The 57,083-nt window shown below is 59.4% G+C and carries 54 protein-coding genes, 2 tRNA genes and 1 pseudogene (2 of these 57 only partly in view); 31 read left to right on the top strand and 26 right to left on the bottom strand.

Features of this window, described 5'->3' with window-relative positions; all coding sequences use genetic code 11:
* Positions 1-114: the 3' portion of an HAD family hydrolase gene (locus ACXHRN_RS03030; protein WP_488639872.1), read on the top strand. It extends 555 nt beyond the left edge of the window; 114 of the gene's 669 nt are visible here — the last part of the coding sequence; its start codon lies off the left edge, out of view; it ends in the stop codon at positions 112-114.
* 14 nt (positions 115-128) lie between these two features.
* On the opposite strand, the gene ACXHRN_RS03025 is transcribed toward ACXHRN_RS03030, so the two are convergent.
* Positions 129-1,148: an Lnb N-terminal periplasmic domain-containing protein gene (locus tag ACXHRN_RS03025; RefSeq protein WP_488639871.1), complete on the bottom strand. Its 1,020-nt coding sequence runs from the start codon at positions 1,146-1,148 to the stop codon at positions 129-131.
* A gap of 71 nt (positions 1,149-1,219) precedes the next feature.
* Positions 1,220-2,569: an MFS transporter gene (locus ACXHRN_RS03020; protein WP_488639870.1), complete on the bottom strand. Its 1,350-nt coding sequence runs from the start codon at positions 2,567-2,569 to the stop codon at positions 1,220-1,222.
* 388 nt (positions 2,570-2,957) lie between these two features.
* On the opposite strand from ACXHRN_RS03020, the gene cyoA reads away from it, so the two are divergent.
* From cyoA to ACXHRN_RS02995, 5 genes are read left to right on the top strand one after another with little or no spacing between them, the layout of a single operon-like run.
* Complete coding sequence (gene cyoA / locus ACXHRN_RS03015) at positions 2,958-4,121, top strand: ubiquinol oxidase subunit II (RefSeq protein WP_488639869.1); 1,164 nt, start codon at positions 2,958-2,960, stop codon at positions 4,119-4,121.
* Positions 4,122-4,180: 59 nt separating this feature from the next.
* Positions 4,181-6,190 (top strand): cytochrome o ubiquinol oxidase subunit I, encoded by a 2,010-nt coding sequence (gene cyoB, locus ACXHRN_RS03010; protein ID WP_488639868.1) that lies wholly within the window; start codon positions 4,181-4,183, stop codon positions 6,188-6,190.
* The gene (gene cyoC, locus ACXHRN_RS03005; protein WP_488639867.1) at positions 6,187-6,807 is read left to right on the top strand and encodes a cytochrome o ubiquinol oxidase subunit III; all 621 of its coding nucleotides are present in this window, start codon (positions 6,187-6,189) and stop codon (positions 6,805-6,807) included. The genes cyoB and cyoC overlap by 4 nt, the downstream gene beginning before the upstream one ends.
* Entirely contained in the window at positions 6,804-7,205 is a 402-nt protein-coding gene (cyoD, locus tag ACXHRN_RS03000; RefSeq protein ID WP_488639866.1) for a cytochrome o ubiquinol oxidase subunit IV, read from the top strand. The genes cyoC and cyoD overlap by 4 nt, the downstream gene beginning before the upstream one ends.
* Before the next feature lie 50 nt (positions 7,206-7,255).
* Complete coding sequence (locus tag ACXHRN_RS02995) at positions 7,256-8,005, top strand: SURF1 family protein (RefSeq protein WP_488639865.1); 750 nt, start codon at positions 7,256-7,258, stop codon at positions 8,003-8,005.
* 53 nt (positions 8,006-8,058) lie between these two features.
* Here the strand turns inward: ACXHRN_RS02995 and ACXHRN_RS02990 are convergent, their stop codons facing one another.
* Positions 8,059-9,318, bottom strand: coding sequence for an alpha/beta hydrolase (locus tag ACXHRN_RS02990; protein ID WP_488639864.1), 1,260 nt, complete (start codon positions 9,316-9,318; stop codon positions 8,059-8,061).
* A gap of 98 nt (positions 9,319-9,416) precedes the next feature.
* Positions 9,417-10,262, bottom strand: coding sequence for an AraC family transcriptional regulator (locus tag ACXHRN_RS02985; RefSeq protein WP_488639863.1), 846 nt, complete (start codon positions 10,260-10,262; stop codon positions 9,417-9,419).
* Positions 10,263-10,487: 225 nt separating this feature from the next.
* Here ACXHRN_RS02985 and melA point away from each other — a divergent pair, with 225 nt between their 5' ends.
* The 5 genes from melA (at position 10,488) to ACXHRN_RS02960 (ending at position 18,040) form a co-directional block, all read left to right on the top strand.
* Positions 10,488-11,945, top strand: a complete 1,458-nt coding sequence (gene melA, locus ACXHRN_RS02980) for an alpha-galactosidase (RefSeq protein WP_488639862.1) — start codon at positions 10,488-10,490, stop codon at positions 11,943-11,945.
* 102 nt (positions 11,946-12,047) lie between these two features.
* The gene (locus ACXHRN_RS02975) at positions 12,048-14,129 is read left to right on the top strand and encodes an ABC transporter substrate-binding protein (protein ID WP_488639861.1); all 2,082 of its coding nucleotides are present in this window, start codon (positions 12,048-12,050) and stop codon (positions 14,127-14,129) included.
* 97 nt (positions 14,130-14,226) lie between these two features.
* A complete protein-coding gene (locus tag ACXHRN_RS02970) occupies positions 14,227-15,234 on the top strand; it encodes an ABC transporter permease (protein ID WP_488639860.1) in 1,008 nt (335 codons plus the stop codon).
* Positions 15,231-16,367 (top strand): ABC transporter permease, encoded by a 1,137-nt coding sequence (locus ACXHRN_RS02965; protein ID WP_488639859.1) that lies wholly within the window; start codon positions 15,231-15,233, stop codon positions 16,365-16,367. Before ACXHRN_RS02970 ends, ACXHRN_RS02965 begins: the two co-directional genes overlap by 4 nt.
* An 8-nt stretch (positions 16,368-16,375) precedes the next feature.
* Entirely contained in the window at positions 16,376-18,040 is a 1,665-nt protein-coding gene (locus ACXHRN_RS02960; protein WP_488639858.1) for an ABC transporter ATP-binding protein, read from the top strand.
* A gap of 168 nt (positions 18,041-18,208) precedes the next feature.
* Here ACXHRN_RS02960 and ACXHRN_RS02955 read toward each other — a convergent pair whose 3' ends face one another.
* Positions 18,209-19,750 carry a tryptophan halogenase family protein gene (locus ACXHRN_RS02955; protein ID WP_488639857.1) on the bottom strand — a complete coding sequence of 514 codons (1,542 nt, stop codon included), beginning with the start codon at positions 19,748-19,750 and terminating at the stop codon, positions 18,209-18,211.
* A 261-nt stretch (positions 19,751-20,011) separates the two neighbouring features.
* Between ACXHRN_RS02955 and ACXHRN_RS02950 the strand changes: the two genes are divergently transcribed.
* Positions 20,012-20,365: a RidA family protein gene (locus ACXHRN_RS02950; RefSeq protein WP_488639856.1), complete on the top strand. Its 354-nt coding sequence runs from the start codon at positions 20,012-20,014 to the stop codon at positions 20,363-20,365.
* Between the two features lie 41 nt (positions 20,366-20,406).
* Here ACXHRN_RS02950 and ACXHRN_RS02945 read toward each other — a convergent pair whose 3' ends face one another.
* The 7 genes from ACXHRN_RS02945 to ACXHRN_RS02915 form a co-directional block, all read right to left on the bottom strand.
* Complete coding sequence (locus tag ACXHRN_RS02945; RefSeq protein ID WP_488639855.1) at positions 20,407-21,585, bottom strand: MFS transporter; 1,179 nt, start codon at positions 21,583-21,585, stop codon at positions 20,407-20,409.
* Positions 21,586-21,677: 92 nt separating this feature from the next.
* Positions 21,678-23,003, bottom strand: a complete 1,326-nt coding sequence (locus ACXHRN_RS02940) for an LLM class flavin-dependent oxidoreductase (protein WP_488639854.1) — start codon at positions 23,001-23,003, stop codon at positions 21,678-21,680.
* A gap of 97 nt (positions 23,004-23,100) precedes the next feature.
* The gene (locus ACXHRN_RS02935; protein WP_488639853.1) at positions 23,101-24,369 is read right to left on the bottom strand and encodes an SfnB family sulfur acquisition oxidoreductase; all 1,269 of its coding nucleotides are present in this window, start codon (positions 24,367-24,369) and stop codon (positions 23,101-23,103) included.
* Positions 24,370-24,416: 47 nt separating this feature from the next.
* Entirely contained in the window at positions 24,417-24,716 is a 300-nt protein-coding gene (locus ACXHRN_RS02930; RefSeq protein WP_488639852.1) for a hypothetical protein, read from the bottom strand.
* Positions 24,709-25,497: an ABC transporter ATP-binding protein gene (locus ACXHRN_RS02925; RefSeq protein WP_488639851.1), complete on the bottom strand. Its 789-nt coding sequence runs from the start codon at positions 25,495-25,497 to the stop codon at positions 24,709-24,711. Before ACXHRN_RS02925 ends, ACXHRN_RS02930 begins: the two co-directional genes overlap by 8 nt.
* Entirely contained in the window at positions 25,497-26,498 is a 1,002-nt protein-coding gene (locus ACXHRN_RS02920) for an ABC transporter permease (RefSeq protein ID WP_488639850.1), read from the bottom strand. The genes ACXHRN_RS02925 and ACXHRN_RS02920 overlap by 1 nt, the downstream gene beginning before the upstream one ends.
* A gap of 8 nt (positions 26,499-26,506) precedes the next feature.
* Entirely contained in the window at positions 26,507-27,553 is a 1,047-nt protein-coding gene (locus ACXHRN_RS02915; protein ID WP_488639849.1) for an ABC transporter substrate-binding protein, read from the bottom strand.
* Positions 27,554-27,908: 355 nt separating this feature from the next.
* Here ACXHRN_RS02915 and ACXHRN_RS02910 point away from each other — a divergent pair, with 355 nt between their 5' ends.
* From ACXHRN_RS02910 to ACXHRN_RS02890, 5 genes and pseudogenes are all read left to right on the top strand, one after another.
* Entirely contained in the window at positions 27,909-28,946 is a 1,038-nt protein-coding gene (locus ACXHRN_RS02910; RefSeq protein ID WP_488639848.1) for an isopenicillin N synthase family dioxygenase, read from the top strand.
* A gap of 58 nt (positions 28,947-29,004) precedes the next feature.
* Positions 29,005-30,332 (top strand): annotated as a pseudogene (locus ACXHRN_RS02905) (O-acetylhomoserine aminocarboxypropyltransferase/cysteine synthase family protein).
* A gap of 176 nt (positions 30,333-30,508) precedes the next feature.
* The gene (locus ACXHRN_RS02900; RefSeq protein ID WP_488639847.1) at positions 30,509-31,834 is read left to right on the top strand and encodes a vanadium-dependent haloperoxidase; all 1,326 of its coding nucleotides are present in this window, start codon (positions 30,509-30,511) and stop codon (positions 31,832-31,834) included.
* A gap of 3 nt (positions 31,835-31,837) precedes the next feature.
* Complete coding sequence (locus ACXHRN_RS02895; RefSeq protein ID WP_488639846.1) at positions 31,838-33,433, top strand: CRTAC1 family protein; 1,596 nt, start codon at positions 31,838-31,840, stop codon at positions 33,431-33,433.
* Between the two features lie 111 nt (positions 33,434-33,544).
* Positions 33,545-34,024, top strand: a complete 480-nt coding sequence (locus tag ACXHRN_RS02890) for an L-2-amino-thiazoline-4-carboxylic acid hydrolase (protein WP_488639845.1) — start codon at positions 33,545-33,547, stop codon at positions 34,022-34,024.
* A gap of 376 nt (positions 34,025-34,400) precedes the next feature.
* On the opposite strand, the gene ACXHRN_RS02885 is transcribed toward ACXHRN_RS02890, so the two are convergent.
* Both ACXHRN_RS02885 and ACXHRN_RS02880 read right to left on the bottom strand, forming a co-directional pair.
* The gene (locus ACXHRN_RS02885; RefSeq protein WP_488639844.1) at positions 34,401-34,754 is read right to left on the bottom strand and encodes a helix-turn-helix domain-containing protein; all 354 of its coding nucleotides are present in this window, start codon (positions 34,752-34,754) and stop codon (positions 34,401-34,403) included.
* Positions 34,755-35,387: 633 nt separating this feature from the next.
* A tRNA-Thr gene (locus ACXHRN_RS02880) sits at positions 35,388-35,462 on the bottom strand.
* Positions 35,463-35,623: 161 nt separating this feature from the next.
* Between ACXHRN_RS02880 and ACXHRN_RS02875 the strand changes: the two genes are divergently transcribed.
* From ACXHRN_RS02875 to ACXHRN_RS02830, 10 genes are all read left to right on the top strand, one after another.
* Complete coding sequence (locus ACXHRN_RS02875; protein ID WP_488639843.1) at positions 35,624-35,872, top strand: hypothetical protein; 249 nt, start codon at positions 35,624-35,626, stop codon at positions 35,870-35,872.
* 147 nt (positions 35,873-36,019) lie between these two features.
* On the top strand, positions 36,020-37,312 hold the full coding sequence (gene murA, locus ACXHRN_RS02870; protein WP_488639842.1) for a UDP-N-acetylglucosamine 1-carboxyvinyltransferase: 1,293 nt from the start codon (positions 36,020-36,022) through the stop codon (positions 37,310-37,312).
* Positions 37,313-37,419: 107 nt separating this feature from the next.
* Complete coding sequence (locus ACXHRN_RS02865; protein WP_488639841.1) at positions 37,420-37,857, top strand: DUF2948 family protein; 438 nt, start codon at positions 37,420-37,422, stop codon at positions 37,855-37,857.
* 28 nt (positions 37,858-37,885) lie between these two features.
* Positions 37,886-39,184 (top strand): histidinol dehydrogenase, encoded by a 1,299-nt coding sequence (hisD, locus tag ACXHRN_RS02860; protein WP_488639840.1) that lies wholly within the window; start codon positions 37,886-37,888, stop codon positions 39,182-39,184.
* A gap of 3 nt (positions 39,185-39,187) precedes the next feature.
* Positions 39,188-39,664, top strand: coding sequence for a UPF0262 family protein (locus tag ACXHRN_RS02855; RefSeq protein WP_488639839.1), 477 nt, complete (start codon positions 39,188-39,190; stop codon positions 39,662-39,664).
* A gap of 5 nt (positions 39,665-39,669) precedes the next feature.
* A complete protein-coding gene (locus ACXHRN_RS02850) occupies positions 39,670-40,137 on the top strand; it encodes an arsenate-mycothiol transferase ArsC (protein WP_488639838.1) in 468 nt (155 codons plus the stop codon).
* 152 nt (positions 40,138-40,289) lie between these two features.
* The gene (gene infA / locus ACXHRN_RS02845; RefSeq protein ID WP_003545338.1) at positions 40,290-40,508 is read left to right on the top strand and encodes a translation initiation factor IF-1; all 219 of its coding nucleotides are present in this window, start codon (positions 40,290-40,292) and stop codon (positions 40,506-40,508) included.
* Between the two features lie 30 nt (positions 40,509-40,538).
* Positions 40,539-41,156 carry a Maf-like protein gene (locus tag ACXHRN_RS02840; RefSeq protein WP_488639837.1) on the top strand — a complete coding sequence of 206 codons (618 nt, stop codon included), beginning with the start codon at positions 40,539-40,541 and terminating at the stop codon, positions 41,154-41,156.
* Positions 41,141-41,371: a DNA gyrase inhibitor YacG gene (yacG, locus tag ACXHRN_RS02835; RefSeq protein ID WP_488639836.1), complete on the top strand. Its 231-nt coding sequence runs from the start codon at positions 41,141-41,143 to the stop codon at positions 41,369-41,371. The genes ACXHRN_RS02840 and yacG overlap by 16 nt, the downstream gene beginning before the upstream one ends.
* 142 nt (positions 41,372-41,513) lie before the next feature.
* Positions 41,514-41,589 (top strand) — tRNA-Phe (locus tag ACXHRN_RS02830).
* Positions 41,590-41,665: 76 nt separating this feature from the next.
* On the opposite strand, the gene ACXHRN_RS02825 is transcribed toward ACXHRN_RS02830, so the two are convergent.
* The 4 genes from ACXHRN_RS02825 to ACXHRN_RS02810 form a co-directional block, all read right to left on the bottom strand.
* Positions 41,666-42,757: a tyrosine-type recombinase/integrase gene (locus ACXHRN_RS02825; protein WP_488639835.1), complete on the bottom strand. Its 1,092-nt coding sequence runs from the start codon at positions 42,755-42,757 to the stop codon at positions 41,666-41,668.
* The gene (locus ACXHRN_RS02820) at positions 42,754-42,984 is read right to left on the bottom strand and encodes a hypothetical protein (RefSeq protein ID WP_488639834.1); all 231 of its coding nucleotides are present in this window, start codon (positions 42,982-42,984) and stop codon (positions 42,754-42,756) included. The genes ACXHRN_RS02825 and ACXHRN_RS02820 overlap by 4 nt, the downstream gene beginning before the upstream one ends.
* Positions 42,985-43,065: 81 nt before the next feature.
* Positions 43,066-43,749: a hypothetical protein gene (locus ACXHRN_RS02815; RefSeq protein WP_488639833.1), complete on the bottom strand. Its 684-nt coding sequence runs from the start codon at positions 43,747-43,749 to the stop codon at positions 43,066-43,068.
* 91 nt (positions 43,750-43,840) lie between these two features.
* A complete protein-coding gene (locus ACXHRN_RS02810; RefSeq protein WP_488639832.1) occupies positions 43,841-44,041 on the bottom strand; it encodes a hypothetical protein in 201 nt (66 codons plus the stop codon).
* Between the two features lie 125 nt (positions 44,042-44,166).
* On the opposite strand from ACXHRN_RS02810, the gene ACXHRN_RS02805 reads away from it, so the two are divergent.
* The 3 genes from ACXHRN_RS02805 (at position 44,167) to ACXHRN_RS02795 (ending at position 45,300) form a co-directional block, all read left to right on the top strand.
* On the top strand, positions 44,167-44,610 hold the full coding sequence (locus ACXHRN_RS02805) for a hypothetical protein (RefSeq protein ID WP_488639831.1): 444 nt from the start codon (positions 44,167-44,169) through the stop codon (positions 44,608-44,610).
* Between the two features lie 65 nt (positions 44,611-44,675).
* Complete coding sequence (locus ACXHRN_RS02800; protein ID WP_488639830.1) at positions 44,676-44,858, top strand: YodC family protein; 183 nt, start codon at positions 44,676-44,678, stop codon at positions 44,856-44,858.
* Between the two features lie 43 nt (positions 44,859-44,901).
* Positions 44,902-45,300, top strand: coding sequence for a hypothetical protein (locus ACXHRN_RS02795; RefSeq protein WP_488639829.1), 399 nt, complete (start codon positions 44,902-44,904; stop codon positions 45,298-45,300).
* Between the two features lie 183 nt (positions 45,301-45,483).
* Here ACXHRN_RS02795 and ACXHRN_RS02790 read toward each other — a convergent pair whose 3' ends face one another.
* From ACXHRN_RS02790 to ACXHRN_RS02765, 6 genes are all read right to left on the bottom strand, one after another.
* Positions 45,484-47,583 (bottom strand): SGNH/GDSL hydrolase family protein, encoded by a 2,100-nt coding sequence (locus ACXHRN_RS02790; protein WP_488639828.1) that lies wholly within the window; start codon positions 47,581-47,583, stop codon positions 45,484-45,486.
* Positions 47,584-47,925: 342 nt separating this feature from the next.
* A complete protein-coding gene (locus tag ACXHRN_RS02785; RefSeq protein ID WP_488639827.1) occupies positions 47,926-49,818 on the bottom strand; it encodes a prohead protease/major capsid protein fusion protein in 1,893 nt (630 codons plus the stop codon).
* A gap of 1 nt (position 49,819) precedes the next feature.
* Positions 49,820-50,335, bottom strand: a complete 516-nt coding sequence (locus tag ACXHRN_RS02780; RefSeq protein ID WP_488639826.1) for a MerR family transcriptional regulator — start codon at positions 50,333-50,335, stop codon at positions 49,820-49,822.
* A 76-nt stretch (positions 50,336-50,411) separates the two neighbouring features.
* A complete protein-coding gene (locus ACXHRN_RS02775) occupies positions 50,412-51,032 on the bottom strand; it encodes a winged helix-turn-helix domain-containing protein (protein WP_488639825.1) in 621 nt (206 codons plus the stop codon).
* Between the two features lie 168 nt (positions 51,033-51,200).
* The gene (locus tag ACXHRN_RS02770) at positions 51,201-52,226 is read right to left on the bottom strand and encodes a hypothetical protein (protein ID WP_488639824.1); all 1,026 of its coding nucleotides are present in this window, start codon (positions 52,224-52,226) and stop codon (positions 51,201-51,203) included.
* Complete coding sequence (locus ACXHRN_RS02765) at positions 52,219-52,506, bottom strand: hypothetical protein (RefSeq protein ID WP_488639823.1); 288 nt, start codon at positions 52,504-52,506, stop codon at positions 52,219-52,221. Before ACXHRN_RS02765 ends, ACXHRN_RS02770 begins: the two co-directional genes overlap by 8 nt.
* A 308-nt stretch (positions 52,507-52,814) precedes the next feature.
* Here ACXHRN_RS02765 and ACXHRN_RS02760 point away from each other — a divergent pair, with 308 nt between their 5' ends.
* A complete protein-coding gene (locus tag ACXHRN_RS02760; protein WP_488639822.1) occupies positions 52,815-53,804 on the top strand; it encodes a DUF3592 domain-containing protein in 990 nt (329 codons plus the stop codon).
* Between the two features lie 89 nt (positions 53,805-53,893).
* Here the strand turns inward: ACXHRN_RS02760 and ACXHRN_RS02755 are convergent, their stop codons facing one another.
* On the bottom strand, positions 53,894-56,038 hold the full coding sequence (locus ACXHRN_RS02755; RefSeq protein WP_488639821.1) for a beta-galactosidase: 2,145 nt from the start codon (positions 56,036-56,038) through the stop codon (positions 53,894-53,896).
* Positions 56,039-56,053: 15 nt separating this feature from the next.
* Positions 56,054-57,083, bottom strand: partial view of an ABC transporter ATP-binding protein gene (locus ACXHRN_RS02750; RefSeq protein WP_488639820.1) — the 3' portion only. Its footprint extends 122 nt past the window's final position; 1,030 of the gene's 1,152 nt are visible here — the last part of the coding sequence; the start codon falls outside the window, past its right edge; it ends in the stop codon at positions 56,054-56,056.

Raw genomic sequence — 57,083 nt, 5'->3', positions numbered from 1 at the left:
GCCACCCACCAGCACCCGATGGAAACGCCACACTCTTCGATCGACGACTATGCGTCGATCACGATCGGGCTGGATCAGTCTGGCTGGATCAAGATCGTCCAAAAGGTAGGCTGATAGGAACGCCCTGCTCAAGGAGAAGCGTAGTTTTCCAGCGGGGACGGGACTCCGACGCGGATCGCCTGTGAAAAGTCCGGAGACAAGCCAGCCGCCTTTGCACGTTCATCGATGTGCGCCATCTGCCGCAATTCCTGCAATGACCGCCTCGCGTCGAGCGCGCCGCGATCATAAGCATAATCCGGTAGATAGCCGTTGACGATCAGCCGCCAGTCGAAGGGAACCTTGTCACCGACGGCACGGATCATCTTGAAGATCGTGGTCGTGCAGTTCGTGGTCAGCGAATTATAGAACCTCGGCTCCGTCGAAAGCGCATTTGCATCGGCGACATATTCCAGCAGCAAGGTTCGCGCCGCTTGCGGCGGTGTCCGCAGCCGATAAAGCTGGACGTCCTCGCCACGGACATTTGATCTCACGCCGACGACGTCACGCTCAGTGGCCGCAACGATAACCAGCGGATTGCTTTTGAAGAGATCGCCAATGGGAGAGAAGGCCCCGCCATTGCGCCGCCGCACTTCGATCGACCAGGCCAACTGCTCACCGCCTTCAAAGCCGAAGCTCAGGATCACATGCGCCATGTCCGGCCCGGCCCAATAGGACATGAACATGTCGAGGCTTTGCAATTTGGAAAGATCGTAGCTGCGCGTTGTCCAGCGCTCGGTGAAATCACTGTTGCTGCGCCAGTCGAAGTCGCGCACATCAGTCAGCGTCAGGATATCGCCGTTGACGACGCCGGTAACCTGCCGGGCAACGTCCGGCGCCCAATCCGCATCACGCGATGGCTGTATTGTGCTCCACCAGAACAGCAGCGCACCGAAGGCGATGATGAAGACTGCAAGCGCGCGCAAGCGCCAGCGGCCAAACAGAGCGATGATAGCCAGAAGGCCAAGCAACCCGAATGATCCGGCTGCGAGATATCGGACAATCTCCGGAGATGGCAGTCGATACCACAAAGCCAGCGCCGACCACAGCGTGGCTAAGGCGATGGCAAGCCCCAGAAACAGGTAGGATAGAAATCGAACCAACCGCCGCAAGCCTGCCCCCAATGTCGAATGGCCTCTACAGATCATTCGTCACTGGGTGGCCGGCCGCAGCTAGTTCCGACTCAAGTGGTTGGCCGAGCCGGATGATAGGGCTCCAGCGTTCGGCTGAAATAGATCGCTACGATCGTGCAGATCGCACCCGACAGCAGGTAGTATCCGACAAAGGCCAGGCCGAAATTGGCCGACAGGCTCAGCGCCACGAGCGGCGCAAAACCCGCGCCGATCAGCCACGCCAGATCCGATGTCATGGCCGCACCGGTGTAACGGTAGCGCTGGCTGAAGCGCGAGGAAACCGATCCAGTCGCTTGACCGAAGGACAGGCCGAGCACCCCGAAGCCGATGATCACGAAGGCTTCCTGGCCCCAGGAACTCGATGCGAGCATCGACGGTCCGAAGAAGCTGAAGATGGCGATGATGATCGCGCAGACGGTCAGCTGGCTGCGGCGGCCGATCGCATCGGCAAGAAGACCCGAGGCGATGATCGCGACGATACCGACAGCTGCGCCGATGATCTGCACGACCATGAACTCGCCCGCCGACTGCTTGCCGAACAGCGTGATCCATCCGAGTGGGAAGATCGTCACGAGGTGGAACATCGCAAAGCTCGCCAGCGGCACGAAGGCACCGATGAGGATATCGCGGCCATGGAAGCGAATGACCTCGGTCACCGGTGCGGCCTGCAATTCATGCTGCTCGAGCATATCGCCGAATTCCCTGGTCATCACCAGTCGCAGACGCGCAAACAGCGCTACGACATTGATCGCAAAAGCCACGAAGAACGGATAGCGCCAACCCCAGACGAGGAAGTCTTCCGTCGAAAGATTGGCCACGAAATAACCGAACAGCAGGCTGGCCAGCGCAAAGCCGATCGGCGCGCCGAGCTGCGGGATCATCGCATACCAGCCGCGCTTGTTCTGCGGCACGTTGAGCGCCAGCAGGGAAGCGAGGCCATCCCAGGCGCCGCCGAGCGCAAAACCCTGTCCAAGACGGAAAAGTGCAAGCAGAGCGATCGACCAATATCCGAGTGTGTGGAAGCCGGGCAAAAAGCTGATCGAGGCGGTGGAACCGCCAAGCAGGATCAGCGCGATCGTCAGTTTGGTGCCGCGTCCATAAAGCCGGTCGATAGTCATGAAAACAACGGACCCGACCGGCCGGGCGATAAATGCCAGCGCGAAGATCGAGAAAGAGTAGAGCGTCGCCGTCAACGGATCGGGCGCGAAGGGGAAGAACAGCTTCGGAAACACCAGCACCGAGGCGATACCGTAGACGAAGAAGTCAAAGAATTCCGACATGCGACCAATGATCACCCCAAGGGCGATACTGCCCGGGGACACCGGCTTGTCGTCATGTATCTTACGCGCATCTCTCTCCATCGATGAAGAAGATGGGCCGTAGTTCAATGCACTGCTCATTTCCAAAACGCCTCCCTCGTTTCAAGGCGCTTGCCGCAAAGCGCCCCGCAATGATCTTGAACATGAAATACCATTTAGCAAGTCCGAATGCTGAAAAATCGTTGACGGGTTCGATGAAAATTAGCTACGGATGAAACATTGCGCGAAAAACCAGCACGTTCTTTGCGCAGCGTGATACTTTTTGCCGCCCCTGATGATGCAAAAAGCGGCAGAATACACAGTCGTTTCAATGCGCCTAGCGAATATCATCGAAATGAAAACGCCGTGGCTGGGGACAGGTTCCATCGCACCGCGAAATTATTTGCTGCACTGCGACAACTCACCTCATACCGCAATCGAAGCAAGTGCTTTAGTCGCCTCACGGACGAAACAAGAAGAGCTTAGCGACGTGCGAAAAGTACCTAAGTTAACCCGCCTCCTGGCGGTGCTGCCGGCATTCCTTTTGCTGGCTGGATGCAATCTGGTGGTTATGTCGCCTTCGGGGGATATCGCCGTCCAGCAGCGCGACCTGATCATCGTGTCGACGATCCTGATGCTGCTGATCATCGTGCCTGTGATTTTCCTGACCCTGTTGTTTGCCTGGCGCTATCGCCGCTCAAACACCGCGTCCATGTATGATCCCGACTGGCATCACTCGACCCGACTCGAAATCATAATCTGGTCTGCCCCGCTTGCCATCGTCATCGCGCTCGGTGCCGTGACCTGGATCAGTACCCACAAGCTCGACCCGTACCGCCCGCTTGATCGCATCGACGCCAGCCGCCCAATTCCTGCCAACGAAAAGCCGCTGACTGTCGAAGTCGTGGCGCTCGACTGGAAGTGGCTGTTCATCTACCCGGAACAGGGCATTGCCACCGTCAACGAACTCGCAGCCCCCGTCGACCGGCCGATCGAATTCAAGATCACCGCGTCATCGGTGATGAACTCCTTCTATATCCCCGCACTTGCCGGCCAGATCTATGCCATGCCGGGCATGCAGACCAAGCTGCACGCGGTCATCAACAAGCCGGGCGAGTTCGAGGGTTTCTCAGCCAATTATAGCGGCGCCGGCTTTTCGCATATGCGCTTCAAGTTCCATGGCGTCGATCAGGCTGGCTTTGATCAGTGGATCGCCAGGGTCAAGCAGCAGGGCACGGCGCTCAATCGCGACACCTACCTGAAACTCGAAAAGCCGAGCGAGCGCGAACCGGTCCGCTATTTTGCGTCCGCTGAAGAAGGTCTGTTCGTTCGCATCCTCAATCTCTGCGCCGCTCCGGGCAAGATGTGCATGAACGAAATGATGCATATCGACCACATGGGCGGCGCCGGCAAGGAAAGCGCCGAGAACCGCGAGAAGCTCAAATATGACGACCGCAATGCCGAACAGGGCGACCTGTCCGTCACCCCGGGACACATCGTGGGCGCCCATGAGCCCGCAGCCGAGGTTCTTCCTGCGGCGACCGAGGAAAAGCCCATGGGTGATGATGCAATGAAGGGCATGGACATGCATGACGGCCATACGATGCCCGGCATGGACGATGCCAAACCCGCGCCTGCCCAGACGAACAATTGAAGGGATGCTGGTGCAGTAATGCACCAGCGGCCTTGCGACATCAATGAACGGATTATTCCATGTCTTCCAATCCTGACCTTCTGAAGTTCATCTTCGGCCGGTTGACGCTCGAATCCTTTCCCTACCACGAGCCCATTCTCGTCGCGACCTTCGCGGCCGTGGCGCTCGGCGGGATCGTGGTCCTCGGCGCGCTCACCTATTACAAGCTCTGGGCCTATCTCTGGCGCGAATGGTTCACCAGCATCGACCATAAGAAGATCGGCATCATGTATGTCATCCTCGCGCTGGTGATGCTGCTGCGCGGCTTTGCCGACGCGCTGATGATGCGCGGCCAGCAGGCCATGGCGTTCAACGGCAACGAGGGCTTCCTGCCGCCGCACCACTACGACCAGGTATTCACGGCCCATGGCGTGATCATGATCTTCTTCATGGCCATGCCCTTCGTCACCGGCCTGATGAACTTCGTGGTACCGCTGCAGATCGGCGCCCGCGACGTGTCGTTCCCGTTCCTCAACAATTTCAGCTTCTGGATGACCACCGCCGGCGCGATCCTCGTGATGATCTCCCTGTTCGTCGGTGAATTCGCCCGCACCGGCTGGCTGGCCTATCCGCCGCTTTCGGGCGTCGCCTACAGTCCCGGCACCGGCGTCGACTATTATATCTGGGGTCTTCAGATCGCCGGTATCGGCACGACCTTGTCCGGTATCAACCTGATCGCCACCATCATCAAGATGCGGGCGCCGGGCATGACCATGATGAAGATGCCGATCTTCACCTGGACGTCTTTCTGCACCAACATCCTGATCGTCGCGAGCTTCCCGGTCCTGACCGCGACGCTCGTGCTGCTCACGCTCGACCGCTACGTTGGCACGAACTTCTTCACCAACGACCTCGGCGGCAACCCGATGATGTATGTCAACCTCATCTGGATCTGGGGCCACCCGGAAGTCTACATCCTCGTGCTGCCTGCCTTCGGCATCTTCTCCGAAGTCGTCGCCGCCTTCTCCGGCAAGCGCCTGTTCGGTTATGCCTCGATGGTCTATGCCACCGTCGTCATCACCATCCTCAGCTACATCGTCTGGCTGCACCATTTCTTCACGATGGGTTCAGGCGCATCGGTCAACGCCTTCTTCGGCATCACCACGATGATCATCTCGATCCCGACGGGTGCCAAGTTGTTCAACTGGCTGTTCACGATGTATCGCGGCCGCATCCGCTACGAAGTGCCGATGTTGTGGACGGTGGGTTTCATGGTCACCTTCACAATCGGCGGCATGACGGGCGTGCTGCTTGCCGTTCCGCCGGCCGACTTCGTGCTGCACAACTCGCTATTCCTGATCGCGCACTTCCACAACGTCATTATCGGCGGCGTGGTCTTTGGCCTGTTTGCCGGCGTGAACTACTGGTTCCCGAAGGCCTTCGGCTTCAAGCTCGATTCCTTCTGGGGCAAGATGTCCTTCTGGTTCTGGTTCATCGGCTTCTACCTCGCTTTCATGCCGCTCTATGTGCTCGGCCTGATGGGCGTCACCCGCCGCGTCAGCCAGTTCGAGGATCCTTCGCTGCAAATCTGGTTCGTCATTGCCGCTATCGGCGCGGGCCTGATCGCACTCGGCATCGGCTCGTTCCTGATCCAGCTCGTTGTTTCCTTCATGAAGCGCGAAGAGCTGCGCGATGTCACCGGCGACCCCTGGAATGCCCGTACACTGGAATGGTCGACCTCGTCGCCGCCGCCGGAATACAACTTCGCTTTCACCCCGGTCGTCCATGACCACGATTCGTGGTGGGACATGAAGAACCGCGGCTATGAGCGGCCTCTCGGTGGCTTCAAGCCGATCCACATGCCCAAGAATACCGGCACCGGCGTCATCCTCGGTGGCCTGAGCGTCGCCTTCGGTTTCGCAATGATCTGGTACATCTGGTGGCTGGCCGCCGTGACCTTCGTCGCGATGATCGCCATCGGGATCGGGCATACCTTCAACTACAAGCGCGATTACTACATCCCCGCCGAAACGGTCATCAAGACGGAAGGCGAGCGGACGGCGCAACTTGCCGAGCAGGTGAAAGCATGAGCGACACAACAGTCCAAACAACGGAAAATCCGCAATTCTACCTGACGGAAGAGCATCATCCCGAAGGCAGCACGATGCTGGGCTTCTGGCTCTATCTGATGAGCGACTGCCTGATCTTCGCGGTGCTGTTTGCCACCTATGGCGTGCTCGGCCGCAACTACGCAGCCGGCCCCTCCCCGGCCGATCTCTTCGATCTGCCGCTGGTGGCGATCAACACCAGCATGCTGCTGCTCTCCTCCATCACCTATGGCTTCGCCATGCTGCAAATGGAACAGGGCAAGAGGGGCAATGTACTGCTCTGGCTGGCGATCACCGGCCTGTTCGGCGCGGCCTTCCTCGGGATCGAACTCTACGAGTTCAACCACCTGATCCACGAAGGCGCCGGCCCGCAACGTTCGGCATTCCTGTCGTCGTTCTTCACGCTCGTCGGCACCCACGGCCTGCACGTCACTTTCGGCATCGTCTGGCTGATCACGCTGATGGTGCAGGTGACCAAGCACGGCCTGATCGTCGAGAACAAGCGCCGGCTGATGTGCCTGTCGATGTTCTGGCACTTCCTCGATGTCGTCTGGATCGGCGTCTTTTCCTTCGTCTACCTGATGGGAGTTCTCAAATGAGTTCTCAAGCCCCCGCACACGAAGACGCCCACGAGGCGCACCATGCCCACAGCCACGGCCACGAAGCGGCCCATGGCACGATGAAGAGCTACATGACGGGGTTCATCCTCTCCGTCATCCTGACAGCGATCCCGTTCTGGCTGGTCATGGCCGGGGTGTTCTCGAGCCCTATCGCCACGGCGGCACTGATCATGATCTTCGGCGCGATCCAGATCGTGGTCCACATGGTCTGCTTCCTGCACATGAACACCAAGTCTGAGGGCGGCTGGACATTCCTGGCGCTGATCTTCACCCTGCTGCTCGTGGCGATCGCGCTTTCGGGCTCCTTCTGGGTCATGCATCATCTGAACGTGAACATGATGCCGATGTCGCCGGAAATGATGAAGAACATGCCGTAAGGCACACTCTCACAGGGCGGCGGAAACGCCGCCCTTTTCGTATGTGAGCCATGACCCAGCCGCTGCCCCAAGAAGCCACCACACGCCGATCGCCGCTGACCCGCGCCATTCTCGGCATTCTGATGTTCGTGCTGTTTGCCGGCTTTTGCGCCCTCGGCATCTGGCAGATCGAGCGCCTGTCGTGGAAGCTCGACTTGATTGCCCGCGTCGATGCCCGCGTGCATGCCGCTGCCATTGCGCCGCCGACCCGTGCGCAATGGGTGGGTCTCGACGCCAAGGAGCAGGAATATCTACATGTACAGGCGACCGGCAACTTCGACTACAGCAAGGAAACGCTAGTCCAGGCCTCGACTGAACTCGGCCCCGGATACTGGGTTATGACGCCGATTACACTTGGCGACGGCAGCGTCATGTTGGTCAACCGCGGTTTTGTCCCCAGCGACAAGCGTCAACCGGCTGATCGCAAACAAAGCGAGATCGCAGGCCCTTCCACCGTCACCGGCCTACTGCGGCTCTCGGAGCCAAAAGGCGCATTCCTGCGCAGCAATGACCCGACTGCAGATCGCTGGTTCTCCCGCGACGTCGCCGCGATTGCGGAAAAGCAAGGCATCGCCAATGTCGTTCCGTATTTCATCGACGCCGATTCAACGCCCAATCCGGGCGGACTGCCGGTCGGTGGCCTGACCATCATCCGGTTTGCCAACAATCATCTGGTCTACGCGATCACATGGTTTGCGCTGGCGCTGATGGTTGCCGGCGCGGCGATCTACATCGTGCGTTCCGGACGCCGCGCAGGGTAAGCCAACACCCCGTTTCATTCCTCTGCTACGACGTCTCCGGTCGCCTGCGCAGCTTACTCCATCACCGGCTTGGCACCTTCGAGGGTCTGGTCGATGTCGTCTATCTGCTTGACGATCTTTTTCCTGGGCGTCAGCACCGTCACCGGCGCCGAGACTGCCGTACCGGCCACCTTGCCGATATTGCCAGCCGTTCCAGCAACCACGGCTGTCAGCCCTTCGCCGAGGCCGACCTGGGAATCCGTCAACGTCTGCCCGTCCACGAGACGCTTGCCGATCAACTGCACGACTTCCGGGCTCTCGGCGAACTTGCCGTGGTTCAGGCGGTCACCCGTCTTGACCGAGGTCAGATCGACAACGGTGATACCCGCTCTTTCCAGTTGGCTCTTATAGGGCTCGCTGGCGGGGTTGACCTGGCCCAGTCGTTGCACGTCGCCGGAAATATAGCGTGACAGAGCCAGCGCCTTGTCGTCCTGTGAAACGAACAGCGTGAAATTCGGGCGATTGTCGCCGAGTTCCGAGAATTGCCGGGCAAACACGTCGACGTCGATATCCGGAGAGGCAAGGATGACGTTCTTGATCTTGGGTGAGATCTGACCATCGCGGATCGCCATCTGTCGAAGCGATTCCATCGCCAGCCAAGTGCCCATCGAATGGGCCAACACGGTAATGTCGTTGACGGAGGGATCCTTCGACAGCCCTCTCAACGTCTGCTCAAGCGCCGTACGTGAGAAATTGGTGCTTTCCTTGTCGTAGTTATAGTCAAACAAGCTGGCTCTCGACGGCCAGGTAAACAGCACCGGAGTGACATCCGCGCCGGAATCATGGACGATCTGCGCATAGCGAAGCACGGCATCTTCGAATGTGTTGTTGAATCCGTGGATAAACACCATGGCCCGGCCACCTTTGCGGTGCACGCGAACCCATTTGTGCGCTTCAACCACGGTCGGCACCGGCTCCACCCGCACGACGGTAAAGTCGGTCTCGGGATTGGGCGGCAGCTTCTTGGGCCATTGAACGGAGCCCGCGGCCCTGTGCTTGTCGGAAGGAATGGAGACTGCGACATCGGTGATGGTCGGCTGGGGGCTGCGTTCGCCAGAAAACAGGCTGGCAGGATCGCCGGAAGGCCTGCGGCTGGTGATGACAAGCATATCAACGATCGACTGGCCGCCATTTTCGGCGCTGGCCGTCGGAGTCATGACACCGACGGCATGGCTCTGGCAGGCCTGCAAGGTGATGAGAACTGGAATGATCAGGAGTTTCGACCACCGCGCGACGGGAGCAAAACTTTTGGGCCGGGCATGAATTGGAGACATCGCACTCATTCCAGTCAAACGATCATCGTTCGAGTCCGCGATACCACATTTGCAGACGCTTGCCACTCGAAATTGCAGCCCTGTTTCGGCCTCGGCCGCTAACCTTTTCGGCGTGTGGCATACATGCCCGTATCGCGAAAATCGGTGGGGCTGATATCGTAGGTCCGACGAAAAACCTTCGAAAAGTAGTTGTTGTCGGGTACGCCGCAAAGCGCTGCGATCTCCTTCACCGGAAGGTCGCGATTGGCAATGAGCAGCTTGGCCGCGCGCTTCATCCGTTCCTGCAGCACATATTCCGCGGGTGCCAGCCCGGTCATGCTGGCGAAACTGCGCGAGAAATGCGCACGGCTCAAACCGGCGACCTTGGCCAGCACATCCACGGTCAATTCGCTGCCCATATTGGCCGAAACATATTGCTTGGCGCGCGTCAGCGAATTCTCCGAGGCCGGCAGACGCTCCGACGGGCCGAAAGTGTCGTCGAACAGCGCCATCGCCGCCTCATAGCCGATTGCCGAACTCTCGCCGGGCAGGTCCGTCGTGTTCTCCATCAGCCGAAGTGTGCAGCTAGCGAGCTTGTCGACCGTATTGCTTTTCAGCTTGAGCACCGGCCCTTGCATGTTGAGCACGATCTCATGGATGCGGAGCGCTTCGGTGCCGTGCATGGAGATCCAGAAGAACTCCCATTCGTCGCCCTTTTCCAGCCAATAGCAGTGATTGTGCGGCACCACGACGAGCAGTGCCTCGCCGGGCTTGATCTTCATGATCCGGTTTTCGTAGCGCAGGGTTCCCATGCCGCTGATCGTATATTGCAGCACCGTGAACGGCGTCTGCCCCCGCGCCCTGCCATCCCAGATGTAGCTTGGGCTGGTCTGCAGCGAATAGCCCGTGCTCGTCGGCATCGCATGCAGCGGATGTCGCGCACGCGGTAGCGACACCGTTTTCATCCCATGTCCGTGTTCGATCAACTTTTGCAGCATAAAATTACCATCAATAGCACAATCGCTCCCTTTTCCATCTCATGGATTGTCGGCATATTCAAGCTGAGGATGGAGGAAACAGGCGGCAGCACGAGGAGGCAGCCGCAACTGGATGTTCTTCCTGCACGCATTTTTCCGGATTCGTAGGGCGGTTTCTGCCGCATTTGCGAATATTTCATAGGCGTACGAACGATGACCTTCAAGATCGCTATTATCGGAGCCGGTAGCGTCGGCTTCACCCGCAAACTCTTCACTGATATCCTGTCGGTGCCGGAGTTCCAGGACGTCGAGTTCGCCCTGACCGATATGTCAGAGCACAATCTCTCCCTTATTCAGACCTTGCTGACCAGGATCAAGGACGCAAATAACCTCAAGGTTCGCATTTCTGCGACAACCGATCGCAGACAAGCGCTCGAAGGTGCGCGCTACATTCTTTCCTGCGTCCGGGTCGGCGGATTGGAAGCCTATGCGGACGATATCCGCATCCCACTTTCCTACGGCATCGACCAGTGCGTCGGCGACACGATCTGCGCCGGTGGCATCATGTATGGCCAGCGCAACATTCCGGTGATCCTGGATTTCTGCCGCGACATCAATGCCGTGGCCGAGACCGGGGCCAAGTTCCTCAACTATGCCAACCCGATGGCAATGAACACCTGGGCGGCAATCGAATACGGCAAGGTCGACACGATCGGCCTCTGCCACGGCGTCCAGCACGGCGGCGAGCAGATCGCCGAGATCCTCGGTGCAGGCCCCGGCGAGCTCGATTTCATCTGCTCCGGCATCAATCACCAGACCTGGTTCGTCGATGTCCGCCTGCGCGGCCGCAAGGTCAGCAAGGATGAGCTGGTCGCCGCTTTCGAGGCGCATCCGGTATTTTCCAAGCAGGAAAAGGTGCGCATCGACGTGCTCAAGCGCTTCGGTGTCTATTCCACCGAAAGCAACGGCCATCTCTCCGAATACCTGCCTTGGTATCGCAAGCGGCCCGACGAGATCACCAAATGGATCGATATGTCCGACTGGATCCACGGCGAGACCGGCGGCTATCTCCGCTACACCACCGAAAACCGCAACTGGTTCGAGACCGAGTTTCCGGAATTCCTCAAGGAAGCCGAAAAACCCTTCAGCCAGTACGAGCGTTCCAACGAGCATGCCAGCCACATTCTCGAGGCACTGGAAACGGGCCGGGTCTATCGCGGCCACTTCAACGTCAAGAACAAGGGCATCATCACCAACCTGCCGGAAGATGCGATCATCGAGTCCCCCGGTTTCGTGGACCGCTTCGGGCTCAACATGGCCGCCGGCATCACCCTGCCGGAAGCCTGTGCCGCGACTTGCATGTCGTCGATCAACGTACAGCGCATGAGCGTGCATGCCGCGATCAGCGGCGATGTCGATCTCCTCAAGCTCGCCATGCTGCACGACCCGCTGGTCGGCGCGATCTCGACGCCCGATGAGATCTGGCAGATGGTCGATGAAATGCTGGTGGCGCAAGCCGCCTGGTTGCCGCAATATGCCGACGCCACTCCCGCCGCCCGCGAGCGGCTGAAGAACCCGAAGGTCAAGACCAAGGAATGGGCGGGATCGGCGCGCCGCGCAGTGCGCTCGATTGATGAATTGAAGGCTGAAAAGCTCGCCAAGGCCAGCTGATCACGCCACCAATACCCGTGGGCGCAGGTGGAGGCTTGCACCCACGGGAATGAATGAGGGGAAAACCGGTCAAAAGGCCGGCCAAACAAAATGGGAGAAGAGATGAACACGCACTATCTGATCAAGACGAGCCTCGCGCTCGCCGTCAGCGTCTCGGCCATCGCGCTGAGCGCTGCATCGTCCTATGCGGAATCGCCGCCGGAGCCAAAGACCTTCGCCGCGCAGGGCAAGGTCGACTACGTGCTCGGCAGCGACATCCTCGAATTCAAGGCACTGCCCGACTATCACGAGCCCGATTGGGTCACCGAGAAATTCGTCAAGGCCGGTAAGCTGCCTGCTGTCAAAGATCGTCTCCCCAAGGAGCCGATGGTCTACAAATCAACCAACATGGTCGATGGCATCGGCGTCTACGGCGACGTCATGCGCCACGTCATCGGTGGCCGGCCGGAAGGCTGGAACTTCATCGCTGGCCAGAGCCAGGGTTGGGGCGGCATCGATATCGGTCTTTCGGAGTGCCTGACACGCACCGGCCCGCTGTTCGAAGTCAAGCCCGAGGCGCTTGAGCCGCTGCCCAATCTTGCCAAGAGCTGGGAATGGTCGAAGGACGGCCACACTCTCACCATGCACCTGATCGAAGGTGCCAAATGGTCAGACGGCGTGCCGTTTACCAGCGAAGACGTGATGTTCTATTGGGATGACAATGTCGTCGATCCCAACGTCACGCCGCTGGTTCCCGCTTCGGTCGAGACCTTCGGTGCCGGCACGACGCTCAAGAAGATCGACGACTACACCGTCGAATGGACCTTCAAGGAAGCCTTCCCGAAGCAATATATCTATGCAATGGCCTACGGCACATTCTGCCCAGGCCCGGCGCATCTCTTGAAGCCGCAGCATCCGAAATATTCGAAAAACACCTACGAGCAGTACAAGAACGCCTTTCCGCCGGAATACCTGAACTTCCCGACCATGGGCGCCTGGGGCGTGGTGGAATATCGGCCGGATGACATCATCGTGCTTCGCCGCAATCCCTACTACTGGAAGGTGGACGACAAGGGCAACCAGCTGCCTTACCTCAACGAGATGCACTACAAGCTCTCTACATGGTCGGATCGCGACGTGCAGGCAGTGGCCGGATCGGGCGACTTCTCGAACCTCGAGCAGCCTGAGAATTTCGTGGAATCGCTCAAGCGTGCCGCTGACCCGAAGGCGCCTGCGCGTTTGGCATTCGGCGCCCGCCTCATCGGCTACAACCTCTACATGAACTTGTCGGCCAATGGCTGGGGTGATCCTGACGAACGAGCCCAGGAAGTCCGCAACCTCAATCGGGATCTCCATTTCCGCAAGGCTGTAACGATGGCGGTCGATCGGCAGAAGCTCGGCCAGGCGCTCGTCAAGGGACCGTTCACCTCTATCTATCCAGGTGGCTTGTCCTCGGGCAACAACTTCTACGACCGCGCCTCGACGGTCTACTATCCCTTCAGCCTCGATGAGGCAAAGAAGGAACTGGAAGCGGCTGGCCTGAAAGACACCGATGGCAACGGTATCGTCAACCTCCCCGCCGACAAGGGCGGCAAGGACGTCGAGATCACACTGCTCGTCAACGGTGACTACGGCACGGACAAGAACCTCGCGGAAGGCGTGGTCGGGCAAATGGAGAAGCTCGGCATTCGCGTCGTGCTCAACACGCTCGACGGCACCAAGCGCGATGCCAGCGAGTATGCCGGCAAGTTCGACTGGCTGATCAGACGCCACGATTCCGAGATCACCTCCACGGTGCAGAACACCTCGGCTCTGGCCACGACCGGCCCACAGACCAGCTGGTTCCATCGTGCCGGCAAGGATGACAAGGTCGACAGGCTGCCTTTCGAGGAAAAGATGGTTGAACTCGTCAACGCATTCATCAAGTCGGGCGATCCGGTGGAACGCGCCAACCTGATGAAGGAATACCAGAAGGTCTCGACCGAGAACATCAACGGCGTCGGCCTGACGGAATATCCCGGTGCGTTGATCATCAACAAGCGGTTCGCCAACATTCCGAACGGCGCCCCGATCTTCATGTTCAACTGGGCTGAAGACAACATCATCCGCGAGCGGGTGTATGTTCCTGCCGACAAGCAGTCGGATTTCGAACTGCACAAGGAAACCATGGTCGGCAAGCCAGGCGACAAGAATCCGCTGCAGTAAGCGGTTCTCCCGGGTGGGTCCCGGATCCTCTTCGCGAGGTTCCGGGACCCGCTTTCTCAAGACTTATGAAAGTCTTCATGCCACCTGAAAGGTCGACATGTTTCGATTTCTTCTCGTCCGGATCGCTTCGGCCATCCCCGTGCTCATCATCCTGAGCATCGTGACCTTTGCGATCATCCAGGCGCCGCCGGGAGACTACAGCGATTACATTCGCTCACAGCTCATCAACCAGGGCGGCGCTTCCTTCGCAGCCGCTGACGCACAGGCCAAGGCCTATGCACAGGCGCACGGTCTCGACCAGCCGATGGTGACGCAGTACTTCAACTGGATCTGGGGCATCGTCAGCCGCGGCGATTTCGGACAGAGCTTCTTCTACAACAAGCCGGTAGCGGACGTGGTCGGCGAGCGTTTGCCGCGCACCATCCTGCTGGCGCTCACCTGCCACATCCTGGCATCCATCCTCGGGATCTCTCTCGGCATTATTGCCGCCACCCGGCAATACAGCTGGGCAGATCAGCTGATCTCGGCCATCTCCTTCCTCGGCATGACTGTACCGAGGTTCCTGATGGCGCTGATCATCGTCTACATCCTCGTCTTCCATTTCAATGTCAGCGAGATCAATAGCTTCTTCTCGGCGAAGTACGGCGGTGCACCGTGGTCCTGGGGCAAGTTCGTCAATCTCCTTCAGCACGTCTGGCCAGTCGTGGCGATCGCCACATTCGGCGGACTTGCCTACAATATGCGGGTCATGCGCGGTAATCTGCTCGACACGCTGAACGCCCAATACGTCGAGACCGCACGCGCCAAGGGCCTGTCGGAGTCCAAGGTCATTCTCAAGCACGCAGTGCCGAATGCGCTGCATCCGCTGGTCATGTATCAGGGCGTCGTGCTGCCCTACATGCTGACCGGCGAGATCGAGACGGCCATCATTTTCGCGCTGCCGACGGTTGGTCCGGCCATCGTCAGCTCCATGTATGTCGGGGACGTCTACGTCACCGCCACCTTCATGCTGGTTCTTTCCGTCACGCTGATCATCGGCAACATCATCGCCGACCTGCTGCTCGTGGCTCTTGACCCCCGCATTCGCCTGGGAGCCGGCCGATGAGCATTCTCGCACCTCCGGAAAATACGCTGAAGCCGCTTGCCGACGCCGCTGCCGACGCCAGCAACGAAACCTACCTGGCACTGGTCTGGCGCAGGCTCCGCCGCTCCTGGACCGGCATGTTCGGGCTGGTTCTGGTCATCGCCCTGCTGGTCATGTCGGTGTTCGCACCGTTCTTCGCGCCCGTCGATCCCAAGGCGACAGACAACGGGTTCGCCTCACCGGACGCGATCCACTTCACCGGCAAGGACGGCGCTTTCTCGTTTCGTCCGCGCATCTACCAGATGGTGGAAGGCACCGACCTCGATCCCGTCACCTTCCAGCCATTGATGGCGCCGGATTTTGATCACCCGATCGAACTCGGTTTCTTCGTCAAGGGTTTCGAGTATCCCGTCCTCTGGGGTCTGTTCAACCTCGACCGGCATTTCTTCGGCACGCTGGATGGTCAGCCCGTGCATTTCCTCGGCACCGACAAGTTTGGCCGCGATGTGCTGTCGCGCGTCATCTACGGCTCGCGCATCTCGTTGATGATCGCGCTGACCGTGGTGTTCTTCATCACCGTGGTGGGCACGACCGTGGGCATGGTGTCGGGTTATTTCGGTGGCCAATTCGATGTCTGGGTCCAGCGCTTTGTCGAACTCGTACTCGCCTTTCCGCAATTGCCGCTTTATCTGGCACTGACCTCGCTGATCCCAGTCACCGCGCCGACCAACGTGTTCCTCGCCTTTGTGATCATCGTGATGTCGGCACTCGGCTGGGCGCAGCTGTCGCGAGAAGTGCGCGGCAAGACGCTGGCGCTCGCTCGCGTCGATTACGTCAAGGCGGCGATGGCGATCGGCGCCCGCGACAGGCGCATCATCTTCCAGCACATTTTCCCCAATGTGATGAGCCATGTGATCGTCGCGGTGACGCTGGCAATCCCCAATGTCGTGCTGCTGGAATCTTTCCTTGGCTTCCTCGGGTTTGCGGTCAAGCCGCCGCTGATCTCCTGGGGCCTGATGCTGCAGGATACATCCAACTACTCGGTGATCGGCTCCTATCCGTGGATCCTGGCGCCTGTGGGTGCCGTGCTGGTCACCGTCTTTGCGTTCAATGCGCTCGGCGATGGCCTGCGCGATGCCATTGACCCCTATTGAGGCGCGACATGTCCACTGACGAACAATTCGCACCGCCCTACCGCCTCGACCGCAAGGAGACGACCGACGTGCCGGCCGTCGCGGTCAAGAACCTCGCTGTCCGCTTCAAGGTCGAAGCCGGTGAAGTCGAGGCATTGAAGGGCGTATCTTTCGATGTCTATGGCGGAGAGACGATTGCCATTGTCGGAGAATCCGGCTCGGGCAAATCGGTCACCGCGCGCTCGATCATGGGCCTGCTCAGCAAGCGTGCGACGATAGCGGCAGGCTCGGAAATCGACTACAACGGCCGCAACGTCCTGAAATTCTCCAAGGCCGAACGCCGCAGCCTGCGCGGCGACCGCATCTCGATGATCTTCCAGGAGCCGATGAGCTCGCTCAATCCGGTCTATACGATCGGCAGCCAGATCATCGAGGCCATCCGTGTTCACAATCGCGTCAGCCGCAGCCAGGCCCGTGACCGGGCGCTTGCGCTTCTGAAGGAAGTCAAGATTCCTGATCCGGAAGCGCGGCTGCAGCAATATCCGCATCAGCTGTCCGGCGGCCAGCGCCAACGCGTGATGATCGCCATCGCCCTCGCCAACAATCCCGATGTGCTGATTGCTGACGAGCCGACCACCGCACTCGACGTGACGGTGCAGGCGCAGATCCTCAACCTCATCCGCGACCTGCAGAAGGCCCACGGCATGGCGGTGATCCTCATCACCCATGACCTGACAGTCGTCCGGCAGTTCTCCGACTACGTCTATGTCATGCGCCGCGGCGAGGTGAAGGAACACAACACCACCGAGGCACTGTTTGCCAATCCGCGCCACGAATATACCCAGCATCTGCTGGGTTCCGAGCCGCGCGGCCGCGCCAATCCGATCCCGGACAATTCACCGATCCTGCTCGAGGGCCGCGACGTCCGCGTCGCCTATGTGCTGAAATCCGGCGGCTTTTTCAGGCCGGAATACAAGGATCTCATCGCCGTCAACAGTCTCAGCCTCGTGCTCAAGAAGCACGAAACGTTGGGCTTGGTGGGGGAATCCGGCTCCGGCAAAACCACCTTCGGTCAGGCGTTGATAAAGCTGATCCATATGGATAGTGGCGAGGTGCTGTTCGACGGCACGCCGATCACCAAGAATTCCCGCGAGGAAATGCGTCCGCTCCGCAGCCGAATCCAGGTCGTATTCCAGGACCCCTTTTCGTCGCTCAACCCACGCATGACCATCGGCCAGATCATCGAGGAAGGGCTGATCGTCAACAATATCGGCGCCAATAAGGCTGAGCGGCTGGACCGGGTGCGCGATGCGCTCAGGAGTTCGGGCCTGCCGACCAATATCCTGTCGCGCTTTCCGCATGAATTCTCCGGCGGCCAGCGCCAACGCGTCGCCATCGCCCGCGCCATCGCGGTCGAACCGGAATTCATTCTGCTCGACGAGCCGACCTCGGCGCTCGACCTCTCGGTGCAGGCGCAGATCATCGATCTGCTCCGCAAGCTGCAGGCCGAACGGGGGTTGAGCTACCTGTTCATCTCGCACGACCTCAAGGTGGTTCGCGCGCTTTGCCACCGGGTCATCGTCATGCAGCATGGCAACATCGCCGAGCAGGGCCTGGTCGAGGACGTGCTGTCCAATCCGCAAACGGAATATACCAGCAAGCTGGTCAAGGCGGCGTTCGAAGTGGCGACGTGAGGCCCACAGGCGGCACTTCTCCCCCGCGGGGAGAAGTGCCGAGCGAATGCGAGGCGATGAGGGGGGCTTCGAAGCGCAAACGACGGACGTTTTGTACATTGTGAGCCCCCTCATCCGGCCTTCGGCCACCTTCTCCCCGCTGGGGAGAAGAGGGAGCCAGAGCCACCCTCACAGCTCATTCACCCTCTCCAGAAATTCCCGATGCCCCAACGCCTTTGACGCCGCCCGGCGATATTCCTTCACCAAGCCATCCGCCGCTTCGCGAGCGAATTTCTTCAGCGCGGGATCGCGATCCATCTCAGCCCGTGCCACCGTCGGATCGAGCAGGCCCAGCCCATCCAGCACCGGATAATGCAGCTGCGTCTCGACATGCGGCAGGCCGTTGAGAAAATCGCTGAAATGCTCGCGCCTCGGCATCTCTTTCTGCCAGCGCCCCAGCCGTTCCTTCGTTTCGGGATGCAGCCGCTCGGCACGTACATTTCGCCAAAACGGCGTATCGTCGCGCTCGGTGACATAGTGGGTATTGACGAAGGTGCGGAAATCGTCGACCTGCCGGCCGAAGCGCTTGTTGTAGTCGGCGCGATCGGCACCCGTCATCTCATCGGGATGCTTGAGATACCGATCGGCAAACAACATCAACTGTACCACCGAACCATGGATCGATGTCGCCTCCAGCGGCTCGAGAAAGCTCGAACTCAGCCCGACTGCGAGACAATTGTGAGCCCACGGCATCTCCAGACGGCCGATCTTGAAATGGATGTCGTCGCGCACCTCGATCTCGCGGCCGAGAGCCGCTTCGATCTCGCGCTTGGCACCCTCCGGATCGAGGAACTCGTCGGAATAGACATAGCCGCAGCCATAGCGCCACTGGGTCGGGATCTGCCACATCCAGCCTGACCCCATCGCATGCGCCAGCGTGTAGTTGGCGACCTCCTCACCCTCCTTGATCTCCAGCCAGAAGGGCATGGCGCGGTTGACCGGCAATTCCTTCGCATAGGACAGCCACGGTGCGTTCAGCTCCTGCACGATCAAACGCTTGCGGAAACCCGAGGCATCGATAAAGAAATCGCCGTCGAGTTTCTCGCCATTGTCGAAGACCAACGTACGGATATCGCCGCTCTCGCTATCCCTCTCGATGCCCGCGATCGTAGCATCGATGATCTCGACACCCCTCGATCGCTTCTTCAGGAATTGCCCGACCCGCGCCTGATCGAAGTGGAAGGCATGATGGAACGGTCCGAGCGCCACCAGCGACCCGTCGTCCTTCAACGCATAAGGCGCCTTGCGCTGTTCCAGCAGCGGGCCGAACAGATGCATGTCCTGCAGCTTGCGGCCAGCGGCAACGCCAAAGACATTGAGATAGTCCGATGGAGCGCCCTTGGGCGCTGCAACGACCTGATGTGGATCGTCGATCGGACCGTCATAGGTAAAACCCTTGCGCCGCCAATCCTTGTGGCGGATGCCGAGCTTGAAGGTCGCCCCGGTCTCGCGGAGGAACTCGAATTCATCGAGCTTGAAATACTGCATCATCACTCGAAAAGCCGCGGTCGAGCCTTCGCCGACGCCGACGGTCGGGATCTTCGAGGACTCGATGACGGTAACTTTCGCGTCGATCTTCCTGCGCTTCAAACTGTCCTGGATGATGAAAGCGGCCAGCCAGCCAGCCGTACCGCCCCCGACGATGACAAACCTCGGTATATCCCCCCCCAACTCAAAGCTCCTCCCAGCCAAAAGCGCAATCTTTCGAGCCACTTGCACAGCTCAATCACACCTTAGATTCGCTTTGCCGGAAAGGGAAACGAAACCGTGCCGAATTGGAAAAAACGAACGATAAATATGCAGCAGAAAGCCAAGTGACGAGCCCTCAGCGAAAATTTCCCTATCGACTTCGCCGTCATTTTGCTAGTTGCAGGCCAACCCGTCCGCGGGAGGGTGAAATCCGCGTATCACGCATGAGAGATGGAGAATGACATGAATATTCAGCGCTATCACACAGGCCCGCGCATGAGCGATGCCGTCACCTACAATGGTTTCGTCTTCCTCGCCGGCCAGGTTGCCGACAATGCCGATGGCACGTCGGTCGCCGAGCAGGCTGCCGATATCCTCAAGCAGATCGACGCGTTGCTGGAAGAGGTCGGTTCGGACAAGACCCGCATCCTCTCGGCCACCATCTGGCTCGCCGACATCAGCACCTTTGCCGAGATGAACTCGGTCTGGGACAAATGGGTCTCGGCTGGCAACACGCCGGCCCGCGCCACGGTCGAGGCCAAACTGGCCGCTCCGCAATACAAGATCGAAATCGGCATTATCGCCGCGCAGAAGTAATTCTCTGTGAGATCAATGGGCCGCAGCGACTGCGTTGCGGCTCACTCCGCCTCCGGCCGCCTCTTCCGCAGCAGAGCCACGACGAAAGCAACGAAGAAGAACGCGATGACGACGCCGACTGTGATTGGCCCACCTGCTGGCGTAAACGCCTCCATGGCTAGGCCGAATGTCGTCGAGCCGCCGGCGCTGCCTGCGGCATAGGCCATCGCGAAAGCAGCACTTCCCGCCACCAGCATGCCGCCATTGTAGCGCTCGCCGAGCAGCGTCAGCGCAGATGTGTAGAGCCCCAGGCTCGCCGCGCCGATGACGGCGAAGTCGATGAGGATCGCGATGTCCGACTGCAGGAACGGCAGGATGAGAAAGCAGAAAGCGGTGATCAGCGATGTCACCACCGCCACGAGCGTCCGCGACATCTTATCGAGCAGCACACCCACGAATGGCTGGGCAATCGCCGTCGGCAGCGCCATGATGGTGACGCTCATGGCAGCGAATGTCGGTGAATAGCCGAGCTTGGTGAAATACACCGGCATACCGGAGATTGCGGCGATATCGGCAAAGCCGAAAGCCAGCACCATGGCGACCAGCATAGGCGCGGCAAACACGAATTTCAGGAATGTGCCCGATGCCGCGCGCGGCGGCTCGGTATAGGCCTTGCGGCTGATGATGACGCTGGCAAAGGCCACGAACGCCACATAGACGGCGAGCAGCGCAAAGGCGAAACCGTCCTCGGTGCCGAACAGCGGAATGGCCATCGGCCCGGCGGCAAAGCCTGCGCAGAGGCTCGCGCCGTAAAGCCCCGTCACCCGCCCGCGAATATGATCCGGGCAGGCTGTGTTCAGCCAGGCCTCGCTCATCATGAAGATCAGGCTGGCGCTGAAGCCGAGTACGAAACGGGCGATAAACCACACCCACAGGGCGTCGAAACTCGCAAACATCGCCAGGCTGAAGGATGCGCCGAGCAGTGAGACGACGATCAGCCGGTGCCCCTTGATGTTGCGCGTGATCGGCCCAACCAGCACCACTGACAGCGCCATGCCGGCGGCAAAGCACGCACCGTTGAGGCCGATCATGCCGGGCGATACATCGCGCGCGGCAAGCACCAACGAGATCAGCGGATAGGTCAGCCCCTGGGAAATGCTGAATGCTGTGACGCCGAAAATCACCACGGCAATTGCCGCCCAATCGGCGCCGACAGCGTTCTTTACCTCAGTCGCATTCACGGGTCCGCTCCCACACCAGTCAGGCGAGATGCGCACCGACGCTGCGCTGATAGCGTGTTTTCGGCTTCAGGCCAAGGGGAGCAGGTGAGCGATCACTCCGGAAAGAAGCGGTTGGCCGGCCGTGGCAGGCCCAGATGATCTCGCAACATCGTGCCCTCATATTCCCTCCGGAACAGGCCGCGACGTTGGAGTTCCGGCACCAGCCGCTGGGTCACATCATCAAGTCCCTGCGGCAGGTAGGGGAAGACAACATTGAAGCCATCCGAACCCTCTTCATGCAGCCACTTTTCCATCTCATCGGCGACCGTCTGCGGCGTACCGACAAAGGCGAGCCCCGAATATCCGCCCAGCCGCTGCGCAAGCTGGCGCACGGTCAAGCCCTCGTCCTCGCCGAGCTTGATGACCTGCGCGCGGCTGGTCTTGCTGGCATTGGATTCCGGGATCGGCGGCAATGGCTTGTCGGGATCGAAGCCCGAGGCATCGTGGCCAAGCGAGACCGACAGCGAGGCAATGCCGCTGTCGTAGTGTACGAGGCTGTCGAGCGTTGCCCGCTTCGCCTTGGCCTCCTCGACGGAATCGCCGATGATGACAAAGGCGGCTGGGAGGATCTTGAGATGATCCTTGTTGCGGCCGATCGCTGCCATGCGCGCCTTGATATCGGCGTAAAGCGCCTTGCCGCCGGCGAGATCCCGTGGCGCGCAGAACACTACCTCTGCGGTTTCCGCCGCCAACTGCCGGCCCGGCTCGGATTGACCCGCCTGCACGATCACCGGCCAGCCCTGCGGCGGTCGCGCGATGTTGAGTGGACCGCGCACGCTGAGTTCGTCACCCTTGTGAGCGAGCGCATGCATCTTGGCCGGGTCGAAGAAAATGCCGCTGTCGCGATCGCGAATGAAGGCATCGTCGGCAAAACTGTCCCAGAGGCCGGTGACGACATCGTAGAATTCCCGCGCACGCTTGTAGCGCTCGCCGTGTTCGACATCGGCGTCCAAACCAAAATTCAGTGCGGCGTCCGGGTTAGAGGTGGTGACTATGTTCCAGCCTGCGCGGCCGCCGCTGATATGGTCAAGCGAAGCAAAGCGCCGGGCGATGTGATATGGCTCGTCATAGGTCGTGGACGCCGTGGCGACCAGGCCAATCCGTTCGGTCACAGCAGCCAGCGCTGAAAGCAGCGTGAACGGCTCGAACGACGTCACCGTATGGCTGCGCCGCAAGGCCTCGACCGGCATGTTGAGCACGGCGAGATGATCGGCCATGAAAAAGGCGTCGAACTTCGCGGCCTCGAGCTTCTGCGCAAATGACTTGATGTGGTGAAAATTAAAGTTGGCGTCCGGATAGGCGCCGGGATAGCGCCATGCGCCGGTATGCAGGCTGACGGGTCGCATGAAAGCGCCCAGACGCAATTGCCGTTCAGTCATCCTGGCCCCCGTCGATCATGTGGATGGATTTGATATAGGTCGCTGAATGGCCGGGGCAAGACCGGGCGCCCTCGCGAAAGGGCGCCCGTGCAAAAATTCAGCTCCAGGGATGACGCGGCGCCTGGACGCCGTTCAGGTAGTAGTTTCCGACGTGGAAATACTTCCAGCGCACCGGGTCATGCAGAGTATGTGCACGGGCGTTACGCCAATGCCGGTCGAGATTGTGCTGCGCGAGCGTCGAACGGGTGCCGGCAAGCTCGAACAGCTTGTTGGTGGCCTGGATGGCAACCTCGGTGGTCAGCACCTTGGCCTCGGCGGTCTTTATCGTTGCTTCGTTGACATTGGCTTCGGTCGAATTGGCATTGGCCTTGTCGATCGCCAGACCGGCAATTTCCAGCAGCGCCTCGGCCGCGTGCAGGCGGATCTGGAGGTCGGCGATAGCCGAGATCGTGAACGGATCCTCGCCGGCCGTCTCCTTGCCGCTGTCGATCCAGGGACGCGACTGCGTCCTGACGAAGGCGATCGTGTCCTCGATCGCGCCCTTGGCGATACCGGCATCGATGGCCGCCTGGATGATCTGCGACACGGGACCGGCGATCGTCGGGCGTTCGAAGGCCGCCACCGGCAGCAGGCGGTTGATCGGCACCGTGACATTTTCGATCCGCACGCCACCGGAGCCGGTGGTGCGCTGGCCGAAGCTCGACCAGTTGTTGGTCACGATGATCCCCGGCGCATCGCGCTCGGTGAACACCAGGAAGCCCTGACCGTTCTCATCGACGGCAACGATCGGGATGATGTGTGAGAGCAGCGCGCCGGTCGTGTAGAATTTCTCGCCGTTGACCGTCGCTGTCGCGCCGTTCTTGACCACCTTGGTCTCGAAGGCAGCCACGGTCTTGCTGTTGAGTTCGGAAAAAGCGTTGCCGAACCGCAGGCCCTTCAGCACCCAGCCGAAGAATTCCTTCTTCTGCGCTTCCGTGCCGTCGAGATCGATATGGCCGGAGATCGCCAGATGGTTCTGGGTGATCTGGGCAATCGAGGAATCGGCTGCAGCGATGATCTTGATGACTTCGGCCAGCGTCGCATAGGAGACGCCCGGCCCGCCATAGGCCTTTGGCACATTGATGCCCCAGAGGCCGCTCTGCGAATAGCGGTCGAGTTCTTCGAGCGGCAACAGCCCCTCGCGATCGCGGAAAGCGGCACCTTTCGCGAACTCCGCCGCCAGTTCGTGGGCGATCTCGATCGCCTCTGCATCCGTCTTGATGATGTGCGCTGACTTGATCGGATGCGGGCGCGGAGGAACGGGATCGCTCGAATTGACACGTGGATGCACCGTGTAGTCGATCTTGTTTTCAGCCTGGGAACCCATGACTTGACCTTTCCTTGGAAGTTGCTTGGATACGGAGTGATGCTGGGCTAGCCTTCGCTTTCGGACGGCATAGAGCGCATGGCGACAGCGCCGACAAACAGTGCACCCGATACCCAGAAGGCCTGGACGAAATATTTGCGGATATTCAGGAAATGCTCCTCGCGGCAGACCGATTGCGCCAGCGAGCAGATGTCGGAATCCCGCACCAGGCATGGCACGATCTCACTGAGCGACATGGTGTTGGTCTTCACCAGCTCGTCAAACACCACCCACCACCAGCCAACGGCCAGTGCGGTCAGGATGGCACCGGACAGAAGCAGCACGTTGGGCACGGACATTCTAGTCATGATGGATGCCCAGTTTCGTGAGCAATTTCTGACGGAGATGCACGAGATCCTTGTCGTCGCGCTTGCGTGGATAGGGCTTGTTGACCAGGATTTCGGCAACGATGCGCGCCGGCCTGTCGCTGAACACGATGATCCGGTTGGCGAGCAGCAGCGCTTCCTCGACATCGTGAGTGACCAGGATCGCAGTGAAACCGACATCCCGCCAGAGCTTGGTCAACTCGCCCTGCAGCCCAAGCCGCGTCAAGGAATCGAGCTTGCCGAAGGGCTCATCGAGCAGCAACAGATGTGGATCGTTGACCAACGCTCGCGCAATCGCCACGCGCTGGGCCATGCCGCCCGAAAGCTGGTTGGGATAGGCATCGGCGAATTTTTCGAGCTTGACGATCCGCAGCGCCTCATCGACGCGGTGGCCGTGGGTCTTGAGCAATCCGCGCGCTTCGAGTCCAGTGGCAACATTCTTGCGCACCGTCCGCCAAGGAAACAGCGTCGGGTCCTGGAACACCAGGATGCGCGACGGATCAGGCTCGGTGATCGGCACGCCCTCCTCGAGCAGCACGCCTGAACGCGGCGTATCGAGCCCGGCCGCCAGCCTCAGCAGGGTGGATTTGCCGCAGCCGGAAGGCCCGAGCAATGCGATGAATTCGCCCGGCTTGACGTTGAGGTCGACATTGTCGAGCACGGCGAGCTTCTCGCCATTGATCTCGAAATGGTGAGATACACCTCTAACATCGAGTGCAATCGCCCTCCGTTCAGTGGTGGCGGGTTTGACGGCAATGTTCATCAGATCAGCCCTCTTTCCTGGCCGGTCAGCAGGCAGTCACGCGCCACGAACAGCAGCTTGATGATGCCCGAGCAAAGCAGGGCCATGATGATGATGGTGGCATAGACATTGGCGTAGCCCGAATAGGCCGTCTGGAACTGGATGTACCATCCGAGCCCGTACTTCGCGCCGAGCATTTCGGCGACGACGAGCACCGCGAACGAGGAGTAGAGCCCCATGAAAAGACCAACGAAAACGTGCGGCAGGGCTGCCGGCACGGCGATCTTCAGCACCAGATAGCGGGAGTTTGCCCCCAGCGTCCGGGCGACATCGTAGAAGGCCTTGTTGACCGAGGCGACGCCGGCCGCCGTCAGAATGGCAACGGGAATGCCGCAGGACAGCGCGACGATGAAGATCGAGGCCTGGAAGGTCGTGGGGAAGAAATAAAACGCTGCCGGGATCCATGCGGTGGCCGGCACCGGACCGATCAGCTTGAGGATCGGCATGCCCCAGTAGTTGAAGCGCACCGACCAGCCCAGCGCCACGCCGAGTGCGAAGCCGACGGTCACACCGGAAAAGAAGCCGAGAATCCAGAGCCTGAGCGTGTAGGCGATGCAGATCAGCAGTCGTTGCCACTCCACCACATAGACATTGAGCAGTCCATGCGGCGGCGAGAAGAATGGTTTGGGCAGGAAGCCGGTCTTGGCGGTCGAATATTCCCAGAGCAGCAGCCAGACGCCGAGCGCGATCAGCCATGGACCATAATAGGCAACCCGGTCACCGAATTTGCCGAGCCGCGGCACTGCGAAGGCGAGACCCGCTAAGGCTGCGGCTCCCACCCCCATGATAATTGCAAACAGGTCGGCGCTGCCCCACACCACGACGTCGGGCAAGGCAACAGTGACGATCGCCGTCAGAGCCCAGAAGAAGGCGGCTATGAAACCCGGCAGCCACACGCTTTGCCGAAGCGCAAGCGGTGATGTCAGGTCGTCGACATAGGTCGGCGCGGCGTCCGTCATCATTCTATTCCTTATGCCAACAGGTTGACCGTGATCCGCTCGGCAAATTCCTTGGGATCGGTGGTCGAATCGAGGACTTTGACGAGCTTGAGGTCTTCCGACGTGATGCGGATCTGCTCGACCAGTTCGGGGCCGATCGGATGATTGTGAGCCCGCAGGTTGCTGATGACGGCGGTCAGGTCTTCAAGGCTGAGGCCGGCCGGCTTCAATGCTTCGAGATACCACTTGGCAACCTCATCAGGATGGTTTGCCGTGTATTCGTGGATTTCGATATTGGCTTCCGCCAGGCGACGCAGCGCATCCTTGTTGGCCTTCAGGAATTCGCCACTGGCGCCGAGCACGCAGCATGTATGACCTTCGTAGACGCCCGTCTGGGTGTCCGCGATCAGCTTGAAATCGAACTGCTTCTCAATCGAATAGGCCCAGGGGTCGAGATGGGCAGCCAAGTCGGCATCGCCACGATTGACCGTTTCACCAACGAGTTCAAACGGCACGGCCTTCCACGTCACGTCGGTCTCAGGGTCGATACCGGCCTTCTTCAGCGTCACCTGGAAGGCGACCTGCGGCGGCGCGCCGATGCCGTAAGTGGCGATCGTCTTGCCCTTGACGCCGGCGAGGTCGGTGATCCCCGAAGCCTTGGACGCCATCAGCCGCTGGCAGCCGCCATGCGAGCCGACGAACAGTTTCACGTCGAAGCCCTGCTCCAGCGGCTTGAGCCAGTCGCCGATCAGGCCGGCACCGGCATCGGCCTTGTTGGTGGCCAGCGCCTGGATAAGCGTCTGGCCGCTGGCGCCCTGGTAGAACAACTCAACATCGAGATTATGCTTGCTGTAGATCCCCTTGGCGACGCCGAAACCGAGAGGAGAATGGCAGGCTGCGACTTCCGTCCAGGCCAGCCGGATCTTCGGTGCCGGACCGGCGATCGCCGGGGTGAAGAGTGCGTTGCAGGTGACGGCACCCGCGGCGACCACACCGGCGCCGGCAACCGCGCCCTTGAGCACGGTGCGGCGCGAAACGCTGGCCTTCGACTTGGCGGATTTGCTGTTCTCTTCGGTCATGTGAGAGCCTCGTGAAGCTTTGATGCTGCCCCTTGCAGCCTTCGATGCCTAAAGCATATCTGGCATTTTCTTTTAATCAATAATTTTTATAGATTTTATATTCTAACTTTGACCGACAGCTTGGAATGCAATCGTCGTGCTGGCGGAGCTTGCTGGAATTTCTTTGCTAATTCGTCACTTAGGATTGCGCGACATTCTTATATTATCGTTTAATATCAGAGTTTTATATCATTTTTATAGACAATATTGCCAATCTCGCTTTGCGAGCCTATCGTCGACAATCATCAGCGAGCATCACTCGTGGAAGTTGGCTTTCGAGGCACGCTTCCGGGTTGGCGCATAGGGGAGTTGAGTCGTGACAGCAGAACAATCATTGCCGCTACTGAGTCTTGAGCGGTTTTCACCATCCCACCCTGAACGTGACGTGGCGCTTTCACAGTTGCGCGAGGTCGCCCGGACGTTCGGTTTTTTCTACCTCACCGATCACGGCATTCCGCAGGAACGCATCGATACCGTGATTGCGCTGTCGAAGCAGTTCTTCGCGCTGCCCGAGCAGCAGAAGCTCGAAATCGAGATGAAGAAATCACCGCATTTCCGCGGCTATAACCGCGCCGGGCTTGAATATACCCGCGGCTCGCAGGACTGGCGCGAGCAGGTGGATTTCGGCTCAGAGCGCGAAAAGCTGGATGTCAAATCGGGCGATCCCGCATGGAAACGGCTGGTCGGGCCCAACCAGTTTCCCTCCGCCCTGCCCGAACTCAAGCCTGTCATCCAGCAATGGATCGAGGACGTGACTTCCGTCGGCATCCGCGTGCTGAAGGCCTATGCGGAGGCGCTCGGCCAATCGCCCGACGTTTTCGAGCCGGTCTATGACGGCGGCCCCAACCAGCTTCTCAAGATCATCCGGTATCCCGGCCGAGACAAAACCGAAACCGACCAGGGTGTGGGCGCCCACAAGGACAGCGGCTTCGTTACCATCCTGTTGCAGGATGTCGTCAGCGGCCTCCAGGTCGATGATGGAAACGGCGGCTGGATCGATGCAAAGCCGGTGCGCGGCACGTTCGTCATCAACACCGGCGAGCTGCTGGAAATGGCCTCCAACGGCTTCCTGCGCGCCAATATCCACCGCGTCATCACCCCGCCGGCCGGCCAGGAACGGCTGTCGGTTGCTTTCTTCCTCGGCGCCAACCTCGCCGCCACGGTGCCCGTACTGACGCTGCCGGCGGATCTGCAGAAGCAAGTGCGCGGCGTCACCCAGGACCCGCTCAATCCGCTGTTCAACGAGGTCGGCCGCAACTTCCTCAAATCACGGCTGCGCTCCCATCCGGATGTCGCCGAAGCCCATCACTCCGACCTGATCGCCGAGCAGAAAAAGATCACCGAAACGGCCTGAGCCTCAAGACAATCACCTCAAGGAGATTTCCATGAACATCCATAACAATCCGGACGAAATCGTCGCTCCGGCGGCACCACACGGCAGCGCGCTCTTCAAGAGTCGTCATCCGGAAACCATCGCGCTGCATGGCGGCTCCTACCGCTTCGACCCGACATCGGGTGCCGTTGCCGTTCCGATCTACCAGACGACGTCCTATCAGCTGCCGGGTACCGAAGGCGCCGACAAGCTGTTTGCGCTCGAAGCCGCCGGTCATCTCTACACGCGCGTGTCCAACCCGACACAGGATGCCTTCGAGCAGCGTCTTGCCGAGATCGAAGGCGGCGCGGCCGCCCTTGCGGTCAGCTCCGGTCAGGCAGCGTCTGCATTCGCCGTGCTAAACCTCGCCCGTGCCGGCGACAACATCGTCAGTGCAGCCGGCCTCTACGGCGGCACCTGGGCGCTGTTTGCCGCAACACTGAAGAATTTCGGCATCGAAACCCGCTTTGTCGATGCCACCGATCCCGAAGTCTTTGCCCGCGCCACCGACGATCGCACCCGCGCCTACTATGCCGAGTCCCTGCCCAACCCGAAGCTCGAAGTCTTCCCGATTGCGGAGGTCGCCAGCGTCGGTCGCCGCTTCGGCATTCCACTGATCGTCGACAACACCGCAGCCCCCTTGGTGATCCGACCCTTCGAGCACGGCGCCGCAGTCGTGGTCTATTCCACCACCAAATATATCGGCGGCCACGGCACGTCGATCGGCGGCGCGATCATCGAGAGCGGCACCTTTCCGTTCGGCGATTATCCCAAGCGCTTGCCGACACTGCACGAGCCTGACTCGAGCTATCAGGGCGCAACATGGATCCAGAAGGCAGCCGCCATCGACTTCCTGCCCTACATCTTCCGGGCGCGTGCCGTTCTGCTGCGCGATCTCGGCGCCGCGATCAGCCCGCAAAATGCCTTCCAGTTCATCCAGGGCCTGGAAACACTGCCGCTGCGGCTGAGGCAGCACAATGAAAATGCCATCGTCGTCGCCGATTACCTCAAGGCGCATCCCAAGGTTTCCAACGTCATCTTCCCGAAATTCCAGTCTGGTGTCGCCAAGGCGCGAGCGGAAAAATACCTGAAGCCGGGCTGGTTCGGCGCGCTGGTGGGGTTCGAATTGAAAGATGGTCGCGAAGCCGGCCGCCGTTTCATCGATGCGCTGCAACTGTTCTATCATGTCGCCAATATCGGCGACGCCCGCTCGCTGGCGATCCATCCCTCGCCACGACCCATTCGCAGCTCTCGGCCGATGACCAACTCGCAACTGGCGTCACGCCGGGTTATGTCAGGCTGTCGATCGGGCTTGAACATCCCGAAGACATTCTTGCGGATCTGGAGCAGGCAATCGCCGCAGCTTGAACCGATGCGCGAACCAGAACTTTGGCGGCCCCGGGCTCTGAAAGCCCGGGGCCGTTTGGCTTTAACCATCCATGCGAACTAGCGCTTGCAGCCCTCTTGCGGAAAGCCTGCCTGGCATGCTTAATCATGGTGTGTGAGCTAGAAAAAAGTACAAGCGGCACATTTGGGGGAACTACATGAAATTCGTACGTCAGATCGCCGCTTTGGCGATGACTGTGGTGTTAACATGCGCCATTTCCTTGAGCGCGACGTCAGCCGAGGCTGCCCGCAAGACACCGGAACAGGTGCTGGGCAACTGGTACAAGCTGGTGCTGGAACTGGTGCGCCACACGCCCACCTATTCGCCCCCCGTCGCCAGCCGATCGTTCGCCTATTTCGGCGTGACCATGTTCGAGGCGACGGCCACCGGCTCCAAAGACATGATCTCGCTTTCGGGACAGCTAAACGGCCTGACGCCCAGCCCGAGCCGCGAAGCCGGCAAGACCTATGACGAAGCGGTGGTACTGAACGCGGCAATCGCCTTTGCCGCCCAGAGCTATTTCACCCATACCGGCCCGACCGGCCAGCGGGCGCTCGCGGCAATGTCGAAGAAGATGCGCGCCAACGTGTCCGACGGCGTGGCCGCTGACGTCATCGCCCGCAGCGAGGCGCACGGCAAGGCAGTCGCCGAGCATGTCCTTGAATGGTCGATGACCGACGGCGGCGCCGTCATCGAAAACATGGGCTTTCCGCTCGAATACAAGCTGACGCCCGGCCCGGCGCATTGGGTGCCGACCAGCAAGATCTCCCAGCAGCAATTTCCGCTGCTGCCCGAATGGAGCAAAAACCGCACCTTCGCCATGCCGAATGGCGCGACCTGCCCCCTGCCTCCCCCGCCGCAATACAGCGAGGACAAGAATTCCGAATTCTACAAGCAAGGCTACGAGGTCTACGACACCGTCAACACACTGACGCCCGACCAGCGCGCCATCGCCCGCTTCTGGTCGGATGATCCGATGCTGTCGCCCACCCCGCCGGGCCACTGGATCTCGATCGCCATGCAGGTGTTGGACCATGAGCATGCCGATGTCGAGCGCAGCGTCGATGTGCTTGCCCGCCTTGGCGTGACGCTGGCCGACAGCTTCATTGGCTGCTGGGACGCCAAGTTCAAATACGATCTGGTGCGCCCCATCACCTACATCAAGCGTCTGATCGACCCGAAATGGGAAGCGCTGCTGATCACCCCGCCCTTCCCGGAATATCCCTCCGGCCACTCGACACAATCGGGTGCCGCGGCCGTGGTGCTCGCGAGCCTGTTCGGCGAAAACTACGCCTTCGAGGACCACACGCACGAGGCGGATGGCCTGATCCCGCGCAAATTCAAGAGTTTTTGGGCTGCAGCCGAGGAGGCCGGCATCTCGCGCCTCTATGGCGGCATCCATTATCGCGCAGCCATCAAGTTCGGCCTCGATCAGGGCAAATGCATCGGCGCCTACGCGACCAAACTTAAGACGAGGAAATAGGCCATGCGTCTCACCGCTCTCTGCCTCGTTTTGATCGCCGCTGGTGCAACCACGGCCCATGCCGCCGACAACGCGCTCGTCATTCCCTCCTTCACCGAGGAAACCAACTCGGCGGGCATCGACTCGGTCTATGCCGGCGACTGGCAATATATGGTCGGCGGCGGCGCCGCGACCTTCGACTGCAATGACGACGGCCTGCCGGACATGTTTCTGGCTGGCGGCGAAAAGCCCGCCAATTTCTACCGCAACGTCTCGGCCCGTGGCGGCGCCCTGAAATTCACGAAGGAAAAAAGCGGCCTCGAACTCGATGCCGTCACCGGCGCTTATCCCATCGACATCGATGCCGATGGCAAGACCGACCTCGTCGTGTTGCGGGTCGGCGAAAATGTCGTGATGCGAGGCCTGGGCGGCTGCAAGTTCGCGCGCGCCAACGAGGCCTGGAATTTCAACGGCGGTGACGCATGGGCAACCGCCTTTGCGGCCACATGGGAACATGGCAACGACTGGCCGACGCTGGCCGTCGGCTCCTATGTAGACCGCAAAGAAGACACCTATCCCTGGGGCACCTGCACCGACAACTGGCTGCTACGGCCGGAAGCGGTCGGTGCAAAGAAATTCGCCAAGCCGCTGGCGCTCAAGCCCAGCTACTGTCCGCTTTCAATGATGTTCACCGACTGGAACCGATCCGGCACGCCAAGTCTCCGCGTCTCCAACGACCGCGAATATTACAAGGGCGGCCAGGAGCAGATGTGGAAGGTCGAGCCGGGCAGGAAGCCCGAACTCTACACCCAGGCCGAAGGCTGGAAATACCTACGCATCTGGGGCATGGGCATCGCCAGCTACGACCTCAATTTCGACGGCTATCCCGAATATTTCCTGACCTCGATGGCCGACAACAAGATGCAGTCGCTCGGCGACGTCCCCAAGGACGGCAAGGTCAAGCCGTCCTATACGGACATCGCCTTTGCTAAGGGCGCCACCGCCCACCGCCCCTATATCGGCGGCGACTGGCACCCCTCGACCGCCTGGCATACCGAATTCGAGGACGTCAACAACGACGGTATGGTCGATCTGTTCATCGCCAAGGGCAACGTCGCCAAAATGGAAGATTTTGCCGCCAAGGATCCCAACAACCTGCTGATCCAGCAGCCCGACGGCAAGTTCAAGGAAGTGGGCGACAAGGCGGGCGTCGACAGCATGGCGGTCTCGCGCGGCGCGGCGCTAGCGGATTTCAATCTCGACGGCCTGCTCGACCTCGTCGTCGTCAACCGTTGGCAGACCGCGCAGCTCTGGCGCAACACCACAAAGGGCGCCGGCCACTGGATCGAACTGAAAGTCGAGCAGCCCGGCGCCAATCGCGACGCGATCGGCGGCTGGATCGAGGTCAAATGCGGTGAAACAACCATGCGCCGAGAAATGACCATCGGCGGCGGCCATGTCTCCGGCGAACGCGGCTTCTGGCATTTCGGCATCGGCAGCGTCGACAAGACAGAAATCCGCATCCTCTGGCCGGACGGCGAAAAGGGCGAATGGCAGACGGTGGATGCCGGCAAGTTCTACGTGGTGGAACGCGGCAAGGTGGCAAAGGTCTGGGAGTAGATTTCTGCCAGCCAGCTCTGCTGGAAATGGCCAGATCGCCGATTGTTCGCTATTGTTTGCTAGACACGTGTGGCGCCGTCGGAGGCGCCTTCCAAGCGAATGGACTTCCCGATGAGCGAACATCTGAATGTACCGGTACTGCTGAAACGGCGCTTGCAGGCGCAGGTCATCGGCCCCATCCATGCCGAGATGGTCGAAGCATTCGGCAAGGAAAAGGCCGACGCCGTTCTCGACGCTGCGGTCCGCAAGGCTGCCATCGCCGAGGGCCAGGCATTTGCCGAGCGAGCGCCGGAAGGCAAGACCTCGATGTCGGACTTCATCAAGCTCTACGAACTTTGGACGCATGACGGCGCCCTCGAGATCGAGGTGCTTGAAGCGTCAGAGCGCACATTCGATTTCAATGTCACGCGCTGTCGCTATGCCGAAGCTTACAAGGAAATGGGCCTCGGCCACATTGGCCACCTGATGTCCTGCAACAGGGATGGCACATTCTGTCAGGGGTATGATCCGAAGATTAAATTGGAGCGCAAACAAACGATCATGGCGGGTGCGGACTGTTGTACGTTCCGATACTCCTATCAGGAGGGTTGAGGGCGAGGACGTCCCGGGAACACCCTATCACCTCCAACCCGTCCGATCTCCGCATCCGTCGCGAAGCGACCGGACATCAGGTGTGCTCAACTTACTCGAACAAACAGCCTCAAAAGGGCACTTCCAAGGAGGAAAAGATAACCAAGGGATAAGCAAACTTCATCTATTCCTCTCCATTCGGACACATCCCGCCCCCGCTTGTCCTTCACAATAGCCAGTACTTTTTCACGAAAATTCGTTGGCTCGCCGGATAGGGCTTCGTGAATGCTTTTTAGTTTCTTCTTTCTGAAATTAAGCGACCAGGTTGGAATCGCGAGTATCGCGATCCCTGTAAATGAGGCCACGTTAAGCCACCAGTGTGCGTCGGCGGGCGCCATTATACAGCGACGGCAAAGACAACATCTTCAGCCGCCTCTTCCGTTGATCCACCAAGTTTGTGCTCATTGAATTCATGAGGAGAAAAGCCCACAAGCATGTGGGCTTCACAAGCCTCAACGTAACGAACCACCGTATCCCAGTTAGGAAGCGGCCCCGTAGGTGCCTCCAGGCGCGAAATCATTGGCTGCGTCAAGCTGGAACGCGACTCGATATCACCTTGCGTCAAACCCTTGTTCTTGCGAAGAGCGCGGAGCGCCATTGCAAGCTGCCGCTTGAAGTCATTGTTTGCCTTGCTCTCAACCACATCAGGTCGCAGTTCGAGAACCTTTGATCTAAAACTCTTCTCAGTCATCAGCTGGCTCCCAGCTCGGGTTGATTAACTTCAGGTGTCTGACAGCTCTTGATCGTCCAATTTCACACGGTCGCCCAGCACGACTGACCAGACCATGAACCTTACACGGCCAAGGCTGAATGCCGTACGTGTCCAGAGAAACAATAAGCTTTAAGGTGGAACAGCCTGGAATATCTTGGGCATAGATTTCATAGCGATTGGCCAATAATCCACACCGCTCATTCAAGTCAGGATCACACTCCTCAAGCTCTTGCAAAAGCAAGTCCGCTCCCTCGACACATCTTACCGATGGCGAGGAGAAATCCGTGAGAACTTCCTTTTCAAACTCCTGTACGGGCTCAACTTTTCGCGTCAAACACCACCTCTAAGTGAGAAATATATCATTCGAATCATATGATTTCAAGGGCATATTCACGACTTGCCCACTGACTTGAAATGCGTCAGGCTCAATACCACAAATTGCACTCACAACAAAGCCTCCCTTTGGGAAGGGACGTCTGCCATTTTCCAGATCAGATGAGTGAGGCCTGCGGCTGCCCACGGCAGCAGCAAGGGATCGACTTAGGCAATAGCAGCAAGCAGTGGCGCCCAGCCCATAAACACGAGTATCTTGGTTATTTCTCAGGGGAAAAATGGTGCTGCTAGAGAGATTTGAACTCTCGGCCTCTCCCTTACCAAGGGAGTGCTCTACCCCTGAGCTATAGCAGCATCGTGACCGGTGCGAATTGTCTGAACCGGTGAAGCGGGCTGGCTATTGCCACAGCTTCGCGGCAAGCGCAAGCGCCAATCGTCCGAACGGCCGAAAGAATTTCCCGCGCCCTGCACGCCAGCGCTTTGCCCGGAGCGAGCTTTGCATTATGACAGAGGCCATGAATGACAAACGCGTCAAAGACATCGGCAATGACAACGCGGACGCCGGAACCGATTCGGATTCGGCAGCGCCGAAGGGCAATATTTCGCTGAAGATCCAGGCTGAAAAGCGTGCCGAGCGCCTGCGGGCCGAGTTGCGTGCCAATCTCGCCCGTCGCAAGCTGCAGGCGCGGGCGCGCCGGGAAGGCGCCGAGGATGATCGGCCCGGCAACCTGCTTTCCGACGACGATCCTGCGCGGTCTGATTGACCCTGCCCAAAATTCCCCTCAATTACGCGTCTTAACCCAATCTCCGGCCTTGGCTGAATCACCCTTGCTTGAACTGCTTGGCACAATTCGCTACATGGGCCGACAGGATTGGAGGCGCCCGCCCGGGCGCCAAGGGGATATAGCTTTATGGATCGTATCAGAATTGTCGGCGGCCGTCCGCTGAATGGCATCATACCTATCTCTGGTGCCAAGAACGCGGCCCTGCCGCTGATGATTGCCTCGTTGATGACGTCGGACACGCTGACGCTCGAAAACGTGCCGCATCTCGCCGATGTCGAGCAGCTGATCCGCATTCTCGGCAACCATGGTGTCGACATCGCCGTCAATGGCCGCCGCGAGCACCAGGATGGCTCCTACGCCCGCACCATCCACTTCACCTGCCGCACCATCGCCGACCTCACCGCACCATACGAGCTGGTTTCCAAGATGCGCGCCAGCTTCTGGGTCATCGGACCGCTGCTTGCCCGCGAAGGCCAGGCACGCGTGTCCCTGCCCGGCGGCTGTGCCATCGGCACCCGTCCCGTCGATCTCTTCCTCGAGAGCCTGCAGGCGCTCGGCGCGGAGATGGAAATCGATGGCGGCTACGTCAATGCCCGCGCCCCCAAGGGCGGCCTTGTCGGCGCCCGCTACACCTTCCCCAAGGTTTCCGTCGGCGCCACCCACGTCATGCTGATGGCAGCAAGCCTTGCCCGCGGCACGACCGTGATCGGCAATGCTGCCCGTGAGCCGGAAATCGTCGATCTTGCCAAGTGCCTGAACGCCATGGGCGCCAAGATCACCGGCCAGGGCACGTCGACCATCACCATCGAGGGCGTCACCTCGCTGTCCGGCGCCCGCCACCGCGTCATGCCGGACCGCATCGAGACCGGCACCTATGCCATGGCAGTAGCGATGGCCGGCGGCGATGTCGAAATCGTCGACACCGACCCCACCTATCTCGAGACCGCCCTTGAAGCCGTCCGCCGCGCCGGCGCCGAAGTCAGCGTCACCGAACGCGGCATCCGTGTCCGCCGCAACGGCGAGATCCTCAAACCGGTCGATGTCGTCACCGACCCTTATCCGGGCTTCCCGACCGACCTGCAGGCGCAGTTCATGGGCCTGATGACCAAGTCGAACGGCGCTTCCCATATCACCGAGACGATCTTCGAAAACCGCTTCATGCATGTTCAGGAACTTGCCCGCCTCGGCGCCAAGATCACGCTCAGCGGCCAGACGGCCCGCATCGAAGGCGTCGAGCGCCTGAAGGGGGCACCAGTCATGGCAACCGACCTGCGCGCTTCAGTGTCGCTGGTCATTGCCGGTCTTGCTGCCGAAGGCGAGACCATGGTGTCGCGCGTCTACCATCTCGATCGCGGCTTCGAGCGGCTCGAGGAAAAGCTGACGCGCTGCGGCGCAATTGTTGAACGCGTAAGCGAATAAACAGCCCGACTGTTGCGAAAACGCCACGCGCATCTTATCTCAGGGAAAAGATGGAAATTGGCCGGCACGCCCGAGGCGCAGCCGGCCCAGCGAGACTGGATTGACCTATGCCCCTGAAGCTGCTTGCGCTTGACGACGAAGACCTGACCGTGATCTCGGCCCATATGCAGGACGCCGTGTTCCGCGTTGCCGATGTCGAGTATACCCCGAAGGACAAACACCTCACCATTTCGGCCAATCGCTTCGATTGGGAAGAGGCGGTGCGCAGCGCCAAGGGTTTCGAGCGCAGCCGCTCGGCCCTCTGCTTCAAGCAGGTCAAGGGCGTCCGCTCGATCGGCGTCGATCGCAAGGACAAGGACAAGGTCCTCAACCTGCTCGCCGTCCTGTTCGAAAAGGAAGGCGAAGGCCCCGATGGTCACATCGAACTGGTGCTCGCCGGCGGTGGCTCGATCCTGCTCGATGTGGACTGTATCGAAGTTCAGCTTGCGGATACGGGCGGCACGTGGGAAACCACAATGAAGCCGCGCCACCCCGGCGCCGCCTGAGATATTTCTAGCATACGAGGACTTCCCTTTGGCAATCTGGCTCGACCGGCAGGCGGACGACTTTGAACAGCGTTTCGCAGCCTTTCTCACCACCAAGCGCGAAGTCTCCGAAGATGTGAATGCCACCGTGCGCACGATCATCGCCGATGTCGTGGCGCGCGGCGATGCGGCCCTGAAGGAATACTCCCTGCGCTTTGACGCACTCGATTTCGACAAGATTTCGATGCGCGTCACGTCAGCGGAACTCGATGAAGCCTACGCTGCCATCGACCCGGCGGTGCGCGATGCCCTGCATCTCGCCGCCGAACGCATCGAGAAACACCACGCCCGCCAACTGCCCAAGGATGATATCTATCAGGACGCGCTGGGCGCGACGCTCGGCTCGCGCTGGACGGCGATCGAGGCCGTCGGCCTCTATGTGCCAGGCGGCATGGCGAGCTATCCAAGCTCGGTGCTGATGAATGCCATTCCGGCCAAGGTCGCAGGCGTGCCGCGCCTCGTCATGGTGGTTCCGGCCCGCGAAGGCGCCATCAACCCCGCAGTGCTGGCAGCTGCCAAGATTGCCGGCATCGACGAAATCTACCGCATCGGCGGTGCGCAAGCCGTTGCAGCCCTTGCCTATGGAACGGAAACGATCCGCCCGGTCGCCAAGATCACCGGCCCGGGCAATGCGTTTGTCGCCGCTGCCAAGCGCCATGTCTTCGGCACAGTCGGCATCGACATGATCGCAGGCCCCTCGGAAGTCCTGATCATTGCCGACAAGGACAATGATCCGGACTGGCTGGCGGCCGACCTGTTGGCCCAGGCCGAGCATGACACCGGCGCTCAATCAATTCTTGTCACCGACGACGCCGATTTCGCCAGCGCCGTGGAGCAGGCCGTCGAGCGGCAGCTGAAGCTTTTGTCGCGCTCGGAAACCGCAGCCGCCTCGTGGCGCGATTTCGGCGCGATCATACTGGTCCCGGACATCGACGCCGCAGCGCCGATCGCCGATCGCATCGCCGCCGAGCATCTGGAGATCGCCACCGACGATCCCGAGGCCATGATGGCCAGGATCCGCAATGCCGGCGCCTTCTTCCTCGGCCGTCATACGCCCGAAGTGATCGGCGACTATGTCGGTGGTTCAAACCACGTCCTGCCGACGGCGCGCTCGGCGCGCTTCTCATCGGGACTTGGGGTGCTGGACTACATGAAGCGTTCCTCGATCCTCAAGCTTGGAACCGATGCGTTGCGGACGCTGGGTCCCGCCGCGATCACACTTGCCCATTGCGAAGGCCTCGATGCGCATGCAAGATCGGTGGCAATACGGCTGAACCCTGGAGAATAGCGAATGGCGGCAAGCAGCGCCTACCGGCTTTCGGATGTGACGCTGGATGAATCCATCGGCCGTTCGACGCCCGACGTCGAGCATGAGCGCGCCGTCGCCATTTTCGACCTGCTGGAAGAAAACTCCTTCGCGCCCGAAGGTCACCCCGGCGGTCCCTATCACCTGAAGCTCTCGCTGATGGACCAGAAGCTGGTCTTCTCGATCATGACCGAAGGCGGCGAGGTGGTGGCGACGCACATCCTATCGCTGACGCCCTTCCGGCGGATCATCAAAGACTATTTCATGATCTGCGAGAGCTATTACCAGGCCATCCGCTCCTCGACGCCCAGCCAGATCGAGGCGATCGACATGGGCCGGCGCGGCATCCACAATGAGGGCTCGCAAACACTCGAAGACCGGCTGAAAGGCAAGATCGGGCTCGATTTCGACACGTCAAGGCGGCTCTTTACGCTCGTCTGCGTGCTCTATTGGCGGGGTTGAGCCGGATGGAGCTTCCCGGCGCCTCCCCCACAGACAGGCCTCACAGTGCCGTGCTCTTCATGTGTGGGATGAACTCGATTCGGTCGCCGATGGCCGAAGCCATTGCGCGGTATTACCTGCCGCAGAGCGTCTATGTCGCCTCGGCCGGTGTGCGCCGCGGCGAGCGCGACCCATTCGTCGACATCGTGCTCGACGAGATCGGCCTGACGCTCGGCAAGCACCAACCGCATATGCTCGATGACCTCGAGGACGACTATTTCGACCTGATCGTCACGCTAGCGCCGGAAGCCCACCATGTGGCGCTCGACATCACCCGCTCCTGGGCGGTCGACATCGCCTATTGGCCGACACCCGATCCGACCGTTGCCACGGGCACGCGAGAACAAATCCTGGAGGCCTATCGGGCCGTGCGTGATCACCTCACCAAGCTGATATTGGCTCGCCTTGCGGTCGCGGCACCCGCCGGCCCCTGATTTTGTTCACAATACTTGCGAAAGCAGGGATTAAAGCCTAAATAGCCGTGCCCGGAGAGTTCACAAACCAATGACTTTTGTGTAGGTTCCGCGCCAATTCGCGGAGGCCCATCTGGAGCCTTCGATAAAACCTCTAGGAAGACACCCAAAATATGCCGAAAGAAGAAGTACTGGAATTTCCGGGAATCGTGACCGAATTGCTGCCGAATGCCACTTTCCGCGTCAAGCTGGAAAACGAGCACGAAATCATCGCGCACACCGCCGGCCGCATGCGCAAGAACCGCATCCGCGTTCTGGCAGGCGACAAGGTGCTGGTCGAAATGACCCCCTACGACCTGACCAAGGGCCGCATCACCTATCGCTTCAAGTAATCACCTCTCAGAAATAGCAGGAAACCGGTTTTGCTGACACAACGGCTGATATTGGCGTCAGGATCGGCCCGCCGCCTGGATCTACTGGCCCAGGCCGGGATCACGCCGGACAAGCTGCTGCCGATGGATCTCGACGAGGCGCCACGGCGTGCCGAGCATCCGCGTTCGCTTGCCAGGCGGCTGGCGCATGACAAGGCGGAAGCCGCCTTCGAATCCGTCAAGACCGATCCGAAATGGGCGGGCTGCTACATCCTCGGTGCCGACACCGTCGTCGCCGTCGGCCGCCGTATTCTCGGCAAGCCGGAATATCTCGAGGAAGCGTCTTCGTCGCTGCACCTGCTGTCCGGCCGCAGCCACTGGGTCTATACCGGCCTTTGCCTGATCACGCCGCAGGGCGTCAGCCGGCTACGCGTCGTCGAGACCAAGGTGCGTTTCAAGCGCCTGACCAATGAAGAACTGAAATTCTATCTGGCGTCGGGCGAATGGCGCGGCAAGGCGGGCGGCTACGCCATCCAGGGCTTTGCCGGCACCTTCATCCAGAAGATCGCCGGTTCCTACAGCGGCGTGGTCGGCCTGCCGCTCCATGAGACCGTGCAATTGCTGAGCGGCGAAGGCTTCCAGTTCCATGAGAAATGGCAGGAGGGCTGACGATGACGGGCTCTAATGTCGAGCCATTGCGCAAACCCCGCCCCTGCCCCGAATGCAAGCGGCCGTCGACGCGCGAATCCTATCCGTTTTGTTCCGAGCGCTGCCGCAACCTCGATCTGTCGCGCTGGTTTTCCGGCTCCTACGCCATTCCGGTGACCGAGGACGAGACCAATGCCGACGACGAAACCGACCGCCAGAGCCGCGAGAACGACTGAAAAATCCAGCGTTTTCATTGCCTTGTGAATAGTTGAAAAAAATCTGTCACAGGGCTTGCGACTCTCCGGCAAGCTGCTATAACCCCGCTCGCTCCCGGGGAAAACCAAACCCCGACAGGCCGAAAAGCCTGAAAGCGGCGTTGCCCGGATAGCTCAGTTGGTAGAGCAGCGGATTGAAAATCCGCGTGTCGGTGGTTCAAATCCGCCTCCGGGCACCACTCCCCAACAGCCTGCAAATCTCGACATATCAGTGAATTTGGCATTTCGCTTTCTCCTGCCAGTTTGACAGTATTTTCAGGACGGTTTGACATTCTCCGCCTCCCGCCTGCTCCATTCGACATCTAGGCTTGCAACCACACCGCTCATTTTGCGGGTTTTGTTGGCGCGCTTTGAGTAGTGGCGAGCCATCACCAACGTCTCTTGCCCGAGCATGTCTGCGATGGTGCGATCGTCGTAACCAAGCTCTGCCAGGAGCGACGCCACCGTATGGCGCAAGCCCTTGAGAGTGAGGCCAGGCTGTACCGCGCCGGCGTCGATGAGCTTGTTTTTGATCTTGTCCCAATTGGTGGAATAGCCGCTGTAGGTCCAGGGCTGGCCGCGACTGTTGGCGCAAAGAGTGAACGCGGCATGACTTGGCGCGTCCCTGATGACCTCCAGCAGAGGGGCCGGAAGCGGGATCCACACAGGCACGCCAGTCTTGCCTCGCCGCGTGTCCAGCAGCCCATCTTTGATGGCTGCGCGGGGTAAGACGCAGGCGTCGGTCGGATCAAGACCACAATACATCATCAGCGCCATTGGCAACCGCATATGCGCGGGCAACGCGTTCATGACGGCTTCGCGCTCGGCGTCCTGCCAAGGACGATTTGCGGCCGCCAATCCTTTCGGCCGGCGGATAGGCTTAATCTCGGCGGCTGGATTTGAGGAGATGTAGTCCCGTTCCTTTCCCCATTTAAACAGCACGGAAAGGACCGTCACGACGTAGTTTGCCCACTTGCGCTTGAGTTTTACGAAGGCCCTATCGCGGATCTTGACGACCCTGGCAGTCGTGAACCAAATCAAGTTCGTCCCCTCGATCGCCTGCAGCCAGTCGAACACACGCTGATAATCAGCCCTTGTGCGAGGTGCGAGGCCAATTTCCGGACTTTGAAAATCTGCACTTGCCCTGTAGCGAGCAATCAACATGCCGAGCGTGCCAGGCTTGGCCGCGACCGCAGTGTTTGCCTTCGTGATACGATCGATTTCCACATAGAAGGGGATGGAGTAGAGCGGAAACTTGGTCGTATCGATCGTTTCGCCACTCTTGCGGTGACGGACGCGCCATTTGAACGGGAGCTTCCGGTCCTGCCAGATTTGAAAGCCAGGGATCTTTCGACCGTCCGGTGTCATAGGCGACCTACGATAGCGTCGTCACTGTCGACGGCGCCGCTCTTGACGTTGTCAACGAAGGCGTCGAGATCGTGCAGATCGTAGACCACGACATCCTTTGCGATCTGCACTGGAGAGATCGCCAAGGCCGGAAAGCGCTTCAGCGGTACACCGACGTATTCGGCCGCCTCACGTTGCGAGAGCATGCGCCGCGGAGACATCTTCACATTCAATGTTGCGGTAGTCATTCCAGCACCTTCTATGAAATCCTTGGTTCGAAAGGCGGCCCCGCCAGCGAGAATGCGGGGCCGCCGGGCCGGATGACAGGGTCACCCGGCGGCGGCAGCGTGCATGTTGCGGGGGGACGCGCTGCCGGTTCCGGTGTCGATGATGTTGATGGACTTCAGGATTGCCACGAACTCGAACGCGTGCTCGGCCTGATCTTTGAACCAGCGGGACGCCAGCTCGGCCTTGATCTGGACATCGCGCAACGACCGGCAAGGAAGATCGCAGATCGCACTCTTGAGGTCATAGGCATTGTCGAAAAGCGCTTCCGCCTGTTTCTCAAGTGCCGCCACCTCCGGCCGCACCTCGAAGCTTTCCCAAGCTTCGCGACGCCGTTTAATATCTGCGAGGGCACAATTCCAATCGTGCCTGATGCGCGATAACTGACGGGCGTAATACTCGGTCTTGTGTTGCTCGCGCATCAAAGCGACATGAAAGATCCGTCCGGCAAAATAGGTTTCGATATCCTTTTCCCAGTAGAATTCCTGATCATGATCGGTGGTGGGGTAGTCGGTTGGGTTCGACATGATCTGTGCCAGGGTAAACATCCCTGGGGCCGGCTGGCCAAGGCGCATCAGCTCGGCATCGATGGCGGCATAGCGGGCGATCATCTCGTCGTACTCGTCGATCATCATCCGCAATTCTTCGAAGTTGTCGACGGCAACCAAGGTGGCGGCGCCTTTGACAAGATCCACAGAAAATTTAGTACCTGCATTCACTCCACGCATAGCGATATCCCTTCAGGATGTTTGTTGACGGTGGGGAAATATGCGGCGCCGGTTGACGAACAACGATTGGGAACCGTCGCCTTTTAACGATCTAGGCGGCTGCTTCACCGGTCTTTTTGGTTTCAGTTTTTTCATCAGCAAGACCGACCTTAATCAGCCTGCGTATCGCTTCGGCTCGCGTCCGAACGCGGTTTGCAAAACTCCACTCGTCCACGGCATTGAGCGTCGTTTTATCCATGAGCATCTGAAAGCGCTCGGTCTTGATTTCTGAACTCCGCACTAAAACCTCCATCACTTCCATCTATGATGGATAACAGTTGCCGCGATTTGCGACACAAGTCAAGCGATAGATGGAAGTTCCATTTATTGCGGTGATGACGGATGTGGATTATCTAGGCGGCGACAAGTGAGGACGATATGGCGGACGATCTCAAAACCATTAAATTTCAGCTGATGCTTTCACCTTCCGAGGCGGAAACAATCGATGATTGGGGATTTAAGAACCGCATTCGGACGCGCGCCGAGGCGATCCGGCGGCTTTGCCAGATCGCAATGGTATTTGATGAGTATCGTCCCGAACTTTTTGCAGCGGCTAAAAACAACGTGGTGAAAGCCGGCTTAGCCGCCGGCGAAGTGAACCGCTTGATTGCGAGAAACCTTCTTCCAGGCGATGCCTCCGAGCTGGCGATGGCGACGCTTGAGACCGCGAAAGCCGCTTACACAAATTGGGACATGGTTCGAACGGCTACCGACCGCACCTTGTCAGGGAATGCCTCGGATCCGGATGAGGACCTCCGCCAGGCGAAGGTGGTCGAGGAGATTGTTGCCATGACCACCGTGCTTGGTGACGGGGACAAATAATACTTCTAGCGCGGCGGCTTGACCTGCGGAACTGAACTTGCCTCGTAGTCGAATGGAGAGATAAAATGTTCAATATCGGTGATGTCGTTGTTTTGAGATCAGGTGGGCCCCGCATGACGGTTGAGACAATCAGCGATACCGTTGCGCATTGTATTTGGTTTGACAAAACCAAGAGGATGGAAGGCGATTTCCCTCTGGCGCTATTGGCCGATGGAAGAACGCGAGCAATAGGCGTGACGTTTAGGTAAATCCCTTTAAAATTTGAGATCAATCAAACCGTGGAAACTATAAATGACAAACCGGTATTCGGGAGATGTGGACGGCGCGATTCAATTTTTGGCAAATCAAATTTCTGCCTGCAACGAAAAAATCTCGGCTCTGGAGTTTGAATTGATAGCGGAGAGGATGCTCACGCAGCAGCTCTTCCACGCTGTGGAGCTGTTCGATCCGGACTTTGCCCGTCACACCTCGCAAGCCTTAGGGAGCATCGCAGACAGCTTCGAAGGCGAGAAGCGCGATGAAATCCTCGCCCATGCAAAAACTGCATTGGACAAAAAGCTTGGCACTGCAGGCGCGAAAATTATTGCAGCGAGAATGCGGGAGGCTTCTGAATACAAGTTAGATGATTCCAAACAACCAAACATTCCATTCTCTGTGATCCCAGGTGGGAAAGATGAAGCCCCGAACTAGAAGAATGGGAGCAGCGGCAGAAATTCACAGGACCCGAGCCGTCAAGGGCCGTCGAGGTGCTCGTTCTGGCCTCTGTTGAGGAAAAATTCGCCTACACCGACGCCCCGTCGCATCTTTCGTTACGGACCCTACTTTTAAACCCCCTTAGTTTGCGGGGGGATTACCATGGTGGTTTCCTTTAGCCTAGAGAGATGAGAGGTAAGTGTTGAAGGCGGAGTACAGCGCGGCAACATCTTCGTCTGACAGACTCTTGCCCCAGTGACTTATTGCGATCTGGTTCGTGACAAATGTCGATCCGGCACGACAGATGGTGAATTCGGCGCTGGTCATACTTGGAGTCGCTGCCCCGATTTCGGCAAGTCGGACGCCGTTCTTGTACCGCCCGAATGCGCCAGACGACGAACGAGACCAGAGGGCATAAGCAGGCAGGCCGGCAACCGCGCCTGCAAATCCGCTGCCTTCATTCGCACGCATGCCCAAAGCATCCGAAGCGTTCATCCCGATACGAGCATTCGTGTTGCCGATCGCGGAAATCGCTGAGGACGAATCCTTCGTCAACATCCATACCCCCATATGCGCATCGCTCGGCTGGTATAGCCCGGATGCAATGGCTGGGTTGTATCCGGAAGAAAGATAGGAAGTTGAGCCGTCGCCGGCATAATAGCCGTCCGGCACCCATGCTGGGGAACTGTTCTCAGTCAAGTCGTAGGCTGCGGCGACCCAATTCAAGCGGGCGCCCTGCTGGGCATGGGCGGCATGAACATAGAGGGCGTCCAGTTTATAGATGACCGAACCAATGTTGGAATAGAGCTGGTTGATGAGGGTTTCGCGTGCGGCGTTCGGCGCAGGACTCATGCGAGCGATGACATTGAGAACCGGGATCGGCACCGGCGAGGGATTGATATCTTGCTTAGCCAAGCCTCCAGCACGCACTCGGAATGTCAGTGCCGACGCTGCGTCTGGATCGATCTTTACCTTAATGTTGACCTTTAGCGCGCTCAGTCCCGCCTTTACGGCAATCGGCGGCGTAACCATCACCCCGGCATAGGCCACATTCGGCGTGTCAAGTGCAGTATCGTTTACGGTATCATAACCTACTGAGACATAGGACGTTAGCCCGCCGCTGCCGGTAATCTCGAGCATCGGCCCATGAACATTGGCAGCGCTACCGTCAACTTGCAAATCAACGACGGCTCGCAGAACATCACCGATTTGAAGCTTGGCGGTCGGGATATTCTGGGACAGCTCGACATATTGTGCCGCATCCGTTGCCGTGCCGCTGATTACGATTTGCTGCCATTCCACGCCGGCTATCGTGACCTTGGAGGCAACAACGGTGAGATCGGTCGTACCTGTGAGAACCCACCCATCGGCGACATCTCCGGAGGGCGTGCCACTCTTGCTGCCTGCGGTACCGGTCATCAGAGGATTGTTGTTGATGTTACCGAGAGGATTATAGACACTATCGTACCCGCCGACATTGACCGCTGGCAGGATCGACGGCTCGGGCACCAGTTTTATCAATACGTCGGCTATTGCTTTGCCAACACAACTGTTGCCGAGCTTTGTCAAGTGCACATAGATGTCGTAGTACATGCCCGCGGCGATCCCGCCCGTCGCCGGGTCGGCCATTGCAGCCCATGGGTCTGCAATATAGCACCCCCGCAACGTCTGCGCCAAAGCCCGGCAGCGTTGATGAACCGAGAGATGCTGCGCGATCCGCGCATTCGACCAGCCGGCAACCCGCGGCAATTCCGGAATGACGATGACGATCTTGCCGCCCGCCAGCAGCGCCATGACGGTCGCCTCGACGTTATCTGCGCTTGCCATGCCAGTTGGATCGTTGACGCTGGAGAGGACGGCCACAACATCGCAGTCAGTAGCCAGCACATCAGGCACACGACTGAGGATCTGACCAGAATTATCCCCAGAGACACCAAAATTGAGCGCCGGATCGGTCACATCGACGCGGCCACGTGAATACAAGGCGGCCCAGAAGGCCCATCCTGCCGAGGGGATACGGGTCGGGCTATGGAACAGGTTCACCCCGCTGCGGCTATCCCCTAGACACGCCATCTTCAACACACGGTTGGATTGATAGCCACCTAGAAAGGCATCAAAGACCTGTTTCAGCGCACCAGACGAATCTATGCCTACGACTGTAGGCAAGGCGCTCGGCGCCTTTGTTAAATCCTGAAGTCTCATAGCCTTGCGTAGTACCTCGCCCAGATGGCCTTCCGCCGCGCCAGGCGCATCCATATCGAGCGGTGGGAAAATTGCCATTTAAGCCTCCAGCACTATCGCCGCACCGTAGAACAGGATCTTTAGTCCTCTCAAGATTAGCGGATGGCCTTTGATCGTTAGCATGCTGCGCTGATCGCCCTTCGAGGCTGGCGTAATAAGACACAAACCAGCAAATCCTTCCCCGCCAGCGACGGTCGGCAAGGCAGATCTTGCGAGTGATATTGTAGGAGTTGAATGATCCGTCATGACCTTTTCCGCTTTGTGAAAAGGCGGCTCCCCGTGTTCTCCCCGGAGAGCCGCAATACTGGGGGAGGAACTGAAAACCCCAGCTATCCGCGACCGCGAAATCTCTCAAAACTCGGCCGCGAAACTCGAACCAGCCTAAGCGCCGGGGTTGCGGTAGGCCACCTTGTAATCGAGAGGCCCGCACCCGAAATCGAGAACGCATCGAAACTCTGTGCCGAGGATTTCCCAGCCGTCTCTCGTGGTAATCTGAGGGCCTTCGTATCCGCTGAGGTAGCCGTGCATGAACGCCGGTCGATCGCCGAAGAGATACCAGTCGAGGCCGGCAATGCGATTTTCAACCACTACTTCAAGCTTGCCGCTGAAGGGATTGACCTCGTCAACGCTGGCGGCGTTGATATTCGCAACGACTTTTTGCGCCTCTATTTCCTTGTCGGGACCGACCAGAAGGTACTTTGGCACCGTGCCGGCGTAGCCGGTGCCGTTGACGTTCTTCTGTCTGCGCATTGCCGCGCGCGCCTTGCCGATGTCGTCGACGGTAATAGCCGTTCCCGGGGTGGCCAGGTTGCTGTGATTCGCATGGAAGAAGTTATTGCCGTCCGTGGTCTTTGCTCCACCAAGGCTGTTTTGCGACAACAGTGCGTAGAACAGATTGCCTTCGGTCTGGACCGCTGCTTCGGCCATAGCCTGGACAAAGTCGGCAAACGCATTGAGATCGTCATTGACGATCGCTTGTCGGCTAAGCCCGAACCGTTTGGCGTAGGTTTTGATCTTGAATTGCTCGTAAGCTGTATCAAGGGTTCCCGCCTTGATTTCCGCGTCTTCAAGGACCTCTTCCAGAAGCGGCGCTTCGCCAGGGCGAATCATTGTCGTTGTTCGAAAATCTCTCGGGTCACGCCGCTGCGAAAAGATCTTGAGCGGCGAAGTCTCTACACCATATCGCGCCAGCAGCGCCCTGGTCGCAGCGTCCTGAAGCAGCATCGGAAAGTCCGATGTCGTATGCATCGAGCGTGACCCCCCGATCCATGACCCTCCTTGGCCGAGCATTACATTGCTGATTTCCAGATCACTCAACGACCGGACATTCGCACCCGAATTCTCGAAGTACGCGCGCCCGATTTCCGTCAGCGATCGGTGCCGGAGGGGGTTCTCGCTGTCGGAGGCCGGTGCTCCAAGGCGTACAGCAATTGCATCAATGACTTGATTGTTGATGCCGTCGCCTCGATGGTGAGAAGAAAACTCTGGGTCGCCGCGAAAAGGAACTGTTTTGATTTGTCGAGACCGGTCGGCCAACATCGCGAGAGTCGCCTCTCGCGCGCCTGTAATGGTCCGGACGTCCTTGATATTAACTTCGAAGTCAGCCTCGCTTATCCCTGAGGCGGCGGCTGATCTACGAAGATAGTCGAGTTCACGGCTAAATCCCGCTGATCTCTGGCTGCCTACGTCGCCACGATCGGATGAGCGATCGTCGGTATCGGTATCTTGAATTTCGTCGCGATCCATAGTGGATGCTCCTCTGATCGTTGCGTTATGATCCGCTGGCACATTGACCAGGGAAACCTCGTACGGCGTCCATTTGGTAACGGTGCGAAGCACATCGCCGCGTCGTGCTTCCGTTTCTTCGAATTCGACGATCCGGTAGCCAACCGAAACCTTGTTGATCATGCCGTCCTTGACGAGGTCGAAGGCCTCGCGGCCTCGGTCAGTGTCGGCAAACTTGAATGTTACGAGCAACTGCCCGTCTGCCAGGCGCCATTTGGTGGCGCGGCCAAGGGTCGAAAGAATGCTTGATCTGTTGTGACTATCGAGAACCGGCAGCCCGTCCAGTCGGGTTGTTTCGACCGACGCCGCATCACACTTCAGGATCTCTCGCACCGGCCCGAAAAAGCTCGCCATCAGCACCGGCGTTTCCGTTGCGGCAACCACCTCGACCGTGCGCGTCTCGGGATCCAACGTGCGGGGCGTGAAGACAGTTTCTCGGCGCGACGGTTTGTCCGGAGAGGGTGCTTTGCGCTGCGATGAAGATTTCATTTCACTCGTCCTCAGGCGGCGATGCGTCGGCAACGCCTGCCGCGAGCGTCGCCAAAATCCGAGCAACCACATGTTCGACGTTGATCTCGACGTTGATCTCTGCAGCAAAAGCCGGCTTGAGTGTTTCGGCGCCAGAGTATTTCATGGACGTGATGATCTGTTCCGCACCGATAGGACCGCTGCGCGAAACGCAGATGATAAATGCCGAGATTTTGAGATCGACGACGCCAGCTGCGTAGGCATCGATAATGGCGCCGTTCCGCCGAGGGTCTTCGACCCATTCAAAGGCCCGCTTATGCGAAAAACCAGCCTCGACCAGTCGAAGTGCGACGGCCATTTGGCAGATGTCGACTGGGGTGTAGCGTCGACGCGCGCGATGGTTTTCTTTCCCGTCGACCAGTTCAGTGTGCCCCAAGCTGCACAAGTCCCGATCACGCCACACGCGAAGCGTATTTGGCTGCACGCCGATGGCAGCGCCAACTTCACCGGCGAGATAGTAGTCCTTCAACTTGTGCATGCCTCAATCATCCTTAGTTTCTCGCGAAACTAAATACATCAACTCTGTCGCGCCGTCAACTAGGTGACGCACGAAACTAAAAATCGCCGCCAGAAGATATGTCCGCCTCGACCCCGCTCGCCTCCTCGATCACTGCATCCTCAGCAAGGGATTGCAGTCGGGACGCGATCGCGTTTCGCTGATCGTGTAGCTTGGCACGCAACAGACGCCGGACCGCCGGCTCGCCCTCACGGGCTTTTTCCATGAGCTCTGACACCCAATTCAAGGGTTGGTTGAGATCGCGCAAAAGATGCTCACTCAACCGGATAAGCGCCGCCTCAATACCATGCGGTCCCTTGACCGGAACGAGCTGGCCCGTGCGCTCCGCATAGTCGAGCGCCTTGAGCTTCGCTTCGTATTGCGCGCGCTCGGTCTGGGCATCGCGAAGGGGTGCGGGCAGTGCCGACAGCGAACCAATGCGTTTGGTGTCAGCTCCGATTTCCTTGATTGCGTCACCGGCCACCCCGACCGCGCGATCAAAGCTGGCAAGCTCGACGAAACGATTCCGGCCTCGTTGCACCGTGGAAATGAGCCCGTCACGCTCCATCCGGTCAACCTTTTCTCGGGCAGCCTGGCGAGATACACCCTTGCGCTTTGCAAGCTCGGAGATGGTGATCCAAACGCCAAGTTCGTCGGGCGGTGACTGGTCAGTGCTCATCGAAATTCCTTTTCATGACAGGCGCGACAGGGGGAATGACAGGTTGACAGGTCAGGTTTTGCATTGCTCTGACTAGCGGAACCTCGGGGTCGTCCCGGCCCGCTTGGGGTAGGTACCCAGAAGGGACCCACGCGAAATGGCGGGCGGGTTCATGTGCATCCACGCCCGTCATGCCGCCGACCTCTGGTCATTCGGCATGTTGAGCGCGGCAACGCCAACCTTCGGCAGCCACACGTTCGTGGCTTGTGTAGGCAACGGCATCAACGGCCAACCACGTCGAGCGTGTTCTTCCTGCCAAAGCCGCAGTTCGTCACTGTCCAGGCTGACGGAATGATACTTCCCGAGCAGCAAGCTCATGTCGAACGCAAAGCCATCCGGCATCGCACAGCCACGACGGAACCCGACAGCCCGTTCATCGGCAAACCGCACGGACGGCCAGCAGTGCTTAGCCTGGTGTTCGAGCCGAACCCTCTCAGCTGCTTCCCCGCCCTTGGCAATCATCGCCTTGATCGTGTTGGTAGGCTTCGGGGCCGGTGCCTCTGGTCCCTGCATCAGGCGCCAAATGCGCAGTTCCATCCATGCGATCGACCAAGGGTCGAGAATGGTACGCGGTGCTGTCGGTTCGCTCTCAGCTCTTTCTCCAGAGCCCTTCCGACTTCTCGTCTTGCGCCGTTGGGGGATAAAGGGGGTTTCAGTATTTTGTATAGTATCTTTACTTACTATCGCTTCCGGCTTTTCAGGATGCGGAAAAACAGGATGCGGTAATTGACCCGCTTCCGGCTTTTCAGGAAGCGGTGATCCAAGCCCTACATCGAGGGCATCCTCGCCGGCTCGGTGCTTTCGTTGCACGTCTCTAGTGTCGCTGACTGGCTCGTCGAAAATGTAGTACGTGACGCCCGCGAAGTGCTTGTCCATGACGTTCTCGCACATCACAAGATATCGCTGGCGACGCAGTTCGGCGACGATCTTGTAGCTCTTGTCGCGACCGCATGGCTTGCCGGCACAGCCGAGGAAGCGCCGCACGTCGGTGAGCCGCAATTCCCAGTCGTCGGGTCTGGAAAGCAAATAGATCATCAACCCGCGCGCTTCGATCGACAGCTCAGGGTGATTGATCAGATCGTTATGGACAATGGTGTAGCCGCTGTCGCGCCGTCCCTTGCGGACGCGGCCGACGCGTTCTGTCGTGTCAGTCACGAGCGCCCCCATAGCGCAGAGCGTGGCCTTGTTTCAACGCATCGATGGCCTCGCGGATACCGAGATCAAAGCGCTTCATGACAGTCGGAATTACCGGCCCTATGATTTCGTCACGATGTGCGGCAAGCCATAGGGCCGCAACTTGAACGGGCGTCTTGGAATTTGACAAATCGCCGCTAAGTTCTTTATTTCCGCACGCGGGTTTGACAGTTATTTTGTCGTAAGTATCTGAGGAAGGCTCAACAGCGCTGGATTGAAAATCCGCGTGTCGGTGGTTCAAATCCGCCTCCGGGCACCACTCATTTTCCTTGCTCTTTTCAGACAGTTACAGCGAGCGCCTCGGTTCGTTGGCTTGTCACAAACGTCCACATCTGTGAGATCGACCGCATCTTCCGCCGCCTGCCTGCTCGCGGAGGGCGGTGCTGACGCTTTGAAAACTCTGGCGGAGGACCTCAACGCCCCGCTGGAAACAATGCTGAAACATTGAGACCCCACAAGAACTCTGACTGAAACATTGGGCTGCCATTCTCACGGCCAATCAAGCATCAGCCAAGCGACAAGCGACGCTCCGCGCAAGAGGACCGAATAATGGACCCGGAACTGAAACTGCTCCTCTCTGGTGTCGTGATGGCGTTTTACGGCCTGTTCATGGCCGCCGTCATCAGCAAATACCGTGAGGTTCAGCGAGCCAGTCTCTGGATCGCGGCTCCAGCCCGGATCGTTTCGTCGCGATCCGAAGCGCGCAAGATAACGAGGAGGAGCGGTTCGGGCCGCGATGCCATCGTAGACACGGAAATCCGGAACTTTGCTGTCGTCCGCTACGCATTCAAGGTGGATGGTCGCAGGGTCGAGAGCGATAGGATCAGTATCGGCGAAGACTTGGGGAATTTTCGGGTTGCAGAAAAACTGCAGCGCTATCCGGTAGGTACGGATGTGACGGTCTTCTATGACAAGAATCGCCCGGAAAATTGCGTTCTGGAGCGGGATATGTCCAGTCGAACTTTTAAGATCGCAATTCTTGCCGGTGCATTGTTTGGTGTATGTGGATTGTTGGTTATTTTCGCCACCAGCGGTCTGTACGAATGGCTGAGCCAGCTCGATAGTGACATGCGACCAACGCCTGGCGCAATGTTCCTCACTGTCATGGGCCTGTTTGCTGGTGCATTCGGATATGTGCTGCACCAGCGCGGTGCTGCCACGTTTCATTGGCCAAGAGTGACCGGCACCATTGTTTCATCGTCTGTCGATACCGTGAAAATGCGGCTATCGTTGAACCCGGCCTATTATTGGCGAACCAGGACCCTGTACCGATCGCGCACGCGTTATGCGTACAAGGTGGCGGGTGTGAGATACGAGAGCGACCGCACAAGCTTCGGTGGCCAAAGTTACGCAAGCTTTCAGCTATTTGCGAAACACGGGGCGGCCCGGTTCGCTGCGGGGCAGCCGGTAGACGTGTTTTACAATCCCGCTACCCCCGAGCAGGCAGTACTGACTCAGGGCACACCGGGTCAATTCATCGTCTGGCTGATAGCCGCAGCATCGCTGGCCGGTGCCGCCCATCTTATGGGATTGGTTTGAACCATGCAGCCACGGCCATCATCGACATACGCACCGGCCCGTTTATCAGCGGCCCGTCCGCGTGGCCGCCGGGCGTTCGGATTCTACCCCTATTGCGGGTCGAGCCCGATGACCATCACGCCATATCCCTCGATCGTCACGGACTTCTCAGCGGCTTTGCCCGTCAATAGGTCCGTTCCGGATGGCAGCGTGACAGCCAGCGCTTCATGCGTGGTGTTGAGCACGAAGAGAAGTTTCCGATCGTCCGCCTCCCGAAGGCATACTTCCAGACCGTCGGGAATATCCTCCACCAATGGCCGAACATCGGCTTGCATGACCAGCATATCCCGAAGCGCTGTCGACAAATCCTCTGTCAGGTAGGTGCCGAAATAGAGAACCTGACCCTTGCCGTGGCGGCGTCTGGTCAGCATCGCCTCGCCATCGAGGAAACGGTTCGACCAGCGTCCGATGATCTCGGTATCCGCATCCGGTTCTAGCCGCTCGTAGAGGTGGCCGGCGGTAAATTCGCGGTTTCCGACCGTGAACGTATATTCGCGGGTGGCGGACGTCGCGGGCGCGCGGGTGGCAGGCTGGTAGCTGCCCATGCTGCCTTCCTTCCAGCCTTGCAGGAGACCGCCCGCGTCGGGTGCCGCGAGTGGCCCGAATTCCGAAACCCGGACGCCCGCGAGCTTGGCCAGGGCCGGACCGGGCGCCTGCGTGCGAACGACATGGTTGTTTTCGTCGCGTGTACCGGTCATGGCCGAGAGAACCAGCGTGCCGCCGTTTTCGACGAAAGCTTCAACGGCTGCGTTCCACTCGTCCTTCCACATCACCCAATGGGGAACATAGAGCGCCTTGAGCCGTGAAAGATCATCCTCGGGATGAATGAAGCCACAGGCGATGCCTGCCCGGTAACAGGCGCGGTGCAAAAGCTGGGCATCCTGCAGCGGGCTCGGCAGGCCGATCGGATAGGTCTTGTGGGCTTCCTGGTTGTCGAAGTCGGCGCCGGCGATGCCGATGTCCATCCGCACCACGGTGCCGAGCAGTTCATCCTTGATACGATGGATGTCCGTGGCGAACTGCTTTGCTTCCTCGTAGCGCCGCCGCGGCACATCGTCATGGTCGAGAATGCCGTTCCAGTAGATTTCCGCGCCGAAATGCGCTGGTCGCCAGCGAAAGAACATTAACCCGTCGGCGCCGCGCGACACGGATGTCATCGCCATGCGTCGCATTTCGCCGGGCTCCGGCGCCATGGAGGAAAAGCCCGGCTGGCTGCCCAGACCGGAAGCTTGTTCCGGGACGATGAAATTGCCGGCATAGGAACGGCACTGGTCGAGGTGGAAGGCTTGCATCGCAGCATGGCCGCCGCCGCGCCGCATCTCATCATAAAGGAACGGGTATATATCGTATCCGATGAAATCGAGATCCTGGCCGAACTGGCCGCGGAAATCGATATCGGCAAGATTGCCGAGATTGTGGAAGATGAACCAGTCCGGATTTGTCGCGCGCAGGATTTCCACTTGGTCGTGCTGGAAGAGTGCCGTGGCAAACGCCAGGAAGCGGTGGTAGTCCTGCACATGGCCGGGGCTGGAGAAGGTCGGGTTCATCGGCATCGGCAGCACGAGCTGGTCGAAGCTCGGATAGGCGGTCGCCCAGAAGTCGCCGCCCCAGGCGAAATTCAATGCGTCGATCGTCTGGTACTTGGCCTGGCAGAATTTCTGGAACTCGATCAGCGCCGAGGGCGAGTAGCTTTCCGACACCGTGGTGTTCAGTTCGTTGTCTGTCTGCCAGCCGATCACATGCGGGTTGTCGCGATAATGCACAGCCATGGCCTTGGTGATGCGCTGGCTATGACGGCGCAGAACCGGGCTCGTCGTGTCGCCGTGCTGGCGTGAGCCATGGCTCATCTGACGCCCATTGGCGTCGACCCTCAGGATCTCGGGATATCTCGCCGTCATCCAGCGCGGCGGCGTTGCTGTCGGCGTGCAGAGGATCGTCTTGATACCATGCTGCCCGAGGATATCGATTGCCTTGTCGAACAGGGCGAAATCGAAATGGTCTTCGTGCGGCTCGAGGATATGCCAGGCAAATTCGGCCATGCGCACGGTGTTGAAGCCGGCGGCGGCCATGCGTTCGGCATCCCGCGCCCAGTAGCTTTGATCGACATGTTCAGGGTAGTGCGGAACGCCCAGGAGAAAATCATCGAGATTGAGAGGACGCCAGACGGAGAGTGGCTTGCGGGGACGAGGCTTCATGACAGGCACTTACTTTCAAAGAGATGGAAGAATGGGTTTGGCGCGGCTCAGCGTCGCGCCGTCGGGTGCAAAGAGATAGAGAGCCGAAAAGGGGGCGGAGACGCTGAGGGCCTCGCCGATCCGATGCTCTGACGTGGTACCGATCTGGATGGTGAAATTCTGCGTGCCGCTGTCGGAATCGACCGTTTGAATCGCACCGGCATCGGCATAGAGGATAGTCTCACGGCCAAGATGTTCGACGAGCTTGACGGTAGACTGAAAGGTAATGGCCGAATCTTGCGGCGACGGACCGACTCGCAGGCCTTCGGGTCGGACGCCGAGCGTCAGCCTGTCGCCCGCATTCAGGCCGGCAGGCGCGAGCACGGGAATTCCGATTTTCTGACCGTTTCCATCGAGCGTCACCTGCGCCAGGCCATCCGAAATCGAATCCAGCGTCACCGGCACGAAATTGATGCGTGGCGCACCCAGGAAGCCGGCCACAAACTGGTTCTTCGGGTTGTTGTAAAGTTCGAGCGGCGAACCCGCCTGTTCGATGATGCCCTTGTTGAACACAATGATGCGACTTGCCATCGTCATCGCCTCGACCTGGTCGTGGGTGACATAGATCATCGTCGAGCCGAGCCGCTCATGCAGCGTGGAGAGTTCGACGCGCATCTGCGTCCGGAGCGCCGCATCGAGATTGGAGAGCGGCTCGTCGAAGAGAAAGACTTCCGGCGACCGCGTGATCGCCCGGCCGATGGCCACGCGCTGGCGCTGGCCGCCCGAAAGCTGTTTGGGTCGCTTGTCGAGCTGGTCGGTGATGCGCAGGATTTCGGCGGCGCGCTTGACCGCCGCATCGATTTCCGCCTTCGGGCGCTTGGCCATCCTGAGGCCGAAGCCCATGTTTTCGGCAACCGTCATATGCGGGTAGAGTGCATAGGACTGGAATACCATCGCGATACCGCGATCGCCGGGTTCTTCCTTGGTCACGTCACGGCCATTGATCAGAATCTGTCCGGCATTGGCGGTTTCCAGCCCGGCAATGGTCTTGAGCATCGTCGATTTG

The organism is Shinella sp. OV683 (assembly GCF_057787725.1).
Note: the sequence above shows the minus strand (reverse complement) of the source record. Positions and strands in the feature narration are given on the sequence as shown.

What these genes read in the sequence shown, in the direction of transcription:
- ACXHRN_RS02875 (WP_488639843.1), top strand. Translation starts at nt 35,624, where the DNA reads ATGAATGACAAACGCGTCAAAGACATCGGCAATGACAACGCGGACGCC.
- ACXHRN_RS02985 (WP_488639863.1), bottom strand. Translation starts at nt 10,262, where the DNA reads ATGAAAACGGTGTCGCTACCGCGTGCGCGACATCCGCTGCATGCGATG.
- ACXHRN_RS02865 (WP_488639841.1), top strand. Translation starts at nt 37,420, where the DNA reads ATGCCCCTGAAGCTGCTTGCGCTTGACGACGAAGACCTGACCGTGATC.
- ACXHRN_RS02825 (WP_488639835.1), bottom strand. Translation starts at nt 42,757, where the DNA reads ATGACACCGGACGGTCGAAAGATCCCTGGCTTTCAAATCTGGCAGGAC.
- cyoC (WP_488639867.1), top strand. Translation starts at nt 6,187, where the DNA reads ATGAGCGACACAACAGTCCAAACAACGGAAAATCCGCAATTCTACCTG.
- ACXHRN_RS02805 (WP_488639831.1), top strand. Translation starts at nt 44,167, where the DNA reads ATGGCGGACGATCTCAAAACCATTAAATTTCAGCTGATGCTTTCACCT.
- infA (WP_003545338.1), top strand. Translation starts at nt 40,290, where the DNA reads ATGCCGAAAGAAGAAGTACTGGAATTTCCGGGAATCGTGACCGAATTG.
- ACXHRN_RS02785 (WP_488639827.1), bottom strand. Translation starts at nt 49,818, where the DNA reads ATGAAATCTTCATCGCAGCGCAAAGCACCCTCTCCGGACAAACCGTCG.
- ACXHRN_RS03020 (WP_488639870.1), bottom strand. Translation starts at nt 2,569, where the DNA reads ATGAGCAGTGCATTGAACTACGGCCCATCTTCTTCATCGATGGAGAGA.
- ACXHRN_RS02975 (WP_488639861.1), top strand. Translation starts at nt 12,048, where the DNA reads ATGAACACGCACTATCTGATCAAGACGAGCCTCGCGCTCGCCGTCAGC.
- ACXHRN_RS02920 (WP_488639850.1), bottom strand. Translation starts at nt 26,498, where the DNA reads ATGATGACGGACGCCGCGCCGACCTATGTCGACGACCTGACATCACCG.
- ACXHRN_RS02815 (WP_488639833.1), bottom strand. Translation starts at nt 43,749, where the DNA reads ATGCGTGGAGTGAATGCAGGTACTAAATTTTCTGTGGATCTTGTCAAA.
- ACXHRN_RS02755 (WP_488639821.1), bottom strand. Translation starts at nt 56,038, where the DNA reads ATGAAGCCTCGTCCCCGCAAGCCACTCTCCGTCTGGCGTCCTCTCAAT.
- cyoB (WP_488639868.1), top strand. Translation starts at nt 4,181, where the DNA reads ATGTCTTCCAATCCTGACCTTCTGAAGTTCATCTTCGGCCGGTTGACG.
- ACXHRN_RS02890 (WP_488639845.1), top strand. Translation starts at nt 33,545, where the DNA reads ATGAGCGAACATCTGAATGTACCGGTACTGCTGAAACGGCGCTTGCAG.
- ACXHRN_RS02855 (WP_488639839.1), top strand. Translation starts at nt 39,188, where the DNA reads ATGGCGGCAAGCAGCGCCTACCGGCTTTCGGATGTGACGCTGGATGAA.
- ACXHRN_RS02790 (WP_488639828.1), bottom strand. Translation starts at nt 47,583, where the DNA reads ATGGCAATTTTCCCACCGCTCGATATGGATGCGCCTGGCGCGGCGGAA.
- cyoD (WP_488639866.1), top strand. Translation starts at nt 6,804, where the DNA reads ATGAGTTCTCAAGCCCCCGCACACGAAGACGCCCACGAGGCGCACCAT.
- ACXHRN_RS02780 (WP_488639826.1), bottom strand. Translation starts at nt 50,335, where the DNA reads ATGCACAAGTTGAAGGACTACTATCTCGCCGGTGAAGTTGGCGCTGCC.
- ACXHRN_RS02800 (WP_488639830.1), top strand. Translation starts at nt 44,676, where the DNA reads ATGTTCAATATCGGTGATGTCGTTGTTTTGAGATCAGGTGGGCCCCGC.
- ACXHRN_RS02960 (WP_488639858.1), top strand. Translation starts at nt 16,376, where the DNA reads ATGTCCACTGACGAACAATTCGCACCGCCCTACCGCCTCGACCGCAAG.
- ACXHRN_RS02925 (WP_488639851.1), bottom strand. Translation starts at nt 25,497, where the DNA reads ATGAACATTGCCGTCAAACCCGCCACCACTGAACGGAGGGCGATTGCA.
- ACXHRN_RS02895 (WP_488639846.1), top strand. Translation starts at nt 31,838, where the DNA reads ATGCGTCTCACCGCTCTCTGCCTCGTTTTGATCGCCGCTGGTGCAACC.
- ACXHRN_RS02995 (WP_488639865.1), top strand. Translation starts at nt 7,256, where the DNA reads ATGACCCAGCCGCTGCCCCAAGAAGCCACCACACGCCGATCGCCGCTG.
- ACXHRN_RS02970 (WP_488639860.1), top strand. Translation starts at nt 14,227, where the DNA reads ATGTTTCGATTTCTTCTCGTCCGGATCGCTTCGGCCATCCCCGTGCTC.
- ACXHRN_RS02935 (WP_488639853.1), bottom strand. Translation starts at nt 24,369, where the DNA reads ATGGGTTCCCAGGCTGAAAACAAGATCGACTACACGGTGCATCCACGT.
- ACXHRN_RS02990 (WP_488639864.1), bottom strand. Translation starts at nt 9,318, where the DNA reads ATGTCTCCAATTCATGCCCGGCCCAAAAGTTTTGCTCCCGTCGCGCGG.
- ACXHRN_RS02950 (WP_488639856.1), top strand. Translation starts at nt 20,012, where the DNA reads ATGAATATTCAGCGCTATCACACAGGCCCGCGCATGAGCGATGCCGTC.
- ACXHRN_RS02820 (WP_488639834.1), bottom strand. Translation starts at nt 42,984, where the DNA reads ATGACTACCGCAACATTGAATGTGAAGATGTCTCCGCGGCGCATGCTC.
- ACXHRN_RS02810 (WP_488639832.1), bottom strand. Translation starts at nt 44,041, where the DNA reads ATGGAGGTTTTAGTGCGGAGTTCAGAAATCAAGACCGAGCGCTTTCAG.
- melA (WP_488639862.1), top strand. Translation starts at nt 10,488, where the DNA reads ATGACCTTCAAGATCGCTATTATCGGAGCCGGTAGCGTCGGCTTCACC.
- yacG (WP_488639836.1), top strand. Translation starts at nt 41,141, where the DNA reads ATGGCAGGAGGGCTGACGATGACGGGCTCTAATGTCGAGCCATTGCGC.
- ACXHRN_RS02795 (WP_488639829.1), top strand. Translation starts at nt 44,902, where the DNA reads ATGACAAACCGGTATTCGGGAGATGTGGACGGCGCGATTCAATTTTTG.
- ACXHRN_RS02885 (WP_488639844.1), bottom strand. Translation starts at nt 34,754, where the DNA reads ATGACTGAGAAGAGTTTTAGATCAAAGGTTCTCGAACTGCGACCTGAT.
- ACXHRN_RS02900 (WP_488639847.1), top strand. Translation starts at nt 30,509, where the DNA reads ATGAAATTCGTACGTCAGATCGCCGCTTTGGCGATGACTGTGGTGTTA.
- ACXHRN_RS02850 (WP_488639838.1), top strand. Translation starts at nt 39,670, where the DNA reads ATGGAGCTTCCCGGCGCCTCCCCCACAGACAGGCCTCACAGTGCCGTG.
- ACXHRN_RS02965 (WP_488639859.1), top strand. Translation starts at nt 15,231, where the DNA reads ATGAGCATTCTCGCACCTCCGGAAAATACGCTGAAGCCGCTTGCCGAC.
- ACXHRN_RS02760 (WP_488639822.1), top strand. Translation starts at nt 52,815, where the DNA reads ATGGACCCGGAACTGAAACTGCTCCTCTCTGGTGTCGTGATGGCGTTT.
- ACXHRN_RS02775 (WP_488639825.1), bottom strand. Translation starts at nt 51,032, where the DNA reads ATGAGCACTGACCAGTCACCGCCCGACGAACTTGGCGTTTGGATCACC.
- ACXHRN_RS02930 (WP_488639852.1), bottom strand. Translation starts at nt 24,716, where the DNA reads ATGACTAGAATGTCCGTGCCCAACGTGCTGCTTCTGTCCGGTGCCATC.
- ACXHRN_RS02940 (WP_488639854.1), bottom strand. Translation starts at nt 23,003, where the DNA reads ATGACTGAACGGCAATTGCGTCTGGGCGCTTTCATGCGACCCGTCAGC.
- murA (WP_488639842.1), top strand. Translation starts at nt 36,020, where the DNA reads ATGGATCGTATCAGAATTGTCGGCGGCCGTCCGCTGAATGGCATCATA.
- ACXHRN_RS02915 (WP_488639849.1), bottom strand. Translation starts at nt 27,553, where the DNA reads ATGACCGAAGAGAACAGCAAATCCGCCAAGTCGAAGGCCAGCGTTTCG.